This window comes from Parabacteroides sp. CAG:2 (genome assembly GCF_000436315.1).
GTDB lineage: Bacteria > Bacteroidota > Bacteroidia > Bacteroidales > Tannerellaceae > Parabacteroides > Parabacteroides distasonis.
This window is the reverse complement of sequence record NZ_FR885302.1, coordinates 48150-105820: the sequence shown is the minus strand read 5'-3', so window position 1 is coordinate 105820 and position 57671 is coordinate 48150. Positions and strand designations below refer to the sequence as shown.

Annotated in this window: 47 protein-coding genes and 1 pseudogene (1 of these 48 only partly in view); 18 read left to right on the top strand and 30 right to left on the bottom strand. The window is 48.2% G+C overall.

The window, feature by feature from the left end:
• From QVP94_RS11165 to QVP94_RS11105, 13 genes are all read left to right on the top strand, one after another.
• On the top strand, nt 1-2891 hold the 3' portion of the coding sequence (locus QVP94_RS11165; RefSeq protein ID WP_022192618.1) for a coiled-coil domain-containing protein. 970 nt of this gene lie to the left of the window's left edge; 2891 of the gene's 3861 nt are visible here — the last part of the coding sequence; the start codon falls outside the window, past its left edge; the stop codon is at nt 2889-2891.
• Between the two features lies 1 nt (nt 2892).
• Nucleotides 2893-3336, top strand: a complete 444-nt coding sequence (locus QVP94_RS11160) for a hypothetical protein (protein WP_022192617.1) — start codon at nt 2893-2895, stop codon at nt 3334-3336.
• Nucleotides 3337-3357: 21 nt separating this feature from the next.
• A complete protein-coding gene (locus QVP94_RS11155; RefSeq protein ID WP_022192616.1) occupies nt 3358-8085 on the top strand; it encodes an InlB B-repeat-containing protein in 4728 nt (1575 codons plus the stop codon).
• A gap of 2 nt (nt 8086-8087) precedes the next feature.
• Nucleotides 8088-8222: a hypothetical protein gene (locus tag QVP94_RS11150; RefSeq protein WP_022192615.1), complete on the top strand. Its 135-nt coding sequence runs from the start codon at nt 8088-8090 to the stop codon at nt 8220-8222.
• 22 nt (nt 8223-8244) lie between these two features.
• A complete protein-coding gene (locus tag QVP94_RS11145) occupies nt 8245-8574 on the top strand; it encodes a hypothetical protein (RefSeq protein ID WP_022192614.1) in 330 nt (109 codons plus the stop codon).
• The gene (locus tag QVP94_RS11140) at nt 8561-8800 is read left to right on the top strand and encodes a hypothetical protein (RefSeq protein WP_122267896.1); all 240 of its coding nucleotides are present in this window, start codon (nt 8561-8563) and stop codon (nt 8798-8800) included. Before QVP94_RS11145 ends, QVP94_RS11140 begins: the two co-directional genes overlap by 14 nt.
• A 16-nt stretch (nt 8801-8816) precedes the next feature.
• A complete protein-coding gene (locus tag QVP94_RS11135; protein ID WP_022192613.1) occupies nt 8817-9419 on the top strand; it encodes a hypothetical protein in 603 nt (200 codons plus the stop codon).
• A complete protein-coding gene (locus tag QVP94_RS11130; protein ID WP_022192612.1) occupies nt 9419-9688 on the top strand; it encodes a hypothetical protein in 270 nt (89 codons plus the stop codon). Before QVP94_RS11135 ends, QVP94_RS11130 begins: the two co-directional genes overlap by 1 nt.
• On the top strand, nt 9681-11324 hold the full coding sequence (locus QVP94_RS11125; protein WP_022192611.1) for a hypothetical protein: 1644 nt from the start codon (nt 9681-9683) through the stop codon (nt 11322-11324). Before QVP94_RS11130 ends, QVP94_RS11125 begins: the two co-directional genes overlap by 8 nt.
• A 315-nt stretch (nt 11325-11639) precedes the next feature.
• A complete protein-coding gene (locus tag QVP94_RS11120) occupies nt 11640-11894 on the top strand; it encodes a hypothetical protein (protein ID WP_022192610.1) in 255 nt (84 codons plus the stop codon).
• A 59-nt stretch (nt 11895-11953) separates the two neighbouring features.
• Nucleotides 11954-12079 carry a hypothetical protein gene (locus tag QVP94_RS11115; RefSeq protein WP_022192609.1) on the top strand — a complete coding sequence of 42 codons (126 nt, stop codon included), beginning with the start codon at nt 11954-11956 and terminating at the stop codon, nt 12077-12079.
• Entirely contained in the window at nt 12076-13212 is a 1137-nt protein-coding gene (locus QVP94_RS11110; protein ID WP_022192608.1) for a GNAT family N-acetyltransferase, read from the top strand. The genes QVP94_RS11115 and QVP94_RS11110 overlap by 4 nt, the downstream gene beginning before the upstream one ends.
• Nucleotides 13202-13687, top strand: a complete 486-nt coding sequence (locus QVP94_RS11105; protein ID WP_022192607.1) for a formyltransferase family protein — start codon at nt 13202-13204, stop codon at nt 13685-13687. Before QVP94_RS11110 ends, QVP94_RS11105 begins: the two co-directional genes overlap by 11 nt.
• Before the next feature lie 256 nt (nt 13688-13943).
• Here QVP94_RS11105 and QVP94_RS11100 read toward each other — a convergent pair.
• The 3 genes and pseudogenes from QVP94_RS11100 to QVP94_RS11090 all read right to left on the bottom strand — a co-directional run.
• Nucleotides 13944-16103, bottom strand: a pseudogene (locus QVP94_RS11100) (M1 family metallopeptidase); the annotation flags it as partial.
• Nucleotides 16104-16112: 9 nt separating this feature from the next.
• Nucleotides 16113-16568, bottom strand: a complete 456-nt coding sequence (locus tag QVP94_RS11095; protein ID WP_005857205.1) for a DUF4268 domain-containing protein — start codon at nt 16566-16568, stop codon at nt 16113-16115.
• Nucleotides 16568-19417, bottom strand: a complete 2850-nt coding sequence (locus tag QVP94_RS11090; protein ID WP_005857207.1) for a M16 family metallopeptidase — start codon at nt 19415-19417, stop codon at nt 16568-16570. The genes QVP94_RS11095 and QVP94_RS11090 overlap by 1 nt, the downstream gene beginning before the upstream one ends.
• Nucleotides 19418-19559: 142 nt before the next feature.
• On the opposite strand from QVP94_RS11090, the gene QVP94_RS11085 reads away from it, so the two are divergent.
• Together QVP94_RS11085 and QVP94_RS11080 are read left to right on the top strand one after the other, a co-directional pair.
• Nucleotides 19560-20729: a mechanosensitive ion channel family protein gene (locus tag QVP94_RS11085; protein WP_005857209.1), complete on the top strand. Its 1170-nt coding sequence runs from the start codon at nt 19560-19562 to the stop codon at nt 20727-20729.
• A gap of 69 nt (nt 20730-20798) precedes the next feature.
• Nucleotides 20799-22094, top strand: a complete 1296-nt coding sequence (locus QVP94_RS11080) for a mechanosensitive ion channel family protein (RefSeq protein ID WP_005857211.1) — start codon at nt 20799-20801, stop codon at nt 22092-22094.
• Nucleotides 22095-22309: 215 nt separating this feature from the next.
• Here the strand turns inward: QVP94_RS11080 and QVP94_RS11075 are convergent, their stop codons facing one another.
• The 24 genes from QVP94_RS11075 to QVP94_RS10960 all read right to left on the bottom strand — a co-directional run bounded on the left by QVP94_RS11075 (nt 22310) and on the right by QVP94_RS10960 (nt 47345).
• Nucleotides 22310-23830: an MBOAT family O-acyltransferase gene (locus tag QVP94_RS11075; protein WP_005857213.1), complete on the bottom strand. Its 1521-nt coding sequence runs from the start codon at nt 23828-23830 to the stop codon at nt 22310-22312.
• A 9-nt stretch (nt 23831-23839) separates the two neighbouring features.
• Entirely contained in the window at nt 23840-25171 is a 1332-nt protein-coding gene (locus tag QVP94_RS11070; RefSeq protein ID WP_022192605.1) for a GDSL-type esterase/lipase family protein, read from the bottom strand.
• Nucleotides 25143-26591, bottom strand: coding sequence for an SGNH/GDSL hydrolase family protein (locus QVP94_RS11065; protein ID WP_022192604.1), 1449 nt, complete (start codon nt 26589-26591; stop codon nt 25143-25145). Before QVP94_RS11065 ends, QVP94_RS11070 begins: the two co-directional genes overlap by 29 nt.
• Before the next feature lie 98 nt (nt 26592-26689).
• Nucleotides 26690-27295 (bottom strand): rhomboid family intramembrane serine protease, encoded by a 606-nt coding sequence (locus QVP94_RS11060; protein WP_005857219.1) that lies wholly within the window; start codon nt 27293-27295, stop codon nt 26690-26692.
• Nucleotides 27296-27367: 72 nt separating this feature from the next.
• Entirely contained in the window at nt 27368-28132 is a 765-nt protein-coding gene (locus tag QVP94_RS11055; protein ID WP_009275124.1) for a hypothetical protein, read from the bottom strand.
• A 118-nt stretch (nt 28133-28250) separates the two neighbouring features.
• Nucleotides 28251-29369 (bottom strand): universal stress protein, encoded by a 1119-nt coding sequence (locus QVP94_RS11050; protein ID WP_005857223.1) that lies wholly within the window; start codon nt 29367-29369, stop codon nt 28251-28253.
• Nucleotides 29370-29483: 114 nt separating this feature from the next.
• Complete coding sequence (locus QVP94_RS11045; protein ID WP_005857225.1) at nt 29484-29756, bottom strand: hypothetical protein; 273 nt, start codon at nt 29754-29756, stop codon at nt 29484-29486.
• A gap of 139 nt (nt 29757-29895) precedes the next feature.
• Nucleotides 29896-30588, bottom strand: coding sequence for a phosphatase PAP2 family protein (locus tag QVP94_RS11040; protein ID WP_005857227.1), 693 nt, complete (start codon nt 30586-30588; stop codon nt 29896-29898).
• Nucleotides 30589-30591: 3 nt separating this feature from the next.
• On the bottom strand, nt 30592-31359 hold the full coding sequence (locus tag QVP94_RS11035) for a tetratricopeptide repeat protein (protein ID WP_005857229.1): 768 nt from the start codon (nt 31357-31359) through the stop codon (nt 30592-30594).
• A gap of 4 nt (nt 31360-31363) precedes the next feature.
• Nucleotides 31364-33175, bottom strand: coding sequence for a BatD family protein (locus QVP94_RS11030; protein WP_005857231.1), 1812 nt, complete (start codon nt 33173-33175; stop codon nt 31364-31366).
• A 32-nt stretch (nt 33176-33207) separates the two neighbouring features.
• Entirely contained in the window at nt 33208-33948 is a 741-nt protein-coding gene (locus QVP94_RS11025) for a tetratricopeptide repeat protein (RefSeq protein WP_005857233.1), read from the bottom strand.
• 12 nt (nt 33949-33960) lie between these two features.
• Complete coding sequence (locus QVP94_RS11020; protein ID WP_009275121.1) at nt 33961-34980, bottom strand: VWA domain-containing protein; 1020 nt, start codon at nt 34978-34980, stop codon at nt 33961-33963.
• 13 nt (nt 34981-34993) lie between these two features.
• A complete protein-coding gene (locus tag QVP94_RS11015; RefSeq protein WP_005857237.1) occupies nt 34994-35980 on the bottom strand; it encodes a vWA domain-containing protein in 987 nt (328 codons plus the stop codon).
• Between the two features lie 3 nt (nt 35981-35983).
• Nucleotides 35984-37093, bottom strand: coding sequence for a hypothetical protein (locus QVP94_RS11010; RefSeq protein WP_005857239.1), 1110 nt, complete (start codon nt 37091-37093; stop codon nt 35984-35986).
• Between the two features lie 9 nt (nt 37094-37102).
• Nucleotides 37103-37972 carry a DUF58 domain-containing protein gene (locus QVP94_RS11005; protein ID WP_005857241.1) on the bottom strand — a complete coding sequence of 290 codons (870 nt, stop codon included), beginning with the start codon at nt 37970-37972 and terminating at the stop codon, nt 37103-37105.
• On the bottom strand, nt 37973-38968 hold the full coding sequence (locus tag QVP94_RS11000) for an AAA family ATPase (RefSeq protein WP_005857243.1): 996 nt from the start codon (nt 38966-38968) through the stop codon (nt 37973-37975).
• A gap of 168 nt (nt 38969-39136) precedes the next feature.
• Entirely contained in the window at nt 39137-40228 is a 1092-nt protein-coding gene (locus tag QVP94_RS10995; RefSeq protein WP_022192603.1) for an HU family DNA-binding protein, read from the bottom strand.
• Nucleotides 40221-40511: an HU family DNA-binding protein gene (locus QVP94_RS10990; protein ID WP_008778384.1), complete on the bottom strand. Its 291-nt coding sequence runs from the start codon at nt 40509-40511 to the stop codon at nt 40221-40223. Before QVP94_RS10990 ends, QVP94_RS10995 begins: the two co-directional genes overlap by 8 nt.
• 77 nt (nt 40512-40588) lie before the next feature.
• Nucleotides 40589-41887, bottom strand: coding sequence for a 30S ribosomal protein S12 methylthiotransferase RimO (gene rimO, locus QVP94_RS10985; RefSeq protein ID WP_011966255.1), 1299 nt, complete (start codon nt 41885-41887; stop codon nt 40589-40591).
• A complete protein-coding gene (ftsY, locus tag QVP94_RS10980) occupies nt 41884-42837 on the bottom strand; it encodes a signal recognition particle-docking protein FtsY (protein ID WP_005857252.1) in 954 nt (317 codons plus the stop codon). Before ftsY ends, rimO begins: the two co-directional genes overlap by 4 nt.
• A 23-nt stretch (nt 42838-42860) precedes the next feature.
• A complete protein-coding gene (locus QVP94_RS10975; RefSeq protein ID WP_005857254.1) occupies nt 42861-43202 on the bottom strand; it encodes a toxin RelE in 342 nt (113 codons plus the stop codon).
• Nucleotides 43192-43431, bottom strand: coding sequence for a hypothetical protein (locus QVP94_RS10970; protein ID WP_005857256.1), 240 nt, complete (start codon nt 43429-43431; stop codon nt 43192-43194). The genes QVP94_RS10975 and QVP94_RS10970 overlap by 11 nt, the downstream gene beginning before the upstream one ends.
• 20 nt (nt 43432-43451) lie before the next feature.
• Nucleotides 43452-44591: a carboxynorspermidine decarboxylase gene (gene nspC, locus QVP94_RS10965; protein WP_005857258.1), complete on the bottom strand. Its 1140-nt coding sequence runs from the start codon at nt 44589-44591 to the stop codon at nt 43452-43454.
• Nucleotides 44592-45002: 411 nt separating this feature from the next.
• The gene (locus QVP94_RS10960; protein ID WP_005857260.1) at nt 45003-47345 is read right to left on the bottom strand and encodes an ATP-dependent helicase; all 2343 of its coding nucleotides are present in this window, start codon (nt 47343-47345) and stop codon (nt 45003-45005) included.
• Between the two features lie 129 nt (nt 47346-47474).
• Between QVP94_RS10960 and QVP94_RS19325 the strand changes: the two genes are divergently transcribed.
• Entirely contained in the window at nt 47475-47705 is a 231-nt protein-coding gene (locus tag QVP94_RS19325) for a DUF6722 family protein (RefSeq protein ID WP_005857263.1), read from the top strand.
• Between the two features lie 145 nt (nt 47706-47850).
• On the opposite strand, the gene QVP94_RS10955 is transcribed toward QVP94_RS19325, so the two are convergent.
• The gene (locus tag QVP94_RS10955; RefSeq protein WP_022192602.1) at nt 47851-50070 is read right to left on the bottom strand and encodes an outer membrane beta-barrel family protein; all 2220 of its coding nucleotides are present in this window, start codon (nt 50068-50070) and stop codon (nt 47851-47853) included.
• 231 nt (nt 50071-50301) lie between these two features.
• Between QVP94_RS10955 and QVP94_RS10950 the strand changes: the two genes are divergently transcribed.
• Nucleotides 50302-51228, top strand: a complete 927-nt coding sequence (locus QVP94_RS10950; RefSeq protein ID WP_022192601.1) for a helix-turn-helix domain-containing protein — start codon at nt 50302-50304, stop codon at nt 51226-51228.
• A gap of 28 nt (nt 51229-51256) precedes the next feature.
• Here the strand turns inward: QVP94_RS10950 and rbp are convergent, their stop codons facing one another.
• Together rbp and QVP94_RS10940 are read right to left on the bottom strand one after the other, a co-directional pair.
• On the bottom strand, nt 51257-51628 hold the full coding sequence (rbp, locus tag QVP94_RS10945; RefSeq protein WP_005862667.1) for an RNA-binding regulator: 372 nt from the start codon (nt 51626-51628) through the stop codon (nt 51257-51259).
• Nucleotides 51629-51840: 212 nt separating this feature from the next.
• Nucleotides 51841-57375, bottom strand: coding sequence for an alpha-2-macroglobulin family protein (locus QVP94_RS10940; protein WP_022192600.1), 5535 nt, complete (start codon nt 57373-57375; stop codon nt 51841-51843).
• A 154-nt stretch (nt 57376-57529) separates the two neighbouring features.
• Between QVP94_RS10940 and QVP94_RS19320 the strand changes: the two genes are divergently transcribed.
• On the top strand, nt 57530-57671 hold a 142-nt coding region (locus QVP94_RS19320; protein WP_353884505.1), incomplete at its 3' end, for a DUF6078 family protein.

Sequence of the window (57671 nt, the reverse complement as noted above, 5' to 3'; positions counted from 1 at the left end):
AGAGCACGGCCGGGACGGAGGGTCACCGGAAAGCCATCAACGAGATCAACACGGCGTACGGCAAGTATCTTCCGAACCTGCTATCGGAGAAGAGCTCACTGAATGAGATCCGTGAGGCTTACCGGCTGGTCAATAAGCAACTCATGGAGAACGCCGCCCTGAAAGCCCAAAGCGGCGCTATCGACAAGACGTTGGAGAAAGCCATAAAGACGCAATCCGAGGCGTTGACGGAAATGCGCGAGATCGCTACCAGGAACCTGGGTGAGTCCAAATCCGGGGGGATCATGGATATCATCCCCGGCCTTACGGAGGATTTCCGGGCTGCGGGCAAGACATGGGAAGAGGCATGGCAAGGGATATCCGCCAAGATCCGGAGCGAGCTCGGGGGGAAGAAGCTCGGAGGCTCCTTTTACGAGGAGCTGGAGGATTACGTGAGGAGCGTGTATGAATCAGAGAAGGAGATCTCCGATATACAAAAACAATTCTCCCCGTTTTTCAACAAGGAGGCCGCCGAGAGAGATATAATCGAGAACAAGGCCTATTGGGAGGATATCAAAAAACAAGCCACTTCCGTGCTGGAATCCATCGACGCGGAACAAAAGAAATTACTTGATTCCGGGAAGACCGCCGGCATCGAGCCGGCTATCGTCACCGCCTACAAGACGGCCAAGGCGGATATCGACAAGGCGACGGAGGCCTTGAAGGCGTACGACTCGTATGAGAAGAGACAATCCGCCGCGGATAAACAACAGACCAAGGAGCAACGGGCCAAGGAGGCGGCGAACGTGATCAAGGCCGAGACCGCCACGCGTGAGCTGGAGATCGAACGTCAGAAGGCCGTCCTGGAACAAAGGGAGAAGGATGCCGAGCTGGAGCTTCGCCAGCAAAAGATCAACCTCATGAAAGAGGGCTCCGATAAGGAGCTGGCCCAAATCGCCTTGGACTATGACAGAAAGATAAACGAGATCGGGAAGAAAGGCCGTGAATATATTCTCGCCCGGCAGAAGATAGAGCAAGCCCTGTGGGAGAACGAGAACCCGAACTGGAAGAAGAAGGGGCTCACGTTCAAGCCCTCCACGACCTCCGTCTCCCAGCTACCCGGCACGCAGGCCAAGGAACTGTCCGACGCTACCGGGATGGCGGACTCGACCCGGGACAAGGCGGAGGCCGATCTGCTTGAGAAGACATTGAGACAATACCAGGACTACGCGACCAAGCGTCTGGAGATCGAGCGAAAATATAACGAGGATATCGCCTACCTGACCAGCCAACGCACCGAGAAGAACAAGGAGGCCATCAACGCCGCCATCGGCGAGGCCGTGAAAGGCAAGAAAAAAGCCCTGTCAAGCCTATCTCTCGATGAGCTGAAGGATACGGACATGTGGGACAAGATCTTCGGGGATCTCGATAAGATGGCCCTCCCCTCGCTGGAAGGATTGCTCAAGCAAGCCCGGGAGGTCAACACGTCGGCGTGGGATCCCAAGAACGTAAAGGAGTACCAGGATGCCATCACCCGGCTGGAGGAGGCGATCCGTACCCGCTCGCCGTTTAAATCGATCGGCGATGACTGGAAGAAGCTGCTGAAGGCGATGAGGGAGGGGGATGGCGACGGTATGGCCGGGGCCCTTGAGGGGATCGACTCCTCCGTCCAAAAGATCAACAACGACCTGAACACCATAGCCGGGGGGATCGGTGACATCTTCGGGGATGAGGCGGGTTACGCCGCCAGTCAAGTGGTGGAGCTGACCACCGCCTTGGGAGGTTTCGTCACGGCCGCCTCACGATTCGCCCAAGGAGACTTTCTTGGCGGCATGGCGAGTGTCGTGTCAAGCGTCGGCTCCATATTCTCCATGGGTAAGAGAGTAAAGGAGATGAACCGTGAGGCCCGGGAAGAGCAACAAAAGTTCTACGACGAGGCGATCCAGGGCGAGATGGAGTACCAACGGCTGTTAAGGGAACGCCTCCGTACCCAGCGGCAGATCGGCGAGACGACCTTGGCTTACAACAAACGGATCACGGAGGAACTGGAAAAACAGCGACAAGCCTCCGGGAGCGAGTACGACCGGTTGCTGCGACAGATCCAAGGGGAGCAATATATCAGCGGCGTAGGCTACCGCCACGGCACGTGGTTCCGGAAGGCGAAGACGTGGAACGAGTATTCCAGCCTCGCGGGCAAGAGCTACGAGGATATAGAGAAGCTCTATACCGAGGGCAGGCTGGAGGAGAAGGTGGCGAGATTATTCGAGCAGCTCCGGGCATTGAGAGAGGAAGGTGTCGATATCGACCAAATGCTGGATGACCAGGAGGAGTCGATGCGGGAGGTCCTAACCGGCACCACGACCGACAGCATCGCGGACAGTATCATACAGGGCTTCGCCGGGGGGAAGCGATCAGCGAAGGATTTCGCCGACGATTTCCAAGAGATGTTGAATAACGCCGTCTTGCAGGGAATCAAGATGAGAGCCTTGGAAGAGCCGCTCCGGAAATGGTATGAGTCGTTCGCCGAGGCGAGCGGGGCGGGATTGACGGAAAGCGATATCGCAGACCTGAAAGCGCAATACGACAAGATCGTCGAGAACGCGGCCAAGCAACTGGAGGACATGGAGAGGGTGACGGGCAACAAGATAGACTCCACCCTCACCCAACAGGCCAGAGCGGGCGCTTTCACCACGATGACACAAGACACCGCCAGCGAGCTGAACGGGAGGTTCACCGCCATACAGATCAACGTGAGCGAGATCAAGGGGTGCGTCCTCGACATGCGGACCTTTCTCAGCAAGGGGCTTGAGTACTCCGAGGAGATCGCCCGGAACACCTCCTATTGCAAGCGGCTGGACAGGATCGACCGGACGCTGTTGGAAATATTGACAAACGGATTAAAAGTAAAATAGCATGAGGGAAGGCAAGCTGTATATAAACAACCTGGACGCTTACGCGACATACGGCGTGTTCCTGGCCAATGACCGGGGCGGGACGTATGACAATCTCTCCGCGTTGATGACACCCCCGCCCGTCAAGAAATACACCACCGTCGATTACCGGGAACGGGATGGCGAGGAGGTGGACGTGACGCTCCCGAGGTACGAGGCACGCGATGTCTCCCTCCGGTTCGCCATGGTGGCGGAGAGCGAGCTGGATTTCCGGACGAGGTACAAGGCGTTTGTCGATGTCTTGAGATCCGGTACGCTCAACGTGCGTGTCACCGAGACGGGAAAGACATACAGGCTCTATTACCAGAGCTGTCCGGGCATGGTGATGAGGACACGGCTCCGGACGACCGGCAGGCTGGCGGCCATGTGGACCGTCAAGTTCAGGGAGCCTAAACCCGAGTTTTAACGGTACTAAAACGTTGTTTAAATGGAATTGAGGATATACGATCAAACAGGGGGCTTACGGGCCGTCATCTCTCCGGATGACAGTTCCACGCAACAGAAGGCCGTGATGGGGGACAATACGCTGGGCGTATCCTTCACCACCGGCGAGGCCATACCCTTCGACGTGAACGATTACGTGGACTTCGAGGGTGAGCGCTATACGCTCATGTCCGTCCCCTGTCCCCGTCAGGCCAGCACGGTCGAGTATGAATATACCCTCCGGTTCCATGGTGTCGAGAACGAGTTGTCGAAGGCGCTCTGCTTCCTCATGACGGACGGCGGGATGGACTCGGACTTCGCCCTGACGGACGGTCCGGCGACGCATTTGCAACTGGTCGTGGATAACATCAACCGGATCAAGGGAAGCACGGCCTGGAGGATCGGGAGCGTGATCGCCGCCGACTACAAGGTCATCACCTATGACGGGATCGATTGCCTCACGGCCTTGAACCGGATCGCCGAGACTTTCGAGACAGAGTGGTGGATCGTCGGGACAACCATCTATCTGGGCAAATGCGAGCACGGGGAGTTGTTGGAACTGGGCTACGCCGCCGACGGGACAGCCGTAGGAGGCCTGTTGAACATGAGCAAGCGGGAGGAGGAGAACGATAGCTTTTTCACCCGGCTTTACGCCAAGGGAAGCACCCGCAACATCGATCGCTCAAGGTACGGTTCCGATTATCTTCACCTGCCCTCGCCCTTGAGATACCTGGAGAAGAACACGGGGTACGGGATCGTCGAGCGGGAGGTGATATTCGATACGGTCTACCCCCGGCGGGTCGGTACGCTCTCCGGCGCGCGTTCCATCGAGCGGGAATCCGAAGGCAAGACAATCCGGATCTATTACGTGACGGACAAGGATATCCCCTTTAATCCGAACGAGTACGAGATCGCCGGGCTGACCAAGCACGTCAAGTTCGAGACGGGCGAGTTGTCCGGCTATGATTTCGAGATCAATTATGACTCGTCCACGGGGGAGTTCGAGCTGATCAACCAATATCCGGACGAGAACGGGCAGATACCGGGCGGGGTCATGATCCCGAAAGCCGGCGACACGTATATCCTCTATAACATCCGCATGCCGGACGAGTACTACGCCTTGGCCGAGAAAGAGTTGAAGGAGACCTCCGAGGCTTATCTGGACAAGCATAGCGTGGACAGCTCTGTTTATAGCGGTGACAGCGACCCGATCATCTTGAGAAAACGGGAGGTCACCGTCACGCTCGGGCAACGTGTCCGGTTATACAATCCCGTGTTCTTCTCCTCCGGATACCGGGATAGCCGTATCATCGGTTTTACCCGGAACCTGAACGATCCTTACGACGTGAAAGTCGATATATCCGAGTATGTCAGTATCGGCCGCATGGAGTCCCTGGAGAGGAAGGTGGACTCCTTCCTCCCGATGATCAGCCAGGCCGGGGGATCGATCAACATCATCAAGAGCGGTGACGATACGGTCCCGACGGACAATAACGTGTTCTCGGCCTTAAAAGCGATATCCACATTCTTGCGCAAGGACCAACCGGACCAAACCAATTACCCGCTCAAGCTGCTAGGCGGCTTGATATCGGATAACATCGAGTCGCAGGATTTCGCCGCCGGTCCTTTCGGCACGGGTCTCGTCTTGAAACGGAACGCCAAGACCGGAAAGTCCTACATGGAGATCGACGAGTTGTACGTGCGGTTGAAAGCGTATTTCGATACGCTTGAGATCAAGCATCTCTCGCACGTGGGAGGGCGAATCGTCCTTTCCCCGGCGGGGATGGAATGTATCCGTGTGGAGAAGGTGTCGGCGGAGTACGAGATCGTATATGACAGTATGGGCATGCAGGTATTTGATTCCACCGGCGAGGAGATATTGGCCCCGATGGACGGCGGGGAAATGGCTTACCGGTGTTATTTCAGGCAATCCGACGGTGACAAGGAGATCGTGAACGAGTTCGCCGTTGACGACCTGGCGCAGTGCCGTGAGTTCAACGTGAAGACGGGCGTGTCCCATAACGTGAGCAACCAATATTACTGGCGAAGGGTGATCCATGTCGGCGAGGATTACATAGATCTTTCCATCACGGATTGCGATACTGGAAGCACGGAACCAAAGGCGGGAGATACGATTGTCACCATAGGAAACAAGACGGATAAGAATAGGCAACATGTCGTTTACCTGTCCTCCTATGACGAGGACGCTCCTTGTTTCAAGCTGTATTCCGGGATCAATTCCTACTCCATGTTGAACAAGGAGGTGACGGTGATCTCGCCGAACGCCGACAAGAACGTGTTCACCGGCAAGATGCTTATCAAGCCGGGTTCCACCGGTTTCGAGAACCTGACGGACGCTCCGGATATGGGAGAGGTAAACGAGGCGATACAGGACGCTAAGAACACCGCCAACAACGCTCAGGAAGCGGTCAACGGGGTTCAAGGGTCCGTGACGAGCCTCAAGGGTTACGTGGACGGGGCTTTCTCCGATGGCATCATCTCCGAGGCGGAGGCAAAATCCATAGAGAAATATATTAATATCGTCAACAACGAGAAGATCTCGGCGGAGTCCACGTTCAATAAGCTATACTCGAACCCTTACCTGGAAGGTTCCGCCAAGGTATCCCTATCAAACGCCAGGTCTAGCCTACTTTCCTCAATAACGGCGTTGACCAACTCGATCAACAGCGCCATAGCCGACGGTAAGACGACGGTGGCGGAGAAGGCGGACGTTGATAAGAAGTTCGCCGCCTTCAACACGGCGACATCCACGTTCAAGACGGCGGTAGAGACGGTGAACGAGTCCATCCAGTCCAAGTTGAAGGGCTGTTCCGACAAGGCACAGCAGGCGGCGGACGAGGCGAACAACACCGCTTCCTCCGCCATGGAAGGCGTAAACGAGGCCAAGGGTGCCGTCTCTGACCTGAACAAGTACGTGGACGGGGCTTTCTCCGATGGCATCATCTCTGAGGCGGAGGCGAAATCCATAGAGAAATATATCAACACGGTAAACCAGACGAAAAAAGAGACGGACAGCACGTATACGGCCTTGTACATTAACGGTTTCCTGTCCGGTATCGCCAAGTCAAACCTGTATACCGCCAAGAATAGCTTCAACACGGCTACCTCAAACCTGATCGCCGCCATCAACGCCGCCATAGCGGACGGTAAAACGACTACGGCTGAGAAGAACAACGTGGACAGCAAGTTCACGGCATTCAATAACGCCTATGCCTCTTTGGCGACAGCGATAGAGAACGCCAACAAGGCGATACAGGACAAGATCAAGCAAGAGGCGGTGAACGAGTCCAAGGACAATGCCAGCTCGCAGATACAGGGCATGAGCCAGGAAGTTAAGGATGATTTCGCCAAGAAGCTCGGGTATAAGGACTACGAGGACCTGGTAAGCACCGCGTATACGGGAAACACCATCATAGATCCAAATACGGGAGTGTTTAATACCCGCTTGATCGAGGCTAGCGTCGTGATTACATCTAAATTACTCGCCGACGCTATCATGACCTCCACCTTGAACGTGAATAATAACCTGTACATAGAGAAGGACGGGAGCGTAAGGACAAAAGGCGGCAATCTGGAAATGATCCTCACCAAAGGGTACCTAAGGGGGCTTTATAAAGACGTGGAACGCTTACGCCTCGTAATAGACGAAAGCTTGGGAGATTCTGAGTTATACTTGACCGACAGGGATCGTTCCGCCTCATACAGGAACTCGGGGGTAACATACACTTTGAAAAGCGGAAAGACATTATTGCTTGATCCCGAGGAGATAGGATCGGGTGTCATCTATGCAAGGTCAGACGGGACTCTGGCCATCAAGGATAAAACGCAAGAATATATCTCTGTATACATAAGAGTCTCCCCCTCAGGTGGAGGCACGACCTCGCCGGCGGCAGGATCCTATATGGTCAAACAGGGATCGAGAGAAATCGTATCGGCATCCCCCGCCTCGGGATACAGATTTGACAGATGGTCTGATGGCGGATCGCAGAGTCATGAGGTGCTTTGGGATTTAGGGAAAACGTTGACAGCCTATTTCACGAGGATAGAGACAACAAAATATACTGTTGTGCTTTTGGCTTCCCCAGCATCAGGGGGAACCACGTCTGGCAGTGGAACCTTCGAGGCCGGAACAGTGCGTACCGTATCGGCGACAGCTAACCCGGGATACCGATTCATCCGGTGGAGCGACGGCAAGGCCCAAAGCCATAGCGTGACATGGGACAGCAATAAGACCTTGATCGCTTATTTCGAACGTTATTCCGTATCCGGCGATGAGATCTTTTCCGGAACAAGTCTGACCAGCCTCTCGTACTGGAAAACATATGGAGGTGTCAATGTTGAGCTTAGCGGAGGCGTGGCCGCCTTGCGATTCGGGACAGAATTTGCATATGCGTGTTTTAACAGGGGATATCTGGGGAGTAAGCTGGAGCAAGGTCATATATACAGGTTATCTATGGAAATGAAAGTATTGAACGCGTCATCGGAGTCTCAAATTACTGTAGCCGTAGGGTTTTATGGTTATGTTGATGAATATTCGAACGGTCCTGGGGAAAATATTTCCTCTATTGGAGTGATCAAGGTCACGACCAGTTATATGAGCTATGAGTTCGATCTTACCATGAATGAGGATGCGACGATAAAGACATCCTTAGCGATCATGAGCAATAACAATGTTTTCTATATACGAAAAATATCACTAAAGGAAATATAGATATGGAAAAGGTATTGATGGTATTATTACTGTTGGCGCTCGCGGGATGTACGGATTACGTTCCGGAGCCAGTCCCCTATAAGACAGGGGACCGACACGATAACCATCGAGGTGGATACGGTCATGAGGGAGTATGATTTTGACATAAAGATTTAGAGTATGGTAAATGATAACATATCGGTGATCGGAAGCTGGATCAAGTTCGCCTTGTCCCTTGACCTTCCAGGGAGCCTCTCGATGGATGACGTGGGGTTCGAGGCCGTATTTTACATCTATGGCAACAAGACGGTGGTGATCCCAAAGTCCGGGATGATCCGTCAAGATGGCGATACGTATATCCTTGTCCTTGACACCTCCCGTTTGGGGACGCATGGCCGGATAAAGTGCCAGGTCCGGGTGGATATCCCGGACGCTAATGTCGAGTCTGGCGTAAGGACTGAGATAATACGGATCGATACGGATGAGATAGTGAGGAATGGCGTGCTTTAGGGGACATATCATAAGGCTGGAGGTCGTCCGGGCGGAGCTTCGGAGGATCGAGACGATGAGCGCCGGGCTCAAGAGGATCGGGCGGATCGGAGTGAGGCTATCCAAGGTCTGTAGCGTGGATGACGGCGTATGGCTATTGGTCTCCCCCGCGGATCCGGTATGGGTGGCCGAGGATACGCCGGCATACCTCACGGTACACTCGAATACGGATTGGAATATTGAATAACTAAAAAAACAAGAACATGGCAAAAGCGGCATGGGCGGTGGTCACCCCGCCCCAAGGATCGGGTGACAAGGAGGTAAGCGTAAGATCAGGCTCAGAGCATACCGGGCGTAACGCCCGTACGACGGTCCTGACGTTCAAGGCGGCGAATTGCGCCGACGTGGCACGGACGGTGAACCAAGCGGGCAAGCCCGAGTACGTGGATATAGCGGACACGGCATCATCGGAGAAGACAGGTAAGGTGGTTACCATATCGGGTATCAGCAACTCGAGGAAATTGACCTTCTCCCTCGGTACGGGAGACCTGGACATAGCGCTACCCGATAATTATACGGCGAATAGCGTACAGACGACGAACGGGACGGCGATAGCGGGCGATCCCGGGGCCTTGTCGGTCTATAATTTCTCCATCGCCGTCACGGTTCCGGCGAATACGGAGATCGATCCTCTCACGAGACAGGTCATCGTCACGGACGAGGGCGGGCACCAGGACGTGTGTTTATTGACACTGGCCGCCGGTGACGCTTACCTGCGGGTAACAGAGGGAGATATCCAACTGGACTATCTTGGAACCCCGGTAACGGTGAACGTGGAGTCTAACACTGACTGGACCGTGGAGTGATGGAAATCCCTTGGATAACAGGAAAGGGCAATATCGTCGTGGGCCTTGCGGGAAGCGGCGATGGTCAGGCCTCATTCTCCTCCGATACGGAGAATGATGATGTTGACAGGTCGCAAGAGGTGACGATCAAAACGACCCGGGGCGGTAACGTGGAGGTCGTACGTACTGTACGTCAGGCGGGCATGAGGGAATACCTGTATGACTCACTTGGCGAGATAATCAAAGATTCTGAAGATGTGGAAATAAAAGTATTGAAAGAAAATGGCTAATTTGATTTATACGATAACGAAGACCAACGATCTTCTGGAGAAGGTTAACAATATGCCGGATAGCGTGGCGGATGGCAAGACACCGGTGTTGGAGACGGGCACGACTACGACGTTATCACCCACGGAGTCCGCCACGTCCGAGGTCGTGCGGAACGGATCCGACTCAAACGGGAATCCTAAATACAAGATAAACCTCGGTATCCCCAAAGGCAAGGACGGTACCGGAGGATCGGGAGGTGGCGTGGCCGACTCCGTGGATTGGAGCAATGTCCTCAATAAGCCGGGTTGGGTAAATTCCACGACCAAGCCCACCTATACGGCGAGCGAGGTCGGGGCGTTACCATCCAACACGACGATCCCATCCAAGACGAGCCAGCTAACCAATGATAGCAAGTTCGTGAAGGATACGGACCTTAAGACGATTAACGGGCAATCATTGATAGGTAGCGGTAACATAACCATATCCGGAGGATCGGGCGGGGGAAGCGGGAACGTGAGCGTATCTAACGCCGCCGCCTTGGTGACAGGAAAAAAATACGCGTTCACCCCATCCGCCAACGGCGTAACGGATGGCTCGTTCTCCGAGATAGCCAATGCTAGCAACGATAAGGATGGGTTGATGAGCAAGGCTGATTATTCTAAATTGAATGGTCTCAAGGATGGGATTTCACTTCCCGTGAACATTACCAACCTGTCTGAGACCTCCTCCAGCGAGGATATCATATCCTTGTTTTCTTTAGATGGGGTCTCTGATGCGTTTTTAATCGCTGGTATGGCGGCCATGTACTCAAATTTACCCTCGATGGAGTATGCGGCGGATGTCATGGATATATACATAGGCAATTACAAATGCTTTGTTGATGCCTCGTATGAAGATTCAAAATGTTCATTGTCCTTGACATACGTGGTGTCCGGCAAGCTCAAGACCATCAAGATAAACGGGACAAATAACGGGAATGCCTGGATATACTCTTGCGAGATCCAGGAGAGCGGGGATGATACCTATTATCTACCTGTCGCCTTGTTGGATCTGAAAGCGGGAACCCCCAGCAGTGAGATACATGCCGCCGCCGGAGGAAGTGACGAGGAAGCTAGGATAAAAGACGCTATCAAGGCAAGAAAAAAAATATATATATCAAAGAACGAACCGACTGGCAATTACTCGATCCCGGTCTCGGCAAGTCTGGTTATATTGAATTATCCTTTCCTTGTATTTGATATGCCAAAATCTATGGCGGGGGATGGGGGCATCTCAAAAACAATAAGATTAACGCCAGTGGCAGAATGTAACGTTAGTTATAAAAGAGGATACAGGCTAAGTCTAAGCCTTTATTCACTTACAGGTAGTTCGGCATCCGATGACATCGGAACGGCCGTGGGAGGAGAAGCCGGCCTAAAAGAAATCATCCAAGCCGCTAAAGATGGGAATGTTTTCTTTATCAATGGGAAATCTGATAATATTAATTATAGAACGGACTTATCCGTAAATATATTTTCGGAAGATGCTAACGGCGACTTATCAATCTCTTTTACTGGTTTTGGCTATGCGTTATGGGAAGGATTGGGTGGAATGATGATACTGACATATACAAAGTCTAGCAATACGTTTGGAGTGCAAATCATGGCGATCTCATAATCGATATCAGCGACAACACTTAGCGGTATGGATGATTCCAAGAAATAAGAGCGCAATAATTTATCATTGGTAAATTAAGGTCTAGAAATGAAAGGATTGAAGCTATGGTTTAGCTGTTGATTTTATCAGGCAACCTTAACGCCTTTATCGGGGGGCGGGCAAATAAAAGCCCCCGGCTGTTAGTAAAGACGCCAATCACATACTAACAAACAAATGCGAGACACCGCACGACCGGGGGCTGTAAGCCTTCAGTCGCGATGTCTCGTTTTGTTTTATGTGATTGGCAATACAAATATACTTTAATTTTTGGAGATTATGACAATATACGAGATACTTTCTTTCAATAAGGAATTGCTCCAGCGTCTATTTAACGCCGGAATAAGGACAAGCGATTGTTTGTATGTCGATTTGTTCGATGATTATACCCGAATGCGGGCGGAGGGTGAAAAGACAACCTATATCGTGGCCGTCCTTTCTGACAAATATGCCTTGAGCGAGCGAAAGGTGTACGATACCATTCGCTATTTATCAAGCGACTGCATGGGCCGTGCAGTGCAAGATCAGGCGTAAATTCGTTCACTAGATAGTTTGGTTCTACCTTTGTTCCAAATCCTTAAAACGAGACAAGTATGGGCAAGTACACTTACAAGCCGCAATATGGCGTGATCGTCATTTGCGCGGATGAAAAAGAGCAAAAGGAGATTTATGAGCGTCTCCTGAAAGAAGGTCTAACACTTAAAGTGGTGAACGTATGAGAATAGAGGTACAACACCATTGTAGCGACTTCAACAGCTATCGGGCCGCACGGGTAAAAAGTCTTTTCAACGCGGAGAAAGGCTGCGACTGGGAAAAGACGGTAGAACTACCCATCGAAAACCGGGTATGGCAAATCGGACTGATTGTCGGTCCATCCGGTAGCGGAAAAACCAGTATTGGAAGTAAGATTTTCAAAGAACCTATTTATGACCTCTATTCCGGCTGGGATAAGAATAAACCTATTGTGGATTGTATCGCCCCCGATGGAGACTTTAACACGGTGACGGGTATGCTTTCAGCCGTTGGCCTCGGCGATGTTCCAGCGTGGCTCCGGCCGTTCCACGTGTTGAGTAATGGAGAGAAATTCCGGGCGGGTCTCGCACGTTTGGCGTGCGAGCGACCGCGGCACGCCGTGGTAGACGAGTTTACATCGGTCATTGACCGACAGATAGCCAAGGTCGGGGCCGCCGCGTTCTCGAAGACGTGGAGACGCGGCGGCGGGCAGATCGTGCTTCTTTCCTGCCACTATGATATAATCGAATGGTTACAACCTGACTGGGTATATGATACCGCGGAGGCACGGTTTTACGACCGTGACTGCCTTCGGCAACGTCCAAGACTCGAACTTCAAATTTATAAAGTCAGGGGAACTGTATTCCCAAGGTTGTTTAAGCGGCATTATTATTTAGACCTTCCTATGCCGGTCGCAGCCGAGTATTTCGTTGGCTTTGTCGGTGGTGAGCCCGTCTGTCATTTAGCGGTAACACCACTCTTTACGGCAAAGGCTTACCGGTCCACCCGATTGGTAGTACTTCCCGAATGGCAGGGAATAGGCGTTGGCACTAAATTTTTAGCGGCCGTTTGTGAATATCATCTTCAGGGACATGGTAGATGTGGTAAACCTTACCCGGTGTTCTTTCACACCTCACACCCGCAACTATGTGGAGCGTTACGTCACTCTAAAAAGTGGATACAAACCGGAGCACATTTATATGGAGTTAATAAAGGGCGCAGCGCGGCTTCGATGGCACGTTCGGCCCAAAGGTTAAATAAGTCTGATCGTGCGGCAACCGGTTATGGCGGCCATTTCAGGGCGGTTCAGGCGTTTAAATATATAGGGAATGGTAATTAAAATATTGGGAAATTGCGGGTCGGAGGCATTCAAAGCGGCCGAAATGTTCGTTAAGGCAAAAGGGCATACGCTTTGGTGTGAAGGGTATCGTTGTGACCTTGCCATTGCGCCACTCCTTACGGTGAAAGTTTCCGATGAAGAACTGAAAGAGGCGAACTGGGGTACGTTGATATTCCATCCGTCCCCATTACCTTATGGGCGCGGGGCATCATCTATCAAATGGGCGTATAAACGAGGGGAACCGATAACCGCCGCCACATGGTTTTGGGCAGACTCCGGCTATGACACCGGCGATATTTGCGAGCAGGAGATAGTAAAAATAGACTATGATGCGCAGCCTCGCGTCTTTTATGAGCGAGAAATCATTCCGGCCATGATCCGGACGTTAGGACGTTGTTTGGATAACATCGGGAAAGGCATTATACGTCGCATCCCGCAAGTAGAAGCCTATTCGACATACGATAAAAGGCTATAACAATCCATCTTAACTACCTTGTAAAGGTACGAAAAAAGTATGGAATAAACAACTTTAGTAGACGCTTTTTTACCACGGCCGGCAATAAAAAGACGGTATTCAAATAGGGTTAGAAGTCCATTTGAATGCCGTTTATTTTTATGTATAAAGAAGGTGTTTTGCTTTGATTTTGCAAATAGGCGGTTACTTTGCGGATTAAATTTGAAGCACATTTCGTTTTTGTTTCAATAAACGCATTTCGTTTTTCACAACCATCACGTTTCGTTTTGCGGGATTTAGATAATTGCGTAGCGATAATCTTATCCGCTTTTTCCGGCAAATGCATCGCCAGCATATAGGATAAGCCAATATAATCACTCTCGCTCAACGTACAATCTTTCGGAGCTTTCCGTTCCTGCCATAACGTATACAGACGTTGTACCGCCTCCTCTGAATCCGCTATCGAACGATACAAACGAAACGCCTGCAAACGATGTTGGGATACGGGATTCGTTGTCACGATCTTCCACAAGACCTGTTCCAACGGACGAGAATCCGACGGGAATATCCGCTGGCAATCTCCTAAATAGCTTAAAGCCATCGAGAACAATAAAGAATTAGACTCATTCGGTAAATACGCTAACATCTCTTCACGGAACCCTTGCGGAGAAATCGTTTTCCAACGAAGATTCTCATAAAGGGTAATCAGCAAAGATCCCTTCAACACCTCATCTTCCGATGAGCGAAGCACGGACCATAGACCGGAAGACTCCCCCTCTGTTATTTTAAAGAAGCCATAACCACGCCCATTTATATTCGGAAGAATGACACAATTTCCATTCGGAAGAAAACTTAATTTCATTCGGAAGGAATCAGAGTTTCCTTCGAGAGAAACCGGGATTTCTTCCGAATCCGTTCCACAGATCACCCGATAGGTTAATTCTTGCGGCCATTTTAAACCCCGGCCCAACGGATCACGCTGCTCTACGACCAACTCGCCGTCCTTAACCGAAGCCGTAATCTCCGGCATACCCTTCTGATTCACCCACACCTCACTCCAAGCGGCCAGATCCTCTTCCGTATATTTATTCAAGATACGGATCAAGCCCTCCCACGTAGCGTTCCCATACGCATAAGTAGTCAAGTACTCACGAATTCCCTGCTGGAAAGCGTCTTCTCCCAGAACACGTACCAACATCTCCATAATCACGGGAGATTTATCATAGATGATATTTCCATATACCAAACCGGCGTTCCGCAAATTATCCAAATCTTGCTTGATCGGATTCGCACCTGACGTACGGTCTTCCGAATAAGATGCGGGAATATAATCCCGAATAAAATTCAACCGGTGATTCACGTCCGGATATAAAGGTTCTACGATACGGGAAGCAAAATAATTAGCGAAAACCTCTTTTGTCCATACATCATCAAACCATTTCATCGTTACATAATCGCCAAACCACATATGAGAGGTTTCATGTGCGATCAAGGAACTCCGACTCAATCGCTCATTTAAGGTAGGATGCTCATCCAGAAACATCCGGCGATCCGTATATAAAGTAGCACCCGTATGTTCCATACCCCCATATTGGAAACCGGGTAAGATAATCACGTCATATTTAGCGAAAGGATAAGGAATACCAGTAAAGTCTTCCTGCCATTCCAACGCATCGAACACCTCGTCGGCGATGGCTGGGCATTGAGCGATCTTTTTCGGATCCGTCTCCCGATGATAAATAGAGATATCCCGCCCGTTCCGGGAATAAACCTCCCGAGTCAGTTTACCGGCCACGAATGAGAACAGGTAGGTACTAAGCGGTTCCGTCTCCTTGAAAGAAATACGATTCCGACCGGAGACGCTCGTACTATCCGTTTGTGTGATAGCGCCATTCGCCACAGCCTGCCAAGTGGAAGGAACTTCCAAGGTCAAGGTAAAAAACGACTTCATATCCGGCTGGTCAAAACAAGGGAATACCGTACGTGCCCGGTCCGGAACCAATAACGTATACAGGAACTCATCCCGTCGATTCAAGGATTGATCCGCCGGAGTAAAAGTGATCGCTACCCGGTTCTCTCCCACCGCTACCCAATCTGAGGCAATCACGATATGCTCATCTTTCACTTCATAGGGAATATCTCCTCCGTTCAAGGTTACGGAGGTCACTTGCTCCGGTTCTCCGCGGAAATCAATAATAAGCGGCTGTTTCTCGTCTAATCGCAAGGATAGCTCCACTTTTCCCCGGATCGCCTCGTCACGAGATTCCGGGATCGAGAAGAAAAGATTATAACGGACATTTGAGAAATGCTCCTTCCGGAATTGAGCTAGCTCAAGGCTCACACCGGGCCGGGACAAACCGGCCTCATCTTGTTTAACAGAGCTACAAGCAACCAGACCGGACAGTACGCAAGCTCCGATAAATACCTTTAGATTCATATCTCGTAATTATTCTCTTAAGTATTCTGCTATACCCATAAAATTTCGTTCCAACAAATACATCTGGCTAGCCATAAAAGTGAAAAAATCTCCCCAATGCGCTCTCCGATGCAAATCCAATCCTTCTTTTGCTACATAGATACGGGCCACTTGTCGGCCATTCTCACGGACAAAACAAATATCCCAGATCAAGCCTTCGGGAAAATCCTGTTCCAACGTCTCTTTATACCAAGTCAGGCGCTCAAACATTTCCAGACGTAAATCCTCGCTACGGTGGTTTACCTCAAGAATAACGTAAGCCCCTTGGCGGTTCGCGTCGAATTTCAACTCAACGCCCTTTACCTTCGTATCATATAATGTCCAAATTTTCTTACGCCCCCGCAAATAGGGTTGCACCTCACAAAAAGCGGCGAAGCTTTCCCAAAACTCCAATTTGAGATTCTTCAGTTCCTCCTTACTATACATTACCTATAAATGTCTTTCTTTGTTACCTTAACGATCTGTCCGAATTTAGAGAGTTTCTCCATATCCATACTCTTTGAATTACCGACTATCGCATATATCATTAAATGATCTTGTATATTCTCCCTATAAAAACGAAGGATATCCTCCATAGTCATCCGATCGATAACCTCCAGATAATCCTTGTTCGGATCGCTCTCGTACCCTTCACGCCGGAAACCGGCGATCTTCAAGGAAAGGGAGCGACTAGTAGGATATTCATTATTCACCCAATTACGAATCGTCTGCTTCACCGACTCCACCCGTTCCGGACGTTCCGGCATATCATGCACCAGATTCTCCAACACTTCCATCGCATCGATCATCTTATCCGTCTGTGTAGCCAATTTCATCACGAAACTAGCGGGCTTCTCCGATCGATTCAAAGGAGGATGTTTCAAACGGGCATTTACTTGATAAGCGAACGAACGAAACTCACGGATCTCCTGAAACATCAAGGATGACATATCCCCTCCGAAATAAGCGCTAAACAACCGGGAAATAGGACGATCTTCCTTAGCCTTCAACGGATCGATATACATATAGGCATAGATTATGCTTTGCGTGACATCCTCCATGTCCATAAAAAAGACAGTCGGCTTATCATACGTCATAAGATCACGGATATAGGGAGAGTTCGATGGAATACTTACCTCCTCCAAGGGTAAATGCTGCTTGATCTGCCGGGCAGCCTCCTCCATAGACAATGTACCACAATAATGCAGGTTACAAGCGACCGAACGTACCTTACTGAAAGTGTCCAGCAACATCTTTCCTTTTAGTTTCTTGATTTCAGCGAACGATAATTTAGTCAAATAACGGGATTGCTCCCCAAATTTGACTTTCTCTAACAGCATATCGGCTACGTTCTCGCTGGAATTGAACAACGATTTCTCCGTTACCTTCGCCTCGTCCACAATCTGCCGTAACTTCTTGTCATCTGGCTTGGCGTGCCGCAAGAAATCGCCGACCAAAGCCATTGTTTGGGTAAAATGCCCATCGAAACCATTCACCACCACCAGAAACTCAGAATCCGTGGAATCAAAAGTCAATGTACTACCAAGTTCCTGCAATTTACCCCGAAAGACCTCAAAAGACATCGACTCCGTCGCTACGAAAGGTAGATAAGCGGACAATTTATCAAGATCACGAAGCTCCAACTGCCCCACTCCATAAGATAGTGTCAGCGAGAATATATCATTTACGGAATTATGAGTCTTATACAACGTGACAAGCGGACGCAAGGATACGACCTCGGCGTCTTTCTCAAAATCGAGAAAATGCGGTTTCAATTCTTGTACGGGTATCTTTTCCAGACGTTCCACATAAGCGGAGGAAGCATCAGAGTTCTTCGGTATAATCGGTGAATAATCCGGCTTGGGTAAGATCGTTTTCGGATAGCGTCCGGTCTTCTTCGTGACGTACATATAATTCTCCGTAAAATATTTCTTGGCGACCTCAATCACGTCTTCTCTCGACAAGGCATCGATACGGGTAACCTCATCCAAATAATCCTGCCAGCTTTTCCCTTGAGAGAAAATACGCATCATCACCTCGGCCCTTGAGTTTATGTCTTCCAATTTGGAGGCATATTCACGTTTCTGCTCCAATTTCAAGCTTTGAAACATCTCATCGCTAAAATCCCCCTCCTTAATGCGGTTGATTTGTTTCCATACTAATTTCTCGGCTGCCGCATAGGTCTGGAAAAAGAACTTCGGAAATACCAACAAGCCTAATATTCCAGCCTCATTCATACTTTGGTTAACCGCCATCGCACCCATCACCTTATGATCTACCGTCAGCTTATCCAAAAATCCCGTACCATTGGAGTTATTCAATAAAGATACGGCGATATTGAGCGCAACTTGATCCGGATGATTCGCGGGAACTCCCCGGAATCCCAATGCCATAATTTTCACGAAAGGCATAGGAATACGTACGCTCACCTTCTCCCGTCCCTTGAATGGCGGTAATGTAACAATATCCCGGTGAGGCGGCTTCCCTTTTCGTATCCGTGAAAAAGTAGATTCCAAGATTGGCAAGACCTCCTCCGTATCGAAATCCCCGCTTAAGATCAATCCCATATTGGAAGCGACATAGTATTTCTCGAAGAACCGGCGCATCTCCGAAAGACGGGGATTCTTCAAGTTCTCCGCACTTCCGATAATCGGATAAGCATACGGATGCGGATAGAAATAACGCTCTGTCAATTTCTCGATGGCGACACTAGCCATCGTATCTCCATACATGTTCTTTTCCTCATAGACCGTCTCCAGCTCACTCTGGAAAAGACGAAATACGGGATTTACCAAACGCTCACTATTGATCTCGGCCCATTGGGAGATATATTGCGGAGAGAATGTATTGAAATATAATGTATAGTCGTAAGAAGTCCCGGCATTCAACTTCGTACCACCGAAACGAGAGATCAACCGGTCGAACTCATTCGGTATTACATACTCAGCGGCACGTACGCTCAGGTCGTTAATGATTTGCTGCAAATGGGCACGCATCTTGGGATCCTCGGTATCCGCCAAAGCGTCATATTTCTCGGCGATAATGTCCAGCAAGACTTTCTCGGACTCATAATCGATTGTCCCGATCTTATCCGTTCCTTTAAACATCATATGCTCGAAATAATGCGCGATACCTGTGTTAGGGGAATCTTTAGCTCCGGCTTTTACAACTACGGCTCCGAATATCTTAGGTTGGCTATGGTCCTCATTCAACCATACCGTCAAATCATTACTTAATTTATGCTCTCGTACCTGTAGAAAATCTGAGGTTGACAACAGAGATCTCATGGAATCCATTTAAGTTTATATTATTTCACAAAGATACATTTTTCAATTGGATTAATACGCTTACATTTACAAGCAATCTTAACAAAAGGGCAAATTTAACGTAGGATTGAACCTATTTTTAAGAGTAGTGTTATATCAAAAAACGATTATTATGATAAATTTAGGTAGTTGGATGAACAAAGTCCTCACCGGATGGGGTGTAGACGAGAAAATAGCGAACACATTTGACGAGGCGATCATCGCCATCTTACTAGTGGCGGTCGCTATCGGATTAGATTATTTATGCCAAGCTATTTTTGTCGGAGGGGTACGTAGTATCGTTAAGCATACGCATTATAAATGGGATACGTTATTAATTAAACGTAAGGTCGTACATTATCTCGTACATACGATTCCCGGCATTTTAGTATATGCTTTGCTCCCGATGGCTTTTATCCGAGGAAAGGAATTATTATTCATTTCCCAGAAGATTTGCGCGGTCTATATCATATTTTCCCTGCTGTTAGCGCTCAACGGTCTTCTCTTAATGATGTTGGATTTGTTTAACCAACAGGAGAAAATGAAAAACAGGCCGATGAAAGGTTTTATACAAGTATTACAAGTGCTTGTTTTCTTCGTTGGCGGCATTGTCATTATAGCGATTCTCGTCAATAAATCCCCGGCTACCCTTTTCGCCGGATTAGGTGCATCGGCAGCTATTCTTATGTTGGTCTTTAAAGATAGCATATTAGGTTTCGTGGCAGGTATACAGCTTTCGGCGAATGATATGTTGCGCCCCGGCGACTGGATCACGATGCCTTCTGCCAATGCGAACGGTATTGTTCAAGAAATAACCCTAAACACCGTGAAAGTTCAGAACTTCGATAATACGATCTCGACAATCCCGCCTTATAATCTAGTGAATAGTTCTTTCCAAAACTGGCGCGGGATGGTTGAGTCTGGAGGACGCAGGGTTATGAAGTCCATTTATCTCGATTTGAATACGATCAAGTTCTGTACGCCGGAGATGCTAGATACCTTCCGCAAGGAAATTCCTTTATTAGCGGATTACCAACCGGATAAGGATGTAGTACCTACAAACTCCCAAGTATTCCGTGTATATGTAGAGCGTTATCTGACAAGTCTTCCTGTCGTAAATCAAGATTTGGATTTAATTATCAGCCAACTTCAATCCACGGAATATGGTGTTCCCGTCCAGATTTATTTCTTCTCCCGGAATAAAATATGGAAAGAATATGAACGGATCCAGTCGGATATATTCGACCATTTCTTCGCTATGATTCCTAAATTTGAATTGAAAGTATATCAATATTCAGACTAAAGTACGTGTTCGGATTATTTTTCCTATCTTCGTCTCCGGATTGTCTACTTAAAGTTTAAAATCGTATTTATGAGCAAGATACAAGAATGGGTATATAATTTATTAGTTCAAATGGGGTTGATAAGCGAAAATTCCAGTTACCTAGACAATATAGTGATCTTATTACTTATTATAGCCGTCACCGTTGGGATCGATTATAGTTGCCGGTATATTTTCCTAGGTATGTTCAAACGATTAGCGAGGAAGACGAAAAATCAACTGGACGATTTAATCGTGGATCGTAAGATCATTAATAAGATGATGCATATGATCCCGGCCATATTGATTTATATATTGTTACCATTCGCCTTCTCAGCCGAAGAGACACCGAAGATTTTAATAGTACTCCAAAAACTTTGTCAGATTTATATCATAGCGGTTTCTTTAAGGTTTATAAACGCTTCCTTAAATCTGATCCACGAGATCTATAATAAAAAAGATTCCTTTAAGAACAAGCCGTTAAAAGGCTTCATACAGATCTTGCAGGTTACGGTTTTCTTTATTGGAGTGATATTGATTATCAGTATTCTTATCAATAAATCCCCGGTTTCTTTACTGGCCGGATTGGGTGCGTCTGCGGCTATCTTGATGTTGGTCTTTAAGGATACGATCTTAGGTTTCGTTGCCGGCATCCAATTATCCGCCAATGATATGCTCCGGGCCGGAGACTGGATCACGATGAGCAAATATGGTGCGGACGGCACGGTTATCGAGGTGACATTGAACGCCGTGAAAGTAAGAAACTTTGACAATACCATCACGACCATCCCTCCTTACGCCTTAGTAAGCGACGCTTTCCAAAACTGGAGAGGTATGAGCGAATCCCCGGGCCGCCGTATCAAGCGCTCTATCAATATCGATATGAACAGCGTACATTTTTGTACCCCGGAAATGCTAGAGAAATTTCGTAAGATCTCTCTTATCACGGATTACATCGATGGAAAAGAACAGGAATTAGATGAATACAATGAAGAACATCATATCGATAGTTCCATTTGGGTGAACGGACGTAGACAGACAAATCTGGGAGTCTTCCGTGCTTATCTCGTACGTTACCTAAGAAGCCTCCCGGAAGTAAGTAAGGAATTAGTCTGCATGGTAAGGCATCTACAACCGACTGATACAGGTATTCCCATCGAACTTTATTGCTTCTCATCCAATAAGGTATGGGTCGAATATGAAGGAATTCAAGCGGATATATTCGACCATGTACTTGCGGTAATACCGGAGTTTGGGCTAAGCGTATTCCAAAATGTATCCGGGGCGGATTTGAAGAATATCATCATCAAACTTCCCGTCGGCTCACAACCCTCAGAGTGTTTCTAGAAACTCATGTACATGTTTTTCCGGAAATGATAGGAACACTCTAAGATGTCAAAAAAATATCTTAGGTGCATCGGCCGACGATCCTAAGATACTTCGCCAGTGAACCTAAGATACTTTGCCTATGAAATCAGTATCGGTGTAGCCTTACGGCACTAGTGGTGTAGGGTTGTGCCTATACTGGCGTGAGGCTATGCCGATATACGTGTTTGTCACTCTTAAAATTGGAAATAAATAAACGGCTGCACTCCCGCGCTCTTAAACTGAACAACAATGAAAATCGCTATCGCCAATATAGCGGCCTGTATCAATAAAGGGGAACGAGTCACGATTTCCCTCAAGACATCCTCAGAGCGTTTAGGCATAAAATGCAGCACATAACCGATCACCATCAACGCGAACACCCCTTTATATCCTGAGACGAATTGCATGAACACCTCCGGATGAAAATTCGTGAAGATCTGGCTCAGCATCTCTCCCACGGCTTTCATCGAGGTAGCTCGGAACAAGATCCATCCGAAACAAACCACATGGAAAGTAATCAGGACACCTAATACCCGTCGCCAAGGTTTCATCTCGCATCCTAAGGCCTTAAAGCTACTGAAATGCCCCATAATGAACTTATGCGCAGCCAAAGCTATACCATGTAAGGCTCCCCATAAGATGAAACTAATGGAAGCCCCATGCCATAACCCGCCTAGCAACATCGTTATCATCAGATTCATATAGGTACGAATCTTCCCCTTCCGGTTCCCCCCTAAGGATATATACAGATAATCTTTTAACCAAGAGGAAAGGGAGATATGCCAACGACGCCAAAACTCGGTAATCGTAGCCGATTGATAGGGAGAGTCGAAGTTTATATTAAAGCGGAATCCCAACAACAGAGCGATACCGATCGCCATATCCGAATAACCCGAGAAGTCACAATAAATCTGTAGCGCATACCCATAGACACCCAATAAATTCTCCACACCCGTATAAAGCAACGGAGCGTCAAAAATACGATCCACGAAATTCATACTGATATAATCCGAGATAACCGTTTTCTTGAAAAGACCACATAAGATAAGGAACAATCCCTCACCAAACTCAGATCGCGTCACCGTAGGATTCTTATACATTTGAGGGATAAAATCCCGGGCACGAACGATTGGCCCGGCAACCAGTTGAGGAAAGAACGATACATAGAAAACATAATCGATCCAACGGCCGAGAGGTTGGATTCGTCCCCGATAAACATCTATCACATAGCTTATACTCTGGAAGGTAAAGAAAGAGATTCCTACCGGAAGGAAGATGTTCATCTTAAGCCATTCTCCCCCGGCGGCCATAGTAAACAGTTCGCCTAGGAAATTGAAATACTTGAAATACCCCAGCATACCTAGGTTTATGCAGAGACTAAGCGTAACGAATAATTTACGTTTTAATACCGATGTCGTATGCGAGATACATTGCGCTATCAAGAAATCGGAAGTAGCCGTAAATACCAGCAGCCCGAACCAAAGTCCACTACTTTTATAATAGAAATAAAGGGAAAACAATGTCACATAAATAATACGAGCCAACGTATGTTTCCTTAGCGACATATAAATCATCAGGAAACCGATAAACAAGAAGAAGAACAACCCGCTACTAAACAAGATCGGGGCATTATGATGATACGTCAGGATATCTCCCAGTTTCTCCCACGTGAATTGATGATTACTAAGCCAATCTCTAAGTATATTATATTCCATATAAAATTCTTATCGGTTATTATATGATTCCATGAACGCCCTAAACAAAAGCGTTCCTTGTTCTTGATACCCTTCTTTCGTAAAGTGAATCCGATCCCGTCCCATCAAACGAGAACTATGCCATTTGCGGCACGAGTTTTTCCCTCCTGTCGTAGTGAATAAATCCCAGCAAGCGACCTCTTCTTTCTTCGCTACATTCCGGATAGCACGGGCAGCCCGCTCGGTATTATCATTACGCACATACGTTCGCTGTTTACCCGACCGGACTCTCCTATAACATTCCGGAGGAGTCGTCAGTAAGATTGCCGTATTAGGTAACTCCTTCTTGACTAACGCCAAGAAAGCCTCTATCTGACCGGAAAACTCATCGGTATTAAAACGTCTGCCAAACGTCTCGTTGGTTCCCATAGAGATGATTAATAAGGACGGTTTTAATAAAGCCAACTGACGTACATAAGCCTCGTCCGTATAATTCACATACATTGCCCCATTCACTCCGATGGAATGGTATAAGATACCCCTGCCTCCATTCTTCAGTGTCAGGCCATAATATAAATTCGTAAAGGATGAGGCCGGACGCAATGTATTCGTGCCCTCTTTCCGTCTCGTACTCTGCAATTGTAGAGTATCGGTCAAGCAGGAGATCCGGAAAGTGTCGGCTAATACACCGGGAACACATACGGTATCCGCACGGAATGTTTGGACCGAGTCTTTCAAAGCCCCGGTAGGAAGCATGGGCATCGACTTCTCCCCTCTATATAAGATCGCCTCATTAAACTCGTATCCGGCACCATTATTCGGGGTTATCACGACATCCAGATTAATCGAGGGGGAAACAGACTTAATCCCGATCCCACCGATCCCTATCGGGGTTTTCCGGACATGCTGAATACAACGTCCGGCAATCCAATCCTTAGCGACGGATTTGATAAAATAATCATCCGGCTCGTTGGTCTTGCTCAACTTAAAAGGAGCGATCCAGCCTCGTCCGGCATTCCCGAACGCCTGTTGGAAAAGGCGCATGACACGACCGCTTAAATGTCCGGCTTGGATATGCGAATCCCCCAACTGGACGATCGTGATAGCCGTATCTTTCCCTGCACGCAACGAATCCAGTTCATTGAAAAAATTATTCCACGCCTTACTAGAATCCGGTAAGATCAACGTATCTTTTCCCACTTTCATAGAATAAGATAAAGGAGGCAACGCTACAGTATCCCGAACCGCCAAACTATCAAGAGATACATCCCCGTTTATTCCGGCTTTAGGTTTCGGAACAGAGAAGCCCATGATCACTCCTAAAACAACCAGACTAATTAACCACTTTCTCCGCTTCATCATAAAAATCTTTTTCTGATAATAACGCTTTCAGCAAGGCATCGGCAATCTCCCGTCCACCCCTGAAGCTTAAATGCGTATAATCCTTACTAGCCCAGTTTAATTCTACGAAACGGACCATACTATTCTCTCCTCCCATGGCACCGAATACATTCCAGAAAGGAACCCCTGCCTTTTTAGCAGCTTGCCTTTGCGCATGCAGCAAGGCTAACACGGCTGGCATCGTCTCGAATTTGCCATCGTCTTGACGGCTTCTGTCCGACACCCCCAACATCAATATATCAGCTTCCGGAAAACAAAGTTGTATATGGTTAATGACCTTTACCATCCGGCTACTATACCATCCATAATTCATCACGCTATCGCTCACGACATTCAACCCATACTGCAAGACAATCAAGTCATACGGACGGATCTTATTCAATGCTTGGCAACGGGAGACATCCAATCGCTCCAATATCATACCCGAGTTTCCCCGAAGAGAGAAATTATCGACCACGACACCTGAATGATCCTCCATAGCGACCCCTAATGCCCGGAACTCCGGAGTATTCTTAAAAGTGAAATCCGCTTCGGTGAACATCCCTTCCAACTCGTATTGGGTTACGATCGATGTGGCGGGAAGCATCTCTTGTAGGGTATCGGCGGAAGCGTTGCAAACCAAGCGCATCTCCGTATTCTTATTCTGCTCATAAATCAGTTTCAAAGAAGAGAACGTCTGGAGCTCCGGATAACGCTTAGTCGTCTTCACATGGATAGAGGCGTTCTCCTCGTTTGCCTCGAACATCATCCCGGATAAAGTATATCCATGCTCATGATCTGTCAGCATAGACCAAGTAGTCCATCCGGAGGCACGTTGCTCCACGGTTGGACGGAACTGTGCCGCTACGGATGTGACCGGTACAAAACCAACACCCCGCCCCCCAAATTCCTTCTGCATCCCGGAACGGAAATCGGCCACCATAATATCTCCTTCGATAAAAGAATCTCCAAGGAAGGCCACACGTACCGGACGATTCAATTCCCGCCTGTTTTTTAAGGCGGCGAAAAATCGTTGCAAACCGATATGTCCAAGAGAATAGTCCTCGATATGAGCCCCCAGCGAATCCGCCCCTTGAACAGCATAGACCGCTTTGTATAACGAATCACGAAGGGCCAAAGCCGCAGAATCTATTCCGGCGGAACGCATGATAGAATCCCTTAATGCTACCGAATCTACTTGAAGGGTGTCCGCTTGTTCCAATTGTTGTTTCAAAGAATCCAAGGAGAGCTTTTCCTCTTTCACCTTGAAATCCGATAAAAGATCTACCTTTTTGATCTTATACCCGAACAATGTATCCGGAAGGCTATATAAACCAAAGCTCATCAACAACGTCAGCGACAGTAACGCTAACACTCTACCCAAATTATTATCTTTGTTCATCTAACTTTTGCTTATAAGGGGACAAAGATAGACAAGTTTACCTACCCGGAAATAATCTTCGGACAAAAAATAACCTTAAATTATCCGTTCAGGGTGGATCATCCCTTAAACGTAAGTTGAGACAAAAAGAGATGCAATAACGAAGGCTCCAGCAGCATTGGGAAAATCAATCCATAAATAGCCCCGTAGAAATGGGCATTATGATTTATGTTATCTCCTGTTTGTTTCGCCATATACTGGCAATAGGCCAGATATAGCAAGCCGAATACGATTCCGGGGACAGGCAGCACGGCGAAAAACAAGATCTTTCCCCAAGGATCAAGGAATATAGAGGTAAATAGAACCGCCGATACCGCTCCAGACGCACCGATAGAGACATAATACGGATCATTACGTCGTTTTATCAAATCATAAAGCGAAGCCACGATCATTCCCCCGAAATAAAGAGCCAGATAAGCCCCTTTGCCGAATCCCATATATCGAAACGTTCGTTCAATATAGAGACCAAATGACCAGAACGTGAACATATTCACTAGCAAATGTGTCATATCCGCATGGATAAATCCATGTGTCACGATACGATAATATTCATGATTCCGGATCGTACGATATGGGATAAACGCTAATTTCATAAATAACTCCCTATTACTAAAACAGATAAAAGAGAGAACCACTGTTATTCCAATAATCAAATAAGTAATCATATATTCTATTATTTTTCTGATGAGCCACAAAGCAAAGCATAAATTCCGGTTTATACAAATATCAGGTATATATTATCTAAGCCAAAGGAAAAACAAGAATCCCCAAAGAAAAACAGATAACAGTAAAACCAAAGGCTTCAAAACTTTATCGCAAAAATAGCTCCTTACTTTCTTTCGATAAGGAATATTTTCCACTGCGATAACACGATTCACCTTATTCGTCCTATCAAAATAGGAAGAATATAGAATCAATATATAAAAACCGAATATTTGCAAAAGAAATAGGATGGAGACTAATGGCTTTTCATATCTTTTCTGTTTCTCTTCTATTTTAAATTGCTTTAAGTCAATCTCTTTTATAACCCGAATCAATGTTTTCTTTTCTTCCAATATTAAAGAATCTAGATTCTCTGAAAAAGAAGAATCTAGACTTTTTAAATTCTCATAGTACCGGACCATACTATCAATTCTATTTCTTTCTGTATTCAAAGAACTCAATTTCATACTTTCAGCAGTCATATCTATATATGATATAGAAAAAGGGAAAAGTAAGAAAGCTAAAGACAACACATTACCACTAATAACAACAAATGTTTTATTCAAGCCTCTGTTTAGTTCCTTCCAAAAAATATTTGTCAAAAAGAACACACTAAGCTGTATAATACAAGCAATACATAAAGTACGTATGGTATACCCCACTAATTGCAGCCAATTCTCCATCGCTTCTACATCTACAGTAATACCAAAGAGGGTCACCGCATAAATCAATGTTATAACTATCATTAATCTATGTTCTTTCTTTAATCCAAGTACCAGATCAAACATTCTTTCCCACATACTATCCTTATATTTTTTCGCCAAAGATACAAAGATTGCTTTAAGCACATGGTATATAATAAAAAAGTGGATAAGCCTTTTCTCATATCCACTTTTTATTTGTTACTTGAATAAGAAGCTATTTCTTGCTATCGATTACCAATAACGGAGTATCGGTGTGGAATAACATCTTTCTCGCGATCGAAGGATTGAACATCCGGGCTAGGATATTACGGCGATATGTGCTTAGGGCTATAACATCAATTTGTTTATCACGAACAAATTTCTCGATGGCTAACAGCAAGTCACCATCGGCTAGAACCGTATGGGAAATATGGGCATGTGGATATTGTTTTTTGAAATATTCACGAACGCCCGTTAAACGAATCTCATTCCATTCATCATTACTGGTAGAGATATTGAATAGATGGATATTAAGATCAAAGCCTTTGATGATTTCCATAAACTCGTCAAACGCAACCAAATCTCTCTGGTTAAACGATGTAGCGAAAGCGATATTCTTAGCGTCTCTCAAATCCGTGAAAGGAACATTCTCCGGTATCGCCAATACAGGAACCCGGTTTACCTCGATTACCTCTCCGGTCACGCTACCGATCAGATCCATATCTTTTTGGCTCTTACCTCTCGTTCCCATCACGATCAATGTCGGATGATACTCCTTGCTATAGGCGATGATCTCCTCTTCCGGCAAGCCTTCACGTAATACATAATCGTATTTTACCTTTGGTAATTCACCAGAGGACATCTTCCGGTTGATATGCGTACAAATATTCTCCATATCGATACGGACACGTTGTAAGATATGCTGTACGGATTCCTCCTCGTTTACTTGGTAAGCCAAAGTATCTCCCATCGGGATAGCGGATGGAAAATAGGGGCTGAAATAGGCGTGCATGATCATCACCTCCGCACCTACCGCATGAGCGTAATTAATTCCCAACTCACAAGCCTTGGCGGAATAATCCGAGAAATCAATCGGGATCAGAACTTTCTTGACCGCATTAACCTTCGCCTCTTCCTCCTTTGGTTCCTCAAACCACTTATTGTCTTCAATAATGCGTAAAGCATGCGGTAAATCACTCTCCTTAATACGCACACGCACTCCTGCCGAAACGACCGGCTGAATCTGGTTTACATTATGTATATAGACCTCTATGCCTTCTGTTTCGAGGATTGTCTTGAGAATCTGGGCTTTCTCGAACGTGTGGATAGCCAATGTCACTAATTTATCTTCCATACTCAATACATTTTTATAGATGAAACAATCGGGATTTATGAATTGTTGAATATAAAAAAATCCCAAAGCGTTCTTTCATTTAGCTATGGGATTTTTTATACGAATGAATTTATCTTACGCTTTTTGTGCTTCGGCATCCTGACTCTCGGCCAGTATCTGCAAAGCACGCTCGAAAATAGTCGTGTCATCTAAAACAACCAACCCTCCGTCCGGACCGGGCTCGATATGGAAACCACAACTCCGTCCATCTTGAAAATTATGTCCACCGAAATAGTTACGAACTGTCTCTACCTTTAATCCCAGCTCATCGGCGATGCGTTGTGTACTTCCGTCAGGTAACGAATCTTTAATTCTTCTCAGTTCGTTAAATGTAATCGTCTTTGTCATGGCTTTCTTATTTTGAAGGTTAATACTTTTGTTTAATATTATGGCACTAACTTAGTCATTTAATAGCATTGAAACAAATTATTATTGAGAAAATGAGCTGAAAACAAATATGCTTTACGACATACTTAACGAAAATCTCTTATATTAAGCACGATACCAATTGCTCATTAAATAGGGCTATTAAAAGGATGGTCAACCAAATCGCATAGGTGATCCAGCGTTTCCGGATATCCGAGTAAATGGCCTCCGGACATACCCAAGAATCTGCCGGAATCAATTTAGGCCTTATATAGTGGTATAACAGATATACAAGATACCCGAATAGCAGACCGGATAAAGCTCCCGGAATAATATCCGTGATAAAATGCACTCCTAAATAAATACGAGTATAGGAAGTCAAAATCGCCCAAAAGAAAATAGTCCATCCGAATAGTTTATTCCTGAAGATCAGCGCCATCAAGGTCGCAAAGCCGAAAGCATTCGCCGCATGGCTGGAGATAAATCCATACATACCGCCCCGATAACCGAACACCACCCTTACCTGATCCATAAAGTCAGGGTGATGAGTCGGACGGAAACGGGTGAAGATGGGTTTACAAACATGCGAAGCGAACTGGTCGCATAACGTGATCGTCAAGACAATGGCCAATAAGATCAACAACCACTCCTTCCAGTTCTTCTTATAGCACAATACCACCAATATAAAAAAGGCTAACGGTAGCCAAACCGCCTTGCCTGAATAGATCCACATAAAGCGATCTAAAAAAGCGGAGTCGCTACCGTTAAGCATAAAGAACGCATCACGTTCCCAAACCAATAATTGTTCTAGCATGTATCAGATTTTTTCTATGTCTTTACTAGGCATCCATCCTACGTTCCCGTCCTCAAGCTCAATCTCGCTCCATTCGCCGAGCGTGCTCTTCACGGTCACGTTCGTTCCCTCGTGTAATACGAAAAGATCCGTACCGCTAGCGTCAGGCGAGCTTTTCACCGTAACGGTCGGGGCGAATACGATAGCGTGTTTACGGTTTATCATCTCATCCTTCTGGTCGCTGGCGAATATATTGGCAAAAACAACCATGATAATAAATAGGACACCCAAATAGAAACCGATCTTCTTCAAGCGTACCCAACGAGAGAAAAAGAACAAGATCAAGCAACCGATAAACAACAGGAAGCACACGATACCTGTCTTCGCCCAAGAGTCTGCGGAACCGAGGTTCTCCACGCTCTTAAACCATTTGACCAAGAAGAAATCACCAACCGGCTCAATCTTATCGATGGTCTTCTGACGGGCCATCTGTAAATTGAAGCGAGCATCGCTATCACCCGGATCCAGCAGAAGACAACGTTCGTAGTTCAATATAGCCGGAGCGATCTTACCCGCCTTATAATAGGTATTTCCCAAATTATAATAAACGGCGGCAGACTCGCCATTGCTCTTCAAGATTCCCTCATATAGCTCGATCGCCTTTGCGTAATCTTCTTTCGTGTAAGCGACCTCGGCCTCCTTCAAGGCGGTATCTTGCGCATAAGCAGATCCTATCAGACATAGAGTCAATAAGAAAAACAATACCTTTCTTAAATTTATAGTCATCTTCATCTTCTTACTTTTTAATTGTATTCTCCATTTTACCAATAGCGTCTACCGTCAGCTCATACAACTTATCCATAGCGTCCGACGCTTGGGACGGAGCGTAACGAGCGAACTCACAAGTATTCAAGATATCCATGAACTCATTCGTCAAGGATTCGTCTACACCGTATTTAGCCAATTCTATCTCTACGTTATCCTTGGTCAGATCGGATTGCGGGATACTCAGCTTATCGCTCAAATAGCCCCACAACGCACGCAGCACCTCGTCGTAGAATTCTTCCTTCTTATTCTCTTTCATCAGCTTGCCAGCGTTCTTCAGACGTCTAACCGCCATCTTGTTCGCCTTCTTGGTACGAACCAAGGCGATGTCGGCGTTTTCCTTCACCTGCTTACGATAAATAAAGAAGAATACGATAAACAAGATAGCTGGTACGATATAGCAAAGATAATACATAAAGGAACCGAAGAAAATACCATCACCTCCCTCGATAAAGGAGAAATCTTTCGTCTTCAAGTAACGGATATCCTTGCCTAAGTATTTCACGCTCTCTTTATTACTAAAGTTCGATACGACCGGGGAAGAACCGCTACCGCCCTTACCTTGCTCCACATGCAACTTATAAGGCTCGGACTTGATGGTCTTGTACGAACCGGACTTGATATCGAAATAGGAGAAAGCGATCGCCGGGATCTCGAAATCACCTGCGTAACGGGGTATCGCCATATATTCGATCGTCTTGCTTCCACTGACACCGGCGGTCGTGGTCTTGATGTCCATCTCTACTTTCGGATCGTAGACATCGAAATCGTTCGGGAAAACCACTTCCGGATTCTTCACCAACTTCACGTTTCCGTTACCCGTGATTTTCACCTTTATGGTTACAGCCTCGTCTGTCTTGACGTTGTTCGAGCTGATATCAGCCGTCATGGAGAACGTACCTACGGCACCGGAGAAAGAAGCGGGCTTACCGGAGGGCAAAGGCTTCACGTCGATAGTAACCGGAGAAGTGGTCAACACCTTGCTCACATCCCGATACGAGTCGAAAAAACTATCGAAGATGCTACCGCCGCCCGCTTGTTGCATACGGACACGCACCACGGCATCATACTTTCCACCTTCGATCGTGATCTTACCGGAACGTTGGGGATACAGGATCACTTGACGCATTACGGCCGACTGGTAGTTACGCCCGTTGTAGTTTTCCAAGGTCAGTTGTTTCTCTTGCGGCAACTCAACCTCTTGTACCAAGAAACCCTCGAACTCCGGGTATTTCAATCCCGTAATCGAGAAATTTTCCAAGGAATAGACCTTGAAAGTCACCAAGAAACCTTCTTGCTCGAACACGCTTCGTTTGGATACGTCCATCTTCACGAACAGCCGATCGTTAGAGATCGCCCCGCTCGCCGTCGTTGTCTCCGCCTCTTGCTTACCCGCCTTATCAGCAGGAAGCACCTTGATGGCCAAGCCATTCGATGTATAATTAGAGCCGTTCACCTTGATCGTTGCCGGAGCGATATTAAACGTACCTTCCTTCTTCGGCATCAAGACATACGTATACGTAACGGTTGTCTCGCTGGTACTCTTCCCGTTCACCCAGCTACTGCTATAGGAGGTGGATTGGGAGGGACCCATTAATACGTCAAAGTCTGGCATCTCCTGTACTCTCAAATCCCTGCCTTCGGCATTGACGGTGAAAGTCAAGCGAAACTGCTCTCCCATTACCACCGCTTGGGGCGCCGAGGCCTTGAAGGTCACATCCGCGGCCTTTGTCGCCACCCCTACCGTTAACATCAGGATGAATAAGAAAATTAATTTCCTCATTGTGTATCTCATTTTTTCGTTAATTATCCAGTTTACCACTCCTTCTCGCTCTTCCGGCGTTGTTGCTGCTGCATCTGCGCCTTCTTCACCTTCTCTTGGGTGTCTTTCTCGTCTTGCAGGAAGGCGTCCAACATCTGCTGGGCATTGTCCTTGCTCATTTGCTCGTTGGATTGCTGTTGCTCTTGGGTCTTATCCTGCTTCTGGTCGTCTTGCGGCTGTTGTTGTTGCTGTTGCTGCTGATCGTCCTTCTGATCCTTGTTCTCCTGCTTGTCGTCGTTCTGTTGATCTTGGCTCTGATCCTGATTCTGCTGATCCGACAGCAGTTTCTGGGCCAAGGCCAAGTTATAACGGGTCTCGTCATCTTTCGGGTTCAAGCGAAGCGATTGCTTATACACCTCCACGGCCTTGCCGTAATCCTTGTTCTGCATGAAGATATTCCCCATATTATGATACACCTCCGACAAGCGTGCCTTCCCTTCCGGCGTAGCCACCATCTTCTCCCCTTGCCCGGCGATCAATTGATATTGCTCGGCGGCCTCGGGGAACTTGCCTTGCTTGTATAGGGAATTCCCCAGATTATAGGTTCCTTCCGTAGAGCGGGGATTCACCTCCAAGCTCTTGCGATAAGCGATCTCGGACTCGGTGTATTTCTCGCTCTCATAAAGCTTATTCCCCTCACGCACGTTCTTCCGTTCCGCTTTCTGGGCAGAGACCGCCCCAGCGCTGAGCGCCAAGACCGATACCCATATCATAGATTTATATATACGTCTCATCACTTCGTCGAATTAAGAGAATAATTTTACTTTCCTAAATATATGGTTCTTACGATCCAAGGTCATGAAATCGGCGATCAAGAGGAACAAAGCTATCCAAGCGAAAATCTGGAACTGCTCGTCATACTCGGAATAGACCTTGCTATCCAGCTCCGTCTTGTTCATTTTCTCGATTTCTTTCTGAAGGGCTTTCAAGGCGGAGTTCGTATTGTCCGCACGTACGTACATACCGTTTCCGGCGGCGGCGATCTCTTGACCCATCTGCTCGTTCAGCTTCGTGATCACCACGTTTCCGTCCTTATCCTTCATATAATTATTGCTTCCTTGGATGGGGATCGGAGAACCTTTCGGATCACCCATTCCCACGATGTTCACGTGGATGCCCTTCTCGGCGGCGGCTTTGGCGGCACCGATAGCGTCGTCCTCATGGTTCTCGCCGTCGGTGATCAAGATGATCGCCTTATCGGTCGTCTCGTCCGGGGTAAAGGAACGGGCGGCCAAGTTGATGGCGGCACCGATCGCCGTACCTTGCGTAGAGACCATCGACGGGTTGATAGAGGACAAGAACATCTTGGCGGAGATATAATCCGAGGTGATCGGCAACTGCGTGAAAGCGTCGCCGGCGAACACGATCAAGCCTACCTTATCATTCGTAAAGCCGTCCGTCAATCGGGATAGCATCTGTTTGGCCTTATCCAAACGGTTGGGCGACACGTCCTCGGCCAACATGGAGTTGGATACGTCCAGACACACCATGATCTCTACTCCCTGACGCTTCACCGTCTCCAGTTTCGAGCCGAATTGAGGCCCCGCTATAATAAAGATAACCATGGTAATGGCTCCGAACAACAGCCAAAACTTCAGATGCTGGCGCTTGGTCGATACCTCGGGCATCAACTCGGCCAACAACGTAGGGTTACCGTATTTCTTTATCGCTTTCTTCTTCACGATCATGGCGTACACGTAGAACGCCACCAACGCGGGAAGGAGAAAAAGCAAATATAAAAAGTCCGGATGCGCAAATCGAAACATAAGCCTTTTATCTTTATGGTATATTTCTCAACAATGTATTTCTCAATAAGATCTCCACCAGCAACAGGGCGAACACCAGCAAGGCCCAGTTCTTATACTCCTCCTGCTTCTTGCTGTACTCTTGTACGCTGATCTTGGTCTTCTCCATCTGGTCGATCTCGGAATAGATCTCCTTCAGGCTGGCGTTGTCCGTAGCACGGAAATATTGCCCTCCCGTGGTAGAGGCGATCTGCTTCAACGTAGCCTCGTCGATCTCTACCGGTATATTCTGGTACTGCACGCCGAAAGCGGTCTGGAACGGATACGGCGCCATGCCTTTCGTTCCGACTCCGATCGTATAGACACGCACGCCGAACGTCTTGGCGATCTCGGCAGCGGTAACCGGAGCGATCTCGCCGGCGTTGTTCGAACCATCGGTCAGAAGGATAATCACCTTCGACTTAGCGTGGCTGTCCTTAATACGGCTCACGGCATTCGCCAAGCCCAACCCAATTGCCGTTCCGTCTTGGATCATACCGCTTTGGATATCCTTGAAGAGGTTCAGCAAGACCGTATGATCGGTTGTCAACGGGCATTGCGTAAAGCTCTCAGCAGAAAAGACCACGAGACCGATGTTATCGTTCGGACGGCCGTTGATGAACGACGCGGCCACATCCTTCGCCGCCTCCAAGCGGTTCGGTTTCAAGTCTTGCGCCAGCATACTCCCCGAGATATCCATCGCCAACATGATATCGATACCTTCCGTGGAAGAATTGGACCAACTATTCGTGGATTGCGGACGGGCCAAGATCACGATCAGCAGCGCTACCGCTACCATACGCAACACGAAAGGCACGTGACGCAAGTACACGATCCATGATACCGCTCCCGGCGCCTCGAACGCCTCCGACGAGGAGACCTGCAAGCTGGCCTGACTCTTGCTCAGCTTGTAGACGTACCATCCGATCATCGGGATGAGCAACAACAATAAATATAAATAATTAGGATTCGCAAATACCATCTCTTAATCCTTTAAATTAGTTGTATCGTTCGTAGACTTGGGCTGATAGCGTGTCAAGTCGTCTTGACACGGGGCTACCGGCTCATTTGACAGAGGGCTGTCAACGGCTTTGACAGCAGGCTGTCGCTCCTCTTGACCCGAGGCTGTCAGCTCATCTGACAGGGGACTGTCAACCAGCTCCACCATCTCCTCCTCCTTCGTCTGGTTCACGAACAAATACGCGTTCATCATACTCAAATCATTCTCATCCGGCAGCGGGTTCATCTTGGCGAATTTCACGAAGTCGGCCAATTGCAGAATCTGCCTCAAGTTATCGTACACGCTCTGCGCCTCGGAGTTCTTGCGGATCAGGTCCAAGATCTCACCGGAAGTCATCTCCATGGCATTGATACCGAAACGTTCCTCGATATACTTACGCAGCGTATCCGTGATCAAGGTGTAATACTCCTTGCTTCGTCCTTGCTGCCAGAGTTTCTGTTGCTTGATCTCATCCAGTTCCTTGATGGCCTGCTCGTGAGGCGGAAGTTTCGGCTCCTCTTTCTTGAATGGGATCAACGACTTCTTCGCACGGATCCGTTTCACGATATAGGCGATCACGCAAATCAAGAACAGGGCCAGCAAGATCCCGTAAATGATCGGATAATAATCGGCCCATACGAAAGGTGGCTTCCATACGGTCTTGATGTCGTTGAACTCCTCCGGCTTGTCCGCGTTCACGGGAATCGTGGAGACCTTCAAGGCGACTTGGTTGGAATATACGGTATCCACCCCGTCTATCACCTTCAACGGAGGCAACAGATAGAGTGACGAGTCAAACGAGGTAATCAATACATCCTGCTTGATAACGAGCCGGTCGTTCTCGATCTCCGTGGAGTCCGCCTTGGAGAGGTTCAGTACCTCCACCCCCGTCATCAAGGTATCGTTCGGGATCACGATCTGCACGGGGCGATCCTTATCCGCCGTTACCGTAAGGTGCAAGGTAGTCTGCTCTCCGATCAATATGGCGGCCGAGTCGATAGCGACATCGATCAACGGCCTTTGCGCATATGCCCTTCCCCCCACGAGGGAAGCGGCGGCGACCAGAAACAGGATACTTTTCTTTATCAATTTCATCTGCTTGCTTTAATTACGTTTGTCAAAAAGAGCAATCAATGCTTTCACATAATCATCCTCGGTACGGACAGATACGGAGTCTACACGGCATTTCTTGAACGTATCGCTCATCTTCGCCTGCCGTTTCTCCCACCATTCCTTATAGGCCGCGCGCACACGGGCGGAGGAACTGTCTATCCATTGCTCCTTCCCGGTCTCGGCGTCCTTGATCTTCATAAGGCCTACGGCGGGAAGCTCGGTCTCACGACGGTCGTACACCTGAATGGCTACCATGTCATGCTTGCGGTTGGCCACCGTCAGGGCGTCCTTGAAACCCTCCTTATCGATAAAATCGGAAATGAGGAAAGCCGTGCAACGCTTCTTGATGGCGTTGGTCAAGTATTTCAACACTTGGCTGATATCCGTTCTCGTCTCCTCGGGATGGAAATCGATCAGCTCCCGGATGATATATAAGATATGTTTCTTTCCTTTCTGGGGCGGGATAAACTTCTCGATCTTGTCCGAGAAGAACACCACGCCGATCTTATCGTTGTTCTGTATCGCCGAGAAAGCCAAGGTAGCGGCGATCTCGGTGATCACCTCCTTCTTCATGACGTTGACGGAGCCAAAGTCACGGCTACCGGACACGTCGATCAGCAGCATCACCGTCAGCTCACGCTCCTCCTCGAACACCTTGACATAAGGGCGGACGTAGCGGGCGGTCACGTTCCAGTCGATATCCCGGATATCATCGCCGTACTGATATTCCCTCACCTCGCTGAACGCCATACCACGGCCCTTGAAAGCCGAATGGTACTGGCCGGCGAAGATGTTACGGGAAAGACCACGGGTCTTTATCTCGATACGGCGTACCTTCTTTAATAATTCGCTTGTCTCCATTTAAGGAACTTCTACTTTATTCAAGATCTCGCTAATTACCTCCTCAGAAGTCAAGTTGTTCGCCTCGGCCTCATAACTCAAGCCGATACGATGGCGCATCACGTCGTGGCATACCGCACGGATATCCTCCGGGATCACATAGCCCCTGCGCTTGATGAAAGCGTACGCACGGGCGGCCAACGCCAAGTTGATAGACGCACGAGGGGAAGCACCGAAAGAGATCATGCTCGCCAAGTTCGGCAAACCAGCCTCAGCCGGGAAACGGGTAGCGAAGACGATATCCACGATGTAACGCTCGATCTTCTCGTCCAAATAAACCTCACGAACCACGTTACGGGCGTCGAGGATCTCCTCTTTCGTTAAGATCGGCTTGATCTCCGGACGTTCTCCGGATATATTCTGGCGTATGATCAGTTTCTCCTCCTCCTTCTTCGGGTAATTGATGATCACCTTCAACATGAAACGGTCTACCTGCGCCTCAGGCAACGGGTACGTACCCTCCTGCTCGATCGGGTTCTGGGTAGCCATTACCAAGAAAGGCTTCGGCAACTTGTAGGTATGCTCGCTGATCGTGACCTGACGCTCCTGCATGGCCTCCAACAAGGCACTCTGTACTTTCGCCGGGGCACGGTTGATCTCGTCCGCTAACACAAAATTAGCGAAGATCGGGCCTTGCTTTACCTGGAACTCTTCGCTTTTCTGACTGTAAATCATCGTACCGATCACATCGGCCGGAAGTAAGTCCGGGGTGAACTGGATTCGGCTGTATTTAGCGTCGATCAACGACGACAATGTTTTAATGGCAAGTGTCTTAGCCAAACCCGGCACACCTTCCAACAGGATATGTCCGTCCGAAAGCAAACCGATCAACAAGGATTCAACCAAATGCTTTTGTCCGACGATTACTTTGTCCATACCCATCGTAATCATGTTCACAAACGAGCTTTTACTTTCAATTCGCTCATTCAACTCACGAATGTCTACTGTCTGACTCATAAGATTTATTCTATTATATTGTTATTATATTGTCCCAATTTTACGTTGATTTTTTAGGATGCACAAAATTAGAAATGTTAAATTCGTATCCTTCACTTTTGCAGTTAAATAATACTAACCAACACTTCCTCGTTTTGTTTTATTTTACTTAAAAAAGGGGGATTTCTCTTACTCCCCGGCAAGTATCTCTGTTTGTAGGGCGGCGGCTTTCTCCCGCGACTCACGGCTCTTGGCATCGATGCCATACGATTCCGGTGCGGGTATCTCGATCACGGTACCGATCGGGACGTTGTTCGGGTCTTTTATAACAGCCTTATTATGTTGGTAAATATACACCCAGAATAATTTATTGCCATAATATTCCAAGGCGATCACGGTGAGGCGGTCGCCATGCTTGATTTTCACCTGCCCCAATGGTTTTGGCGCCGGTTCCACATAAGGCTCCGGTTCCGTATGCGGGGTCTTCTCCGCTACCGAGTCCGGATGAAGCATCCAAGCTGATTCTTGAACCGTGTCCTTGGCCGTATTCTTGGCTTCTGTTATCACCTCTTCTTGGGCAGGCGCCGGTTTCCAATTATTTCTTCCCAGATAGAAGAATACAGAGATTACGATTATCAAAAAGGCGACGATCATTAATACCCCCTTTTCCTCCGGTTTCCTCCGGGCTTGCTCTTCCGGTCTCTCTGGTATGGGAGATGGCTCCGCGGGCAGTTCCGGTTCCAATCCACGTTCCGGTTCAGATACCGATGACGGCTCCGGATCAAACGCTTGCTCTGGCTCAGGCAATGGTTCAGGTTCAGGTTCTAGTATCGGTTCGGGCTTCTCTTTGGGCTGAGTATTTGCCAAAGGGATTTCCTTATCCGGCATTACCTCCTCCACGGACTCGTCTTCCGTTTCCTTCTCCTCTACGGACTCATCCATGTCCGAGAAATCCACGTTCTCGTTGATCTCTGTCGTCTCAAAGATAGAGAAAGGCTTGTTTACCTGTTCCCGCAGGTCTTTATCCGGCAGGAAAGAGAATTTATAATGTTCGGGGATCAAGAAACGTTCACCGGTATTCACGTGGATACTCTCCCGCTTCTCCACAGAGATAATCTTGAAAGTACCCAAGCCCTTTACTTTTACGATCTTATCCATATAGACCCCTTCGGATACCACCGAGATAAAATCTCTCAAGAAACGCTCTACCTCTCCTCTGTCCTTGCCGGTACGCTCCGATAATAAACCGGCTAAATCTTGTATATTCAGCCGGTTATTCATGATCACCCAATTCCTTTAAACGATTCTTCACGGTCGTTCCGGGCTTGAACACGGGAACTAATTTAGGGGGAACCAGATATCGCTTCCCGTTCGCCGGATTCACGGAAATACGTTCCGCTTTCTTTTTCACCTCGAACTGGCCGAAGCCTTGCAGATAGATCGTATCGTTATCCACTAATTTCGAACTTACGACGGAACTGAGCGCAGAAAGCATGTCGGATACCTCCTTCGAGGTCCAATCCATGCGATTCGCCAATTCCGTTATAAGTTCCTTGTTTTTCATATCTAATTCCATAACAGTTCGTGCTGCTATATTAGTTATTTTTTCGTTAACCGACAAATATATTGACAGTTTTTACATCAATTCAACACTTTACCATACAGATCAAACGCTTGTGCGTCAATCACCTTTACTTGGTAAAAGCTACCCGGACTCAAGGGAGTATCCTTGGAGATCAATATTTCCGGATCTACCTCGGGCGAGTCGTATTGCGTACGTCCCACGTAGAAATCCTCCTCCTCCCGGTCTACGATCACCCGAAAGGTCTGCCCTACTTTCGAGGCGTTCACGTCGGCGGAGATGCCTTCTTGCACACGCATCAAGTAATCCAGCCGGTCTTGCTTCACCTCCTGTGGGATCTCGTCTTTATAATGCTGATAGGCGTAGGTACCCTCCTCGTGGCTATAGGCGAAAGCACCCATGCGCTCGAAACGGATATCTTTCACGAAGCGGATCAACTCCTCGAAATCCTGTTCCGTCTCGCCGGGATGACCCACCATCAAGGTGGTGCGTAGATGGATGCCCGGCACTTCCCGGCGCATACGCTCCAACAGCTCATAGGTCTCGGCCTTCGTGATATTGCGGCGCATCATCTTCAACATCGGGTCGCTGATATGCTGGAGGGCGATGTCCATATACTTGCAAACGTTATCACGCTCACGCATCACCGGCAACAGGTCATAGGGGAAATGAGACGGATACCCGTAATGCAAACGAATCCACTCCACGCCCGGGATGTCGGATACCCGCTCCACCAGTTCCGGCAAGGCCATTCGCTTATAGCGATCGAGGCCATAAAACGTAAGATCTTGGGCGATCATCTGGAATTCTTTCACGCCTTGCGCGACCAAGCCACGAACCTCGTCTACGATCTCGTCCATCGGACGGGATTGATAAGCCCCAGTTATGATCGGGATCGAACAGTAAGAACAAGTACGGTTGCATCCCTCCCCGATCTTCACGTAAGCGTAGTGCCTCGGGGTGGTGAGCACACGATCCGTAGCCAGCTCTTGATGGTACGACTTGCCCAGATCGGAGATCAACTCCTTCCAATTGAATTTCCCGTAGAAACGATCTACCTCGGGAAGTTCCTTCTCCAGATCTTTCAAGAAACGCTCCGACAAGCACCCCATCACGAAGAGCTTCCCGATCCGTCCTTTCTGCTTTTGCTCGCCCAGCTCGAGGATCATATTGATCGATTCCTCTTGGGCGTCGCCGATGAAACCGCAGGTATTCACCACCACGATCTCGCCATTGATCTTATGGGGATCATGCTCTACCGTATAGCCATTGGCAACGAATTGGCGCATAAGTTGCTCCGAGTCCACTAGGTTTTTCGAACACCCCAGCGTAATAATATCTACTTTATTTTTTCTCATTCTCCAAATAACGAATTGACAAACTCACGTTTGCGGAATACTTGCAAATCCTCCATCCCCTCGCCGAGTCCGATATATTTCACGGGGATACGGAAATGGTCGGAGATACCGATCACGACACCCCCCTTGGCGGTACCGTCCAACTTGGTCACGGCCAAGGCGTTCACCTCGGTGGCGGCGGTAAATTGTTTCGCTTGCTCGAAAGCGTTCTGCCCGGTAGAGCCGTCCAATACCAACAATATCTCGTGGGGGGCGTCCGGAATCACCTTTTTCATCACGTTCTTGATCTTGGTAAGCTCGTTCATCAAGTTGATCTTGTTATGCAGACGTCCGGCAGTATCGATAATCACCACGTCGGCATCGTTCGCCTTGGCGGAGCTCAGCGTATCGAAAGCCACGGAAGCGGGGTCCGAGCCCATGTTCTGCTTCACGATAGGTACGCCTACCCGCTCGCTCCAGATCACTAGTTGCTCCACGGCGGCGGCACGGAACGTATCGGCGGCGCCCAGATAGACCTTCTTGCCGGCTTTCTTGAACTGGTAAGCCAGCTTACCGATCGTGGTCGTCTTACCCACCCCGTTCACGCCTACAACCATGATCACGTAGGGTTTCTTGCCCTCCGGAAGCGCGAATCCCTCGGCATCCTCCGTATTGTTCTCTGTCAGCAAGCTAGCGATCTCGTCACGCAGCAGGGTGGTCAATTCTTGGGTGGTGACATACTTGTCACGGGCCACACGCTTCTCGATACGGTCGATGATTTTCAACGTGGTATCTACACCGACATCCGAGGTAATCAGTACTTCCTCCAAATTATCCAACACATCGTCGTCCACCTTACTCTTACCGGCGATCGCCTTGGTAATCTTGGAAAAAACACTCTCCTTCGTCTTCGACAGACCTTTATCCAAGGTTTCCTTCTTGTCCTTACTGAAAAAGCTAAAAATACCCATATTTATTTTGTTTCTGTTTTTATTTACTTCAAATCACACTTATCAAGTAGTTTCCGGATCTCCTTAACGGACATAGACTCAATCTCGCTCTTATCATACATCGTCACAAGATAAATTGTTCCTTCATCAACGCTGACAAGTACCGTAAAAGTTATCACCCGAGCTCCCCCTCTCTTACCCTGTGATTTCGAACGGATGGACATCCGGACCTTACGGAGGCCACCTCCCAAATCCGTTCCCGACAAAGGGTTCTCCAGCAGTTCGTCCCTCAACCTTAGGATATCTTCTTTCAACGACTTATATCGTTTCGCCAAATATTTCACCTCCTTAGCGAAGGGCGGTAATGCCTCAATCTTATAACTCATTCAATAGATCCTCCAATGGGCGAGAGGTTATTTTTCCCGCCTTCAAGTCTTTTACGCTCTGGAAAGCCTCTTCCAGCACCTCCCGCTCGCTTCGCTTGGCAGGCGAGAAGGTCTTCTCTTTTAAGTTCCGCAAGAGCGATAAAGCCTTACGCATAAGCTCCTCATTATCCAAGATACTCATGGCTTCCTCCATGTATGTATATTTCAACTCATTCGCTGTCATGGTCATATTCCTCCCTTTGCTTGTTTTTAATCCATCCTGTTCTTATAATCCTCATAGCCGAACGTACGGTACATCACCAGCTGGTCGTCCTTGCTCCAAAGGGCTAAGGAAGGATGCGGGATGCCGTTGAACATATTCGTTTTCACGATCGTGTAGTGGATCATATCCTCGAAAATCAGCTTGTCGCCGATCTCCAAAGGCTTGTCGAACGACCAATCCCCCATATAATCACCGCTTAAACAGCTATTCCCCCCGATCCGGTACGTAGGTTTCCCCTCCACGGCATCCGTGGCGAAACGGATAGCCGGCTTGTAGGGCATCTCCAGGCAATCCGGCATATGGCAGGTGAACGAGGCGTCGATAATCGCCGTCTTGATACCGTGGTTCTCCACGATGTCCACCACGGTTGTCAGCAAGAACCCGGTCTGCCAAGCGAAGGCGCTACCCGGCTCCATGATCAACTCCAAGTTCGGATATCTTTCCTTAAAGCCTTTCAGCAAAGCGATTAAATGCTCCACGTCGTAGCCCTTACGGGTCATCAGATGGCCGCCTCCCATATTCAGCCACTTGACGTGAGGCAGGAAACGGCCGAAACGCCTCTCCACCTCGGCCAGTGTCCGCTCCAGATCATAGGAGGTAGACTCACACAAGGTATGGAAATGCAGCCCCTCGATACCCTCCGGCAGCTTATCTCCCAGCAAGTCGCCGGTCACCCCCATCCGGGAACCCGGGGCGCAAGGATTATACAGGTCCGTCTCCACGTCCGAGTATTCCGGATTGATCCGCAATCCACAAGACACCCGGTTACCATCCGCCCGCACCATCGGATAAAAACGATGGAACTGAGAGAGCGAGTTGAACGTGACATGACTACTGTATCTCAAGATCAACGGGAAATCAGCCTCCGTATAAGCCGGGGAATAGGTATGCGCCGGACTTCCCATCTCCTCGAAGGCCAACTGGGCCTCGAATTTAGAGCTCGCTGTCGAAAAAGGAATGTACTCACGTACGATTGGGAACGCTTTCCATAAAGCGAAAGCCTTAAAAGCCAATATGATATTCACTCCCGCACGTTCTTTTACGCTCTTGATCAAGGACAGGTTGTTTCTCAGTAATTTCTCCTCCATCACATAGCAAGGCGAGGGTATCTTGTTGATGTCTATCATGCTGTATCTCAATATTTCATAATAAATATGCAAATATAGCGAAAACATTCGGAGAAAGCAAGGTTTCCGCTCCGAAAAAGCAATAAAAATACAACTATATTTTTCATTTAAAGACTATTGTGTTTAGCCACGAACACTATTGTGTTTGGCGGCGAACATTATTGTATTCAACCGTGAACACTATTGTGTGTTTTAAAGGGAAAAAACGGCGACGTGACGTCGCCTCTTCTTTTTTTCTTATCTTTCCTAATATACTTATATATAGTAGTGCGAAACGCAGTGCGAAAAAGCGATACCTTTTTCATTCAATCAACTAAAAACCAACACCTTGGTCATTCGAAACGTAGTGCGAAATGCGGTGCGAAATACGATGCGGCTCGTAGCATGCCCAGACATGCCATAAGCTAACCGTCAATCATTCAACATAGTAAGTTTAGCGAACTTCAAAAGTAACTGCTTTTGTCCGAAATGATCGAAGGCCACTGTAGCCTTCGCGTTACCACCCTCTCCTTCTATCGAGACAATCTCACCTTCCCCAAAACGATCATGGCGAACCTTGGAACCCACATGTAACCCCGATAGATCCGTGGCTGGAGCCGCCGAAAAGGACGATTCCATCGTGTTTTTTAGCTTCGTAAGATGCCCTTGACGCTGTGCCGCTTGCTTCACCGGCGACACGAAATCATCCTCAACCGCCCTTGGTTGCCGGAATGGAGAGGCAAAAGCCGGGCGCCCGTAGCGTTCACGGGCCGAGGCGAATGCATCTGAAGCGCCGGCATCCGAAGGCATATCCAGATACTTAGCGTCTATATCCTTCAAGAAACGGCTGGGCGTACACATATCCGTCTTCCCATTACGATAGCGGCTCTTCGCATAGCTCAATACGCAATTTTGCTCCGCACGGGTAATCGCCACGTAGAACAAACGACGCTCCTCCTCTACCGCTCTCGGGTTATCTTTCGACAGGGACGAGGGGAATAGGTCTTCCTCCAAGCCTACCACGAAAACATTCGTGAATTCCAATCCCTTGGCGGCATGTACGGTCATCATCGTGACCTTATCGGAGTTTTCCTCTTTATCGTTATCTTGATCGGTGAGCAAGGATACCTCCGCCAAGAAGTCGGACATGGCGACTTGCTCCATGCCCTCCTCACGCCGGATCTCGCAAAACTCAGCGATACCTTTCAGCAACTCCTGCAAGTTCTCTTGCTTGCTCACGCCCTCTACGGAACGGTCTTGAAACAGGTCGGAAACGATGCCGCTACGCTTCACCACCAAAGTAGCCAATTCCTCTGCGGAGAGTTTTTTATTCTCTTCAATGAAAACTTCAATCAAACTACGGAAATCGCTCAGTTTCTTAGCTGTACCGTTATTTATCGGTAGCGAATATTCCAAGGGGGCTTGAAGCACGGTCCACAGGCTTACCCCGTATTCGGTAGCGGCGCCGACAAGCTTACCTACCGTCGTGTCCCCGATTCCCCGGGTGGGATAATTGATGATTCGCTTCAAGGCCTCCTCGTCGTGCGGGTTCACGATCAGGCGGAAGTAAGAGATCACGTCCTTGATCTCTTTCCGCTGGTAAAAAGACAAACCGCCGTAAATCTTGTAAGGGATGCCCCGCTTTCGCAACGCCTCTTCCAAGATACGGGACTGGGCGTTGGTACGATACAAGATAGCGAAATCAGCATACGAGAATTTCCCTAATATCCCGTGCATCTCGTTGATTCGGGCGGCTACGGTGTAGCCCTCCTCATAATCGGAGTACGAGATGAAAACACTCACCTTGTTGCCCGCCTCCTTCTCGGAATAGACCGTTTTGGGTATCTGACGTGTATTCTTGTCGATCAAGCTATTGGCAGCGTTCACGATATTCTGGGTGGAACGGTAATTCCGTTCCAGCTTGAAGATACGGCAACCGGTATAAAGATTCTTGAATTGCAGGATATTATCTATATTAGCGCCTCGGAAGGAATAGATGCTCTGGGCGTCATCCCCTACCACGCAGATATGGCCGTGTCTCTCGCAAAGCCGTTGCACGATCAAGTGTTGGGCGAAGTTCGTATCTTGATACTCATCCACCAATACATACCGGAAGAAGTTCCGGTATTTCTCCAAGACGGCCGGATGATCCCGGAACAGGATATTGGTTTGCAGCAACAAGTCGTCGAAATCCATCGCTCCCGCTTGCAGGCAACGGCTCTGGTAACGTTTGTAGATTTCCCGAAGCAAGGGGACCTTGGCATTCATATCGCTTTCCACGAGCTCTTTATTTTGCTCGTAGGCCGTATAAGTTATCAAGGAGTTCTTCGCGTTGGAGATCCGGCTCTGCACCATTCCTAGGCGGTACACCTTATCGTCCAATTGCATTTCCTTGATGATGGATTTCAGTAAGCTCTTGGAATCAGTGGCGTCATAAATCGTGAAATTGGAAGGATAACCGATATGCTCCGCCTCGTTCCGTAAAATACGGGAGAAGATGGAATGGAACGTTCCCATCCATAGCCGACGGGCCGTTTGGTCACCGGTGATGGCCGCAATACGCTCTTTCATCTCCCGGGCCGCCTTATTGGTAAAGGTCAGCGCCAAGATACTATAGGGAGGCAATCCCAATTGCAATAAATAAGCGATCTTATAGGTCAGTACCCTTGTCTTACCGGAGCCAGCCCCGGCCACGACCAAGGATGGCCCCTCATTGTAAACCACCGCTTCCCGCTGGCTCTCATTCAGTTGATTCAAATACTCTTCCACATTCATCCGTTTTAGGGATACAAAATTAGGGAAAATAAGCGATTCCACATAAAAAAGTTGGGCAGGTCGCCGATAATATATACATTTGCCTACATATAATCAGTAGTATTAACCAAAACAAGAGACTATGGGGAAATGGGAAATTTTGAGAAAATAATTATTAAGAAAGAGCGGGACAAGATCAGGAGGGAGACTTTAGGGAAGTTCTTTTTTGATTTGGCTAAGTTGGTTTTCGCCGCTATAGTATTGGGAGAAATACTCCTTTTGCAAGAGAATGTTTTTGATAAGAGTTGTTGGGTCATGATAATGACAGGTCTTAGTGTCACCTATTCATTAGCTTGGTTAGGAAATAAAATTTTAAAATAAAAGAATATGATATTAAATCCATTAAGTGCCCTATTCTTAGTAGTAGGAGTTATTACAGGTTTATTTATCGCTTGGCTTTACACGAAGCCCGGCAAGAAATGGCTGGACGAGTTATGATACCGTAGGGAGCGGGCCTGTGCCCGCCCTACTTATCTAGGGCGTCCAACAGATCATCATTCCTTATGCTTCTCCCCGCCTTCTTCACGCTCGCTTTTAAATCACCGATCCGGTAGCTAATGGCGATGCCGAAACCACGACTAAACATACGCTCGGTCTGCCGGATATGAAAGTCCGGATATCGCTCGTTAATCTGTATCGTCTTATGATCTCCCAGAAAATCTTGCGCCTGCAGCGTACAAGTCAATTTATCCTTCAAGAAGCTCTTTACCACACTCAAGCCGTAAAAATAAAAGCCGTACGAGTCCATCCCCACATTCGGCTCGGAACGCACGTACCCACCCGACAGGACAAAACGCCACCCGTACTTAAACTTCTGCGAGAAATCGACAAAAGCAGAGCCACAAAAGCCGGAATTACGCACATCCGTATCGTAAACCTCATTCCCCTCCTGCGCCCGTAAATCCAGATAATGCAACATGCTGTTCAGCGACACGCTTGTCCGGGGCGAAGGATTATAGCTTAGATAAAGGTTTCCTCCCGCTGCTTTCACGTCCACGAGATTATCATACGTACTATTCACCACATTCGCCGAATCAATGAACAGATACTCATCAATCACCCCTTTTCCCAAGGTGCAGAGCACGGAAGCTTGCACATTCAATTTCGTTCCGTAATAACTGTATGACGCCGAAAGACGATGATGTTTCTCCGATACCAATCCCGGATTTCCATACGAGATAGAGGTCCCAGACACGAACACCGTAGGATTCAAATAGCTGATATTCGGGCGACGTAAACGTAAGTTGTAAGCCAAGCGAAACAAACTCCGGTCATCCAAGCGGAAAGCGGAGGTCCAAGAAGGAACCCAATCCGTTACACGATAATTAAAATCCTTGCCTTCGCCTTGTTTATAAGTCACGTCCTGCCAAGTATGTTCCATACGAATGCCGGGGTTCAAGCTCCATTTACCATACTTAAATCCATATCCCGCATAGGCGGAGCATATATTCTGCACATGCCGATATTCCACCAAAGGCTGTAAATCTGCGGGTAACCAGACACCCTCATCCAACTCCTTTACCTCCGAAGTAGCGTGGCTCGTACTGCTACGCCGAATCAGCTTCAAACCGCCCTCGATGGAATGCGTACTTGTAAAAGGATTCACGTAATCAAGCTGGGCCGTATGCTCATGGGTGCGGGCATGACTGATTTGCCGGGTATAATCGGCCTCCAGTTGGGGTAACGAGACATTACCCATCTTATCCTTATCGTAAAACACGCTATAGATATCGTTCGGGATATAATCATACTGATAGGAAAGCGTTAGCATCTCTTCCTTATTTCGTTTGAATAAACGCTGATAATCCGCTTTTAAGGAGGCGCTACCCCATTCGTTCTTTTTACTCATATCCTCGTTATAAGCATAGATTTCTTCCCCCTCTTTATCAAGCCTGCTATAATGGCTATTCCAAATAGAGTTGCTGTTTCCGATATTCAAGTTTCCGGACAAGGAGATTAAATTCAATGTATCGATCTCGAAACTGCCTTCCAGACTTCCATAATGAGCCGGATATTTCACGTCTACGTCCGAGAGCATCCGGAGCTTCGCACCGTCTTCCGACTGAGTACGGAGATAATCTGACTCGCTCTCGGATGACTGTTGGCTAAACGTATAATTTCCGGAAAGCGATAATCGGCCATATTTCAGCGTAGCGAAACCACCGACACTCTTAAATAAGTTCATCACCGTAGTGTTTATACTCGCGTTATATCCCTCGAACTCCGCTCCTTTCGTCACGATATTCAAGATTCCGCTGACACCCTCCGCATCGTAACGGGCACCGGGATCTGTTATCACCTCCACTTTCTTGATCATGCTGGCGGGGATACTACGCAAGACCTCCTTGGGATTATTGGAGAACATATTCGAGGGACGCCCGTTCATATAAATCTTAAAACTGGATTGTCCGTTTACCTTCACGTTATCTTCGCCATCCACGGTCACTAGAGGGACTTTCCGCAACATCTCCAGCAGGGTATAGGTTCGGGAATCCGGGTCCTCGGCGATACTGTAAGTAGTCTTATCCGACTCTGCCTTTATCAAGGGTTTCACGGCGACAATGTTTATCTCGGGCAAGTCCTCGTTCAAATACAAAGAATCGGGAGAGACGAGTTGGGCGGTCAACGTCGAGTTCCAGTTTCCCACAAGCCCTATCAAGGCCATCATCATCAGAAATCTTTTCATATCCGTATCTTATTTGATTTGTTTTCGGGCAAAAGTAGAGGCAACAGACAACAACAACGTAAATAATCGCCGGATAAGTAGCTGACATTTCCATGACATTTCCATGACATCCGGTCATTTAGCAGGATTTATGTCTATTTCATCCCGAATCCTATCGAAAAGGATACTTTCCTTCTATAATATTTAGTACCTTCGAGCGTTCTTTTTATGTTAATTCTAATCTAGCGAATAATGAATACACGACTATCGGCCAATCTATCCGTTTTGGGTACCTCCTTAATGCTGATCCTCTCGTTCAGCTTCGGTTTCCATAGTTATACGGAAGCCAAGAAAACGATCGTGACAGACTTGAATCAAGCGTTGCAACAAACGATCCTGCAAAACTCCCACCTATGGATGAGCCAAGATTCCATACGCACCTATGCCAATCTATCCAAGCTTTTCGGCAATCCGGTATCCATAGAAAGTTATAACAAGGACTTTTCCGACGCATTGAGTTATACGCCCGACAAGAAGAAAACGGGAATCGTGATCCACGTACTCAATAAAGATCCTCAAACCGAAAACGCTCCCGCTAATACCAACAAGAAACTCAACGAATATTATATCGCCAGCGATACGATTATCTGGGCATCATCCATAGCGAACAGCCCCAATACTGCCACGGATCATATCGGGATCTCATTCCAAGGGTACGCCAATTGCTCCACCCTTGCGGTTATCGGGCTATCGGACAAATCTTTGCCCGGCCTATTCCTCGGGCTTGCCTTTTTATCCGCTACCCTGCCCCTATTGCTTAAACGTTATAGAAAGGAGTTGATAATGCCTCAGCCTATCCATCCGGGAAAGACCATCTCTTTCGGTAATTTGAACCTTTCTTGCGAGACCGCCTCCTTCTATAAGGAGAATGAGGAGAAACTAAAACTCACCCCTCAGCAATATGCCTTGATGGAGATGTTTTTCCTATCGCCTACGCATATCTTGAACCGCTCGGATATCTGCGAGAGCTTATGGCCGGGAAAGATCAACGCCGACGAGACCTTGAACACCTTGATCCGAAGGCTACGGCCTTTAGTGGAGGAAAACAGTAACCTAAAGATCACGACAGACAGAGGACGAGCTTATGCGCTTGAAATAAAAAAGAGCGACCATCTCTGATCGCTCTTTCCTTTTTATCTAGATAGAATTAATATCTTCCACCATCCCGGTTAGAACCATAACCGCCACCTCTGTTAGAGCCATAGCCACCGCCTCTGTTGGAACCGTAGCCGCCACCTCTGTTGTTATTGAAACGACCACCTCTGTCGCCTCTATCCTCTCTAGGTCTGGCTTCTGTTATATTGATGACTTTGCCGTCATAACTTGCTTGGTTTAACTCCTCGATAGCCTTTTTAGCTAGCTCATCATCGCTCAGCTCAACGAAACCGAAGCCTCTTGAACGGCCGGTTTCTCTATCCATAATAACTTTTGCTGAAGTAATCTCACCGTAATCAGCAAATAACTGTCTTAAGTCCTCATCAGAGATGTTGTAACTTAGATTTGAAATGTAAAGATTCATTTTGTAAACTTTAATTAAATGGTTAATTGAGCTGAGTATGTCGACTAAAAAAGTTTACCTAACAAATCAAGTTGTGAGCAAATACTTTCTAATACTAACTTAAATCAATCTCAAATATGCTGCGAATGTAATGGTTTTATTCGAGCATACAACTATAAATCCAATAAATTTCGAAAAAATATAAGGGCGGGGTCTGCCCGCCCCCCACGAAATTAGAATACGGTAACTTCTTGTCCCGCGGTATTCGCACGGATTAAATAATCGTACATCGCCTCGCAATACACCGGAGGCAGGTAGAAGCGGCCCGGGTAGACTGCGCAAAGATTGATCTTCACGGTCACTTGACTGCCTGCCGGCAGACGGTCTATATAACTATAAACACGGTCGTCACGAATATCCTGATAATTCACTCCGGCGCTCAAGCTGTCCGTAGCGGACTCATTCAAGAAACGGGTATTCAGTATTTCCCATCCGGCAGGGAAGATTTCCGATAATACCAAATTATTATATCCCCGGGCCGAAGGGTTCTTTACCGTAACCACGGCGGAGAAATTCGTACCTTGCTCCAATTGGGCGACATTGACCGGACGTCCGTTCAAGTCCACATAGCTAACCGCCAACGAGACACCGTTCGCATACGCTTTTTCCTCTCCCTGCTCCGGTATTCCCTCGGTTATGATACGGGCGAAGAGCATAGATTTACCCGTGTTCTTCAACTCGACGCTCGCCGAGGTTCCCGCCTTATCCAATAAGGTCTCGGACCATATATTCTTATCCGTTTTCACCTGTCCATCCTTTCCGCCACAAGCGTACGTGAAATCCATGACCCCGTCTACCCGATATTTAGCTAGGTAGTCCGACAAGGCAACTAAAGCGAATGCCGTAGATTGTGTGCTCAACCAATCATCCGAAGAAAGCTGTTTGGACAACTCTTCCACCAAAGTAGCGGCCTCCTTGCCTTTATCCAACAAGCAAAGCGTCATTAACTGGATGGATTGATCCCGGACATCACTGCCGAACGTCTCGTCATACTCGGAATAACCGGAAGGAAGAGCCGTCGTCTTACTGATCAGGTCTTGAGCGACATCCTCACGGCCGACCAAGGCATAGGCGGAAGCTAGCGACCAGCGACTCATGGAGGCCAAGTCTTTCATCTCTTTCAAGCGGTTCATGGCACCCATCTCCGGCGACCCGGCCAAAGCCAATACATACAGGCGATAGGCTTGGGTAGTCTCTTCCGAATCCATATAATAAGAGGTAGCCGGCTTCCAATTACGGGCTACCCGGCGTAGATTATTCAATACGCTTTGTTTCATGGCCTCGGGAACCAAGTAGCCTTTCTTCGAGGCTTCCAGCAAGAAATGAGTAGCGTAAACCGTACCCCAGCCATTGCTGCTCGTTCCACCCGGCCAATAGGCGAAAGCCCCATCTACGGTCTGGTAAGAGCGCAGACGGCGGATCACCTCTTTCACGGCCTCCTCCGTGGATTTCGCCTGTTGCAGGGTCAAATCCGTAAACGAGGAGATATAAAGCTGTGGGAATCCTTTCGAGGTGATCTGTTCCAGACATCCGTGCGGATAACCCAACAAATAAGATAGACGTGAGGATACGTTCACGGGGGCGATATCCGACACTTCTAAGGTCAACTGGTTCGTACCCGTGGCACCCGGCATAGCGACCGTCTCTTTCCAAGACTTGCCGGCCTCCAAGGTAGCGGCGGTAACTTTCACTTGCGGGCGGCGTACCGTACGGATCTCCAGTTCCGTCTCATAAACGGATTTATCCCCTTTACCCGTAGCGGTTATCGTTACCTTCCCGATACCCGGGTTCTTCTTCACCCGGATACGGAACGAGGCTTGCTGATCCCCTTTCCGCTCGAAGCTCAAGCTCCTCGTCGCCTCGCCGACCACTTCCATATTCGAGCTGCAAGCGATAGATACATTCACGGCTCCTACGCCATCCTCGGTAGCGAATACCGTAGCGGGTACTACCATCTCCTCGCCCACGCCGATCACCCGGGGCAAGGTTCCCAGCAGCATTACGGGCTTACGTACCATCACGCTCTTATCGGCATGTCCATAAGCCTCCCCGTTTCCGGCTACCACCATGATCTTGACACGCCCGTTATAATTCGGCATCTGATAGGTATGCCGGGCGGTCTTCCCCTTCTTCAGCAAGAACGGGCCGTCAAATCGCACCACGGGCTTGAAACGGTTCACGATCGCTTTCGGGCCTTTGTTCAGCGCATCGTCGCCGCCGATACTGAACAATTGCTCGATACGGCCGCCATAAGCGCCAACCACGTAGTTATACAAATCCCATGTATTCACGCCCAACGCTTCCCGGGCGTTAAACGCCTTCCAAGGCTCCGGCGTACGGAAACGGGTCAAGTCCAGCAAGCCCTCATCCACGATCGCCAGCGTGTAAGCCATCTCCTTTCCATTCTTCTCGGAGACGGATATGGTATAAGAGGCATCCGGTTTCAACTCGGCGGGAGATTGGATAACCGGGGTCAGATGGCTCTCCGGAGAAGTTACCGTGAACGGGACCACGCCATACAAGCGGATCGGCAAATCGTTCTTCGTAATGCCATGAGGCTGCAATAAGGTGATATAGACGTAAGCGTTCGGCTGCATATCTTTCGTCACATCCAGCCTCACGGTCGTTTGTTTATCCTCGCACGTATGTTCCGTCAAGGAAAGGACACGCACGCCGTTCTCTATACTGATAATCGCACGGCTTCCTTTCGTAGAGGGGAAGGTGACTACCATCTTCTCGCCGGGTGTATAACTATCCTTATCGGTCTTGAAACTAAGCATCGTGGCGGACTCGCTGCCATCGGTGTTACGTCGGCCCTCGTTATAAGGCCAGTCGAAATAACTCATCACTCCCGTAGAGTGCTTGCTCTCCTTATCTTTCACGGAGATGAAATACGTTCCCCACTCCTTATCCGGGAACGAGAGCTGGAACGTACCCCGCCCGCTCCCATCCGTACGAATGGCAAATGTCTTTACCGGCTTATTGTAGGAATCCGATACGTAATTGGCCAGACCGCTACTGTTGGAGTCCCACCACCAATACCAGTAGACCTTATATACTTTCACATCTAATTCCGTATTCGCTTGCGGTTTCCCTAAATAATCAACAGAAGCGACCTCGTAGGTGTAATTGGTTCCGGTATTTAGTTGTTCCTTATCTTTCTGCGGAGACTTGATACCGGTATACCGGCGATAAGGCGAGTAAAGCATCCGATCCGCGTCGATACTGAAATCGCCGGATTCCTCATATACCCGGGTCACTAGGTTTGCCAGCAACATTCCGGGAGCGGTAGAACCCAGCTCGAAGCGGGCTTGTACCGTGGCATCGCCTCGCTCATCGGTAACGCCGGAGATCAGCTTGCTCTCTTCCGTATTAAATACACGGGAAGGATCGTCGAAATAGAACCCCTTATACCCCTCGAAGGTAGTCGGGGTGGCGATAAAGGTACCTTGTATATCATATTTCAAGTTACGGGCAATAGCTCCTTGCAGCCATTCCACATGCAGGCGGGCATCCATAGGTTCACCACGCAACAAGGTCTTCTCCGGCATGGATAAGGCGATCTTCAGGCGGTTCGGCTTGATGGACTCGATGCGTAAGCGCTTCGAGAAAGAGACCCCACCCACTTGCGCCTTCACATTCCACGCACCCGTGGGAGCATCCGCCTCGGTAACGAAATCGAAGACATAAAGCCCCAGCTCGCCACGGGTCTGCGTCTTACGGGCATACATTTGCCCTAACGGGTTGTACAGCTCCATCACCACCGGATGCTCTGCCGGCAATTGCTTCGCCCGGTCGTTCAGCATAAAGCCCAGATGCAACGTATCACCCGGACGCCATACGCCTCGCTCGCCATAGATAAAGCCCTTGATCCCTTTCTGGACTACCTCGCCCGATACATCGAACGAACTGAGCGAGAGAGCCGATCCGTTATCCACCCGCAGATAGGAACGTTGGGTTCCCTGTGAGGCGATCAGGTAGAACGGACGTCCCGAAGAGAGATCCAGCCGTACCTGTCCCTTGTCATCGGTCGTGCCCGAGGCCAACGCTTGGTGTTGGTAATTATAGGCGGTAACCGTAACTCCTCGCTCCGGCTCCGTATTCTGTATATTATGCACCAACACGGTCATATCATTATCCTGCCCCATCAAGGCGACCAGTCCCAAATTGGTAGCCAAGATATTCTTTCCCTCTACCTTATTAAAGTAATAACTATCCGAGCAAGGATCGTTCCATTCTTTCCAATTATAACTAGACCAATCGTATTGACGGTAATAATACGCTCCCTCGTCAAAACGGGCGGACTCTTCCTTGAAACGGATCTCGTCCGAGGCCAAGATCTGCTCCTTCGAGATCTTCAACGTATCATTCCCGCAAGGATAGGCCGACAAAGGCCGGTCAAACGAAAGCTCCAGACGGTAGATAGCGCCCGGTTCCGGCTCGATCAACCGCTTTAAATCGACCGCGAACGTATTCCACCGGGACAGGTCAAGACCCTCCTCATCCAAGAAGATCGTCTTACGGGCGATCAAGCGTCCGACACGCATCAGCTCCCCGGACTCATCCAAGTTGTTCGATTGCAGGAACTGACCGATATTCTGCTCCAATATCTTGATAACGCTCACCGTAACCCCTCGCAAATAAATCGCTTGGAAAGGAACGGATAATTGCGTGGATTGCGGGATGATCACTCCTTTCCCGATAAAACGGACGCCGGGTTTCTGCTCATCTAGGATTATTTGACGCACGACAGCCTCTTTCAGGTTCAAGCCGCTCTTGCTGCGGATGCCTTGGTTCAGGTGGATATTCATCACGCCCTTTTGCCACAAATCGGCATCCGGATATAGGCGTAGCTTGTTTCCGTCCACGGTTACGGTCTCCGACGTATTCTCGGCGATAAAGGCCAAGCCTCTCATATCTTGGCCCACATCCAATAACTTCGTGAAAGCGACCTCCACGTAACGCTCCGGCTCGGACACATACGTCACGTCGTACACCGAGAAATCATTCTGATCCGGAACGCTCACTGTCACGACATCGGCCTTTTCCACGCCTAGTTTATTAGAAGATACGGAAAGCTTGAGTGTCCGTTCCCCCTCCATCCCGGCGGAGACATTGAATAAGGTCACCTCATGTTTCTTTCCATCCGGGCTGTGTTGCCAAGTAGCGTCTACCTTCTCCGAGAAATCCACCAACGACTCCACGGTCTCCGGAGATTCCTTATCCGGCGTGAAAAGCACGGCGGTCAGATCGTACCCATTCTCGTTTTTCTTGTTGATATCCATCGATTCCAGATTCCCCCGAAGGGCTAAAGGGAGCGTGGTAAAACCAAAAGCGAACCACTTATCCTTACCTTCCGCCTCAAACCATTCGGACAAATCGGCTTTCACCTGATAAGAGGTGTTTCGCTCAAAGCCTTTCTCCGGCTTGAATACCAACGTCCGGTTATTCTCGAAAGCCCATTTCCCCGGCACATCGGGCTTGAGGCGCACGAGTTTCCCCAATCGGTCCGCCTTTAACCGCTCCGCCGGGATCTCTTGATTAAAGATCAGGTAAACGGGAGAATACCGGGAAATCTTCCCGGTAGTAAACGCCTCTACATTCGGATTATAAGGGGGGAGATCTTGATCCGTGGAGCTTGTCGTATGACAACTTGTCAAGATAGACAAGAGACAAAGTACGCAGAATAAACCGATAGACCGTATCATACACATGAATGTTTAAATGGTTAATCCACAAATGTACATAAATTATACCAAGATGCAATGATCTATCCGTATATCTCCTTTTCGAACAATCACTTCTCAAATATATTCGCTATATTTGCGTTCAATGAAACATCTAAGATTGTAAAACAAGATCATGCCCAAGAAACTACACAAGGAAATCCCCATCGACTACGCCGTCTGCCAGCAACAAGATTGCCCTCGGGCCGGAAAGTGCCTGCACCAGATCGCCTACCGGCCGCTCATCGAACAACCGGCAACCGTATTACGGCTGGAGA

Coding starts and splice junctions, on each gene's coding strand:
- QVP94_RS11160 (WP_022192617.1), top strand. CDS start 2,893: ATGAGGGAAGGCAAGCTGTATATAAACAACCTGGACGCTTACGCGACA.
- QVP94_RS11155 (WP_022192616.1), top strand. CDS start 3,358: ATGGAATTGAGGATATACGATCAAACAGGGGGCTTACGGGCCGTCATC.
- QVP94_RS11150 (WP_022192615.1), top strand. CDS start 8,088: ATGGAAAAGGTATTGATGGTATTATTACTGTTGGCGCTCGCGGGATGT.
- QVP94_RS11145 (WP_022192614.1), top strand. CDS start 8,245: ATGGTAAATGATAACATATCGGTGATCGGAAGCTGGATCAAGTTCGCC.
- QVP94_RS11140 (WP_122267896.1), top strand. CDS start 8,561: ATGGCGTGCTTTAGGGGACATATCATAAGGCTGGAGGTCGTCCGGGCG.
- QVP94_RS11135 (WP_022192613.1), top strand. CDS start 8,817: ATGGCAAAAGCGGCATGGGCGGTGGTCACCCCGCCCCAAGGATCGGGT.
- QVP94_RS11130 (WP_022192612.1), top strand. CDS start 9,419: ATGGAAATCCCTTGGATAACAGGAAAGGGCAATATCGTCGTGGGCCTT.
- QVP94_RS11125 (WP_022192611.1), top strand. CDS start 9,681: ATGGCTAATTTGATTTATACGATAACGAAGACCAACGATCTTCTGGAG.
- QVP94_RS11120 (WP_022192610.1), top strand. CDS start 11,640: ATGACAATATACGAGATACTTTCTTTCAATAAGGAATTGCTCCAGCGT.
- QVP94_RS11115 (WP_022192609.1), top strand. CDS start 11,954: ATGGGCAAGTACACTTACAAGCCGCAATATGGCGTGATCGTCATTTGC.
- QVP94_RS11110 (WP_022192608.1), top strand. CDS start 12,076: ATGAGAATAGAGGTACAACACCATTGTAGCGACTTCAACAGCTATCGG.
- QVP94_RS11105 (WP_022192607.1), top strand. CDS start 13,202: ATGGTAATTAAAATATTGGGAAATTGCGGGTCGGAGGCATTCAAAGCG.
- QVP94_RS11095 (WP_005857205.1), bottom strand. CDS start 16,568: ATGTATAGTAAGGAGGAACTGAAGAATCTCAAATTGGAGTTTTGGGAA.
- QVP94_RS11090 (WP_005857207.1), bottom strand. CDS start 19,417: ATGGATTCCATGAGATCTCTGTTGTCAACCTCAGATTTTCTACAGGTA.
- QVP94_RS11085 (WP_005857209.1), top strand. CDS start 19,560: ATGATAAATTTAGGTAGTTGGATGAACAAAGTCCTCACCGGATGGGGT.
- QVP94_RS11080 (WP_005857211.1), top strand. CDS start 20,799: ATGAGCAAGATACAAGAATGGGTATATAATTTATTAGTTCAAATGGGG.
- QVP94_RS11075 (WP_005857213.1), bottom strand. CDS start 23,830: ATGGAATATAATATACTTAGAGATTGGCTTAGTAATCATCAATTCACG.
- QVP94_RS11070 (WP_022192605.1), bottom strand. CDS start 25,171: ATGATGAAGCGGAGAAAGTGGTTAATTAGTCTGGTTGTTTTAGGAGTG.
- QVP94_RS11065 (WP_022192604.1), bottom strand. CDS start 26,591: ATGAACAAAGATAATAATTTGGGTAGAGTGTTAGCGTTACTGTCGCTG.
- QVP94_RS11060 (WP_005857219.1), bottom strand. CDS start 27,295: ATGATTACTTATTTGATTATTGGAATAACAGTGGTTCTCTCTTTTATC.
- QVP94_RS11055 (WP_009275124.1), bottom strand. CDS start 28,132: ATGTGGGAAAGAATGTTTGATCTGGTACTTGGATTAAAGAAAGAACAT.
- QVP94_RS11050 (WP_005857223.1), bottom strand. CDS start 29,369: ATGGAAGATAAATTAGTGACATTGGCTATCCACACGTTCGAGAAAGCC.
- QVP94_RS11045 (WP_005857225.1), bottom strand. CDS start 29,756: ATGACAAAGACGATTACATTTAACGAACTGAGAAGAATTAAAGATTCG.
- QVP94_RS11040 (WP_005857227.1), bottom strand. CDS start 30,588: ATGCTAGAACAATTATTGGTTTGGGAACGTGATGCGTTCTTTATGCTT.
- QVP94_RS11035 (WP_005857229.1), bottom strand. CDS start 31,359: ATGAAGATGACTATAAATTTAAGAAAGGTATTGTTTTTCTTATTGACT.
- QVP94_RS11030 (WP_005857231.1), bottom strand. CDS start 33,175: ATGAGGAAATTAATTTTCTTATTCATCCTGATGTTAACGGTAGGGGTG.
- QVP94_RS11025 (WP_005857233.1), bottom strand. CDS start 33,948: ATGAGACGTATATATAAATCTATGATATGGGTATCGGTCTTGGCGCTC.
- QVP94_RS11020 (WP_009275121.1), bottom strand. CDS start 34,980: ATGTTTCGATTTGCGCATCCGGACTTTTTATATTTGCTTTTTCTCCTT.
- QVP94_RS11015 (WP_005857237.1), bottom strand. CDS start 35,980: ATGGTATTTGCGAATCCTAATTATTTATATTTATTGTTGTTGCTCATC.
- QVP94_RS11010 (WP_005857239.1), bottom strand. CDS start 37,093: ATGAAATTGATAAAGAAAAGTATCCTGTTTCTGGTCGCCGCCGCTTCC.
- QVP94_RS11005 (WP_005857241.1), bottom strand. CDS start 37,972: ATGGAGACAAGCGAATTATTAAAGAAGGTACGCCGTATCGAGATAAAG.
- QVP94_RS11000 (WP_005857243.1), bottom strand. CDS start 38,968: ATGAGTCAGACAGTAGACATTCGTGAGTTGAATGAGCGAATTGAAAGT.
- QVP94_RS10995 (WP_022192603.1), bottom strand. CDS start 40,228: ATGAATAACCGGCTGAATATACAAGATTTAGCCGGTTTATTATCGGAG.
- QVP94_RS10990 (WP_008778384.1), bottom strand. CDS start 40,511: ATGAAAAACAAGGAACTTATAACGGAATTGGCGAATCGCATGGATTGG.
- rimO (WP_011966255.1), bottom strand. CDS start 41,887: ATGAGAAAAAATAAAGTAGATATTATTACGCTGGGGTGTTCGAAAAAC.
- ftsY (WP_005857252.1), bottom strand. CDS start 42,837: ATGGGTATTTTTAGCTTTTTCAGTAAGGACAAGAAGGAAACCTTGGAT.
- QVP94_RS10975 (WP_005857254.1), bottom strand. CDS start 43,202: ATGAGTTATAAGATTGAGGCATTACCGCCCTTCGCTAAGGAGGTGAAA.
- QVP94_RS10970 (WP_005857256.1), bottom strand. CDS start 43,431: ATGACCATGACAGCGAATGAGTTGAAATATACATACATGGAGGAAGCC.
- nspC (WP_005857258.1), bottom strand. CDS start 44,591: ATGATAGACATCAACAAGATACCCTCGCCTTGCTATGTGATGGAGGAG.
- QVP94_RS10960 (WP_005857260.1), bottom strand. CDS start 47,345: ATGAATGTGGAAGAGTATTTGAATCAACTGAATGAGAGCCAGCGGGAA.
- QVP94_RS19325 (WP_005857263.1), top strand. CDS start 47,475: ATGGGAAATTTTGAGAAAATAATTATTAAGAAAGAGCGGGACAAGATC.
- QVP94_RS10955 (WP_022192602.1), bottom strand. CDS start 50,070: ATGAAAAGATTTCTGATGATGATGGCCTTGATAGGGCTTGTGGGAAAC.
- QVP94_RS10950 (WP_022192601.1), top strand. CDS start 50,302: ATGAATACACGACTATCGGCCAATCTATCCGTTTTGGGTACCTCCTTA.
- rbp (WP_005862667.1), bottom strand. CDS start 51,628: ATGAATCTTTACATTTCAAATCTAAGTTACAACATCTCTGATGAGGAC.
- QVP94_RS10940 (WP_022192600.1), bottom strand. CDS start 57,375: ATGATACGGTCTATCGGTTTATTCTGCGTACTTTGTCTCTTGTCTATC.